Here is a 57,671-nt window from a genome sequence, read left to right on the forward strand (position 1 = left end):
TTCAGCCCACCAACCTTCAATACTGTCTACATATAAAGAATAACTTTGTAACCAGTCAATTGAAGGGAAGTGACGTTTATCTGCAAGAGATGCATCTAACGCCCAGAACACTTTACAGATACGTAATGTGTTTTGAGTAACAGGTTCAGATAAGTCCCCACCAGGAGGTGATACAGCACCAACTACAGAAATAGATGCTACATTTGGTTCGGTACCAATAGTTTTTACCCTTCCTGCTCTTTCGTAGAATTGTGCTAATCTAGATGCTAAGTATGCAGGGTAACCTTCTTCCCCAGGCATTTCTTCTAATCTTCCAGAAATTTCCCTCATAGCTTCAGCCCATCTTGAGGTTGAATCTGCCATGAGCGCTACGTCGTAACCTTGGTCACGGTAATATTCAGCAATTGTAATACCAGTATATACACATGCTTCACGAGCTGCTACCGGCATGTTTGAAGTATTTGCAATAAGAACAGTTCTGTCCATCAATGGATTACCGGTTTTAGGGTCGTCAAGGAATGGGAATTCAGTAAGTACTTCAGTCATTTCGTTACCACGTTCTCCACATCCAATATATACAACGATATCTGCGTCAGCCCATTTAGCTAATTGTTGTTGTGTAACAGTTTTACCTGATCCGAAAGGACCTGGAATAGCTGCTGCTCCTCCTTTAGCTACTGAAAAGAAAGTATCTTGTGCTCTTTGACCAGTTACTAAAGGTATATCCGGATCTAATTTTTCAATATATGGACGACTTCTTTTAACAGGCCATTTTTGGAGCATTTGAACTTTTTCACCACCAACAGTAGCAATATCTTCCAATACTGTGTAATCGCCTTCTGCAGCAATTTCGGTTACTTCACCTTCAAGGGTTGGAGGTACCATAATTTTGTGTAAAACTGCAGTAGTTTCTTGAACTTCACCAAGAACGTCTCCACCTTTTAAAACATCCCCTACTTTAGCTACAGGTTTGAAAGTCCATTTTTTCTCTTTGTTTACAGAATCTACGTCAATACCTCTTGCAATGAAATCACCAGATTCTTCTCTGATGATTCTTAAAGGTCTTTGAATACCGTCGAAAATAGAACTCATTACACCAGGACCGAGTTCTACGGACAATGCTCCACCAGTACATTCAACTACTTCACCCGGTTGGATACCGGCTGTTTCTTCATATACTTGGATAGTGGCGGTGTCACCTTCAAGCTCAATGATTTCTCCGATAAGCTTTTCATCACCTACTCTAACCATCTCAAGCATCTGAGCCCCTCTCATACCATCTGCGATAATAACAGGCCCAGCAATCTTAATAATATTTCCTTCAATAATCATTTAACCATCTCTACCCCGATAACTCTTTTAATAAGGTCATTTATTTGATCAGATGATCCTTCTGAGGACCCATCTTTATCAGGTATTTCAATTATCATTGGTAATACATCAGAACCAATTTTCCTATTAATGTGTTCTCTAATTTCATTAGCCATTAATTGAGTAATGATAATAATTGAAACTTCATCATCTAAAAATTTATCAAAAGCTGCGATAGCTTCTTCTGAAGTGTTAACAACTTCAGCTTTTTTGACACCACCAAGTCTAAATCCAGATACAGTGTCAATATCACCTATAATTGCTACAGAACTCATATTAACATCTCCATGATTTTAGAATTAGGGAAGCCTGCTTCTCTTTTTGCTCTTGCAATAATTTTTAAATTCTTAATTTCATTTTCTTTTTGACTTAAATAACCAATAATTGGACCAACACCTAATGGTTTTTTAACGGATAAGGATTTTGCATAATTTGCTGCATAAACATCCAATGCTTTTTCAAATACAGCAACTGAACCAGTTTCATTGTATACTGGAATTACCTCAGTTAATGCTTCAGCATATTTTGTTCCTTCTAAACCAGACACCACATTAGTAACATCTGGGGATTCCATTAAATCTTTAAGTTTCCATTCACGTAATTGGTATCCTTCTTCTAACATATAAGGAGCAATTTGATCATAATCAAGACCATCTTGTTTTGCCCTTATAATTAATTTAAGATTAGCTACATCAACTTGAGTTCCAACATATGAATATACAATTTGTCTATTTTCATCAGCAGGAACATCAGAAGAACGTAATAAATTGCCTAAATAATATTTATCTAAAGCAGATTCTAATGGAAGAATCATATTAGTTTCTTCATATTGTGGAAGAGCATCTTCTAAAGCAGCTGCATATTCAGTACCATCTAAACTTGTGACAATGTCAGTTACCTTTTCAGAATCAGCTAATGATTCCAAATCACCATATAATGATCCGCAAGGAATTAATAATTCTTTGGTTTCATCAGGTGAAAGACCAACTTCCTTAGCAGTTAAAAGACTTTTAATGTTGTCTATGTCAGTTTTTTTAGACATGACAGCAAAAGGATCTTTTACTTCCTTAGGAGCGATTCTTGCAATAAAGTCATAAGTATTAGCACGTTCAACATCCAATGCTTTATCAAGAGGATATTCATCAAGAACATCAGCATATTCAGGAATACCTTTAAGATAGTTTTCAACTTCTTCTACATTGTTGGTTTCAACAATTTCAGAAATTTGTTTTTCATTAAATAGTCTTCCTTTTCTAGCTCTTACTCTTGCACTTGGGTTAAGATAAGGATAAATGTCCAAAACTGGTCTAGATGCAATGATTACAATAACTGCACCAACAATAAGAACTGCCATTAAACAGAACACAAGAAATGTTTCATGTGTAAGTCCAACAGAACTTATTAAAGTAGCAATTTCATCTGCCATAATTTATCCTCCTAATTATTTAAATAATATTTCAGCAACTTCACTACGTAAGATACTTTTAAATCTATCTAATCTAGCTTCAATAGTGTTATTTACTTCAATATCTCCATTACTTGTTTTTAAAATAGCTCCACCCATAGCATCAATAGGTTCACCTAATGTAAAAGTGATATCTTCAACTTGGAAAGTAGAGCTTCCTGAAAGTTGACCTTTTATATTGTTAGTGTCAGCTTCATTTAATTGAATAATTAAATCTTTACTACCTATTTCATCAGCAGCCTCTTTAATCATTTTACTTAATGAATCTTCATATTCATCATCACCAGAAGCAGCTTTAGCTTTCAGTTCATCAGTAGCTTTTGCGAAAGCAGCTTCAATGACTTCTTCTTTAGCGCCTAATTCTGCTCTACGAGCATTCATCTTAGCTTCAGAGATAATTTGCTGATATCTCATTTCAGATTGTTTTTTACCATTTTCTGATATTTTGGTTTTTTCAGTTTCTGCGGTTTTTTCAGCTTTTGCAGTAATTGTCGCAACTTCTGCATTAGCTTCTTGAATGATTACATCAGCTTTCTCTTGGGCTTCAGACATAATGCTTGAAACAATTTTATCTGTGCCTGAGCTCATATAAATTGCCTCCTTAACTTATAAGATTCCACCGAATACCATAAGTAAAATAGCAATCAAGAAACCGTAAATAGCTTGTGTCTCTGGTAATGCAGAGAAAATAATACCACGAGCAAACATATCATTGTCTTCTACCGATACCTTGTCCCATACCGGAACCTAAACCTGCGAAACCAATGGATGCACCTACACCGATAGCAATAATACCTGCTTCTAAAGTTAATTTAGTTGCATTTCCACCTAATAAACCTGAGAATACTAATAATAAGATTGCAACCAAGAAACCGTAAATAGCCTGAGTTTCTGGTAATGCAGAGAAAATAATACCTCTTGCAAACATGTCGTTATCTTCTGCAACTGCTCCTACAGAACCAGCAGCTGCCATACCTTGACCTAAACCGGAACCTAATCCGGCAAAACCAATTGCTACTCCAGCACCAATAGCTGCTAAAGCAGCACCTAATCCTATTTCTGCCATATTTATTCACCTTTGAAATAATATCAATTTTTAAATATAATTTAAGATATAAATGAAAAATTTTTAATTTTTAATTTTTGTAAATGTCCTTTTTGCTTTGAAAGCTTCGAATTTACCTTTACCTTCCATGAAGAATTGAGAGAAAAATTCCACATAGTTAAGACGTAAAGCGTTAATAAATGCACCTAATACTTGGAACAAGAAGTTTGCGATATGACCAAATACAAATACAATTATAGCAAGGATTATACCTACCATAGGAATCATTTGATCAACCATTACAGCCAAGATGTTTACTGTCATAGCAATACCACCTGTAGCCAAACATAATGCTAAAAGACGAGCATATGATAAAACATCTCCCATGAAACCGAAAACATCCATCACACCATATGCACCATTAGCCCATATTAACATTCCAAGGGTTACAACTATTAATACTCCTCCTAATACCATACCAATAATACCTATTGAAGGTATGAGATATCCTAAAGCGAGTAAAATAATTCCAGCTTCAAATATAAACCAACAAATTTGAGAACCGATAGCTTCTTTAACATTTCCATATCTAAAGTTGTTAATAGCACCTAAGATAAAACCAATGTTAGTATAAACAACACCAATACCGATAGCTATTTTCAAAATAGTATCTGGGTGTTTAAATGCGTCAACAGGTCCATATACAGTTGGCAACTGAGTATGTAAAATCCTACTAGCGAAATCCCCAATACATCCATTGGTTATCAAACCCAGTACAACGGCCCACAGACCAGACCAGATTAAAATCCAACCAAATGCATTCATGGAATCACTGGTTTTACCTAAACCACGTAATAAAACAACACCAATAAGAGATACGAATAAACCATAAAATGCATCAGTTAAACAGAACCCGAAGAAGAACGGGAATGTAATTGCAACAAAAATTGTTGGATCCATAGAGTTATAACGTACCGGTGAGTACATATCCACGAGGAATTCGAAAGGTTTTGAATACCATCCATTTTGTTGTAAAATAGGAACATCTTCATCATCTGTACCTTCAACCTCTATTGTTTCAAAGGCACAATGTCCATCAGAACTTTTTTCAACTAGTTGTTCAACTTTTTCAGTGTCTTTTTTTGGTACCCAACCTTCAAAGACATAAGCATCTTTAGTTTGAACAAAAGATGAAAGAATTTCATTCTTTTCTTTTTCATTTTCTAATTGTTCTTTGAGAGCCAATATCTCATCATCCCACTGTTCAGCAACGGCTTTCAATTCAGCTTTAATTGAAGCACGTTCTGATTCAATGGTTAATAATCTTGCATCAGCATTTGAAATAACCTGTTGAGGAGTACCTTCAACATCACCTATTTCAATTTTCTCAAAGTCATATTTACGAAGTGTTGAATAAACTTCATCACTAAATTCATTTAATGTTACTACAACGATAATGTCTCCTTCTTTATCATCCGCAGGAACAGTAAATACATCTAATTCATCTGTCAAGTTACTTAATTTATTTTTGATTTCTGAAGTAGATTCAGCATTAATCCTTCCAACAGTAGTAGAAGTGTACTTTGAATCTTTTAAAAGAGCTAAATCCATGTCAAAATTAGATAAGCGATTAGCCAAACTTTTATTAGACTTGAGTTCACTTGTTTCAGTGTCGAGTGCGGATAGTTTTCCTTCAATGACACTGGTTTTAGACTCAACTTGAGCCAATGTATCTTCAGCTTTTTCAATAAAAGCTTCAGTATCTAATTTCTCAACTTCTTTTTGAACTGGCATGTCTGGACTAATAAAAGACATTAAAGTGTCCTTTAACCCATGGCCTTCTGATAAAGAATTTCCTAATAGTTCAGATATACCATTTGTTTTCATGAGAAGTGAAGATAATTTACCAGTGTATGGAGTAGCTTTAGCAGGAGTAACTAATTCCGCCAATTCAGGATCTTGCTGAACGCTATCAGAAATATCACTGACTTGTATGAGCCCAGATTCGTGGAGAGCGTCCACTGTAGGAGCTACATACTTATCAAGTGTAACAATTCTAATTTTACGCATTCTAGCTGTCTTGAACATATAATCTCACACTACAAAATATTTTTGACAATAATTGAAGCAGCTTCATCTACATTTGCCATTGCTGCATTTTTAATAGCTGCAACGTCCTCATCGGACTTTTTAGCAATAGATTCTGCTTCTACCTTAGCTTTATCTTCTGCATCAAAAACAGTATTTTTAGCTTCTTCTTCTGCTGCACTTTTAGCCTGTGAAATGATTTCTTCAGCTTTTACTTGTGATTCAGCAATTAAGTCTTTAGATTGAGACTCTGAATCAACAATAAGTTGTTCAGCATCAGCTTCAGCTTTTTTTATCATTGCGATTGCGTCTGATATCTCTGCCATAATTAATCACCATGGTACACTTATTTTTATTGTGCGATATATATATCTTTTACTATTTAATATTAGTAAAAATAGCTGAAATTTAATTTAAATTAAAAAAAAGTATTCAAAAAACAAAAATTATATCAAAAAAACAGATAAAAAAAATAATAAAAGGATTATAATTTACCTATAGAACCATTTCAAAATACTAGGAGGTAGTTTTTGTAAATAAGCAAGAATAGCTATAATAATAATGATTACGCCAACTACAAGAAATTCTATATTATACGGATGGGCCAATAAAAGATACCCACTTACGGCAATTATTATCCCCTCAAAAAAGAAAACCGCTTTAGTCCAAGATGGGTTGAACATTATTACAAGATATGCAATGGCTATCATCAATAATATTATTGCAGTTGCAATGACCTCATTGGTCAACGGTTGATGCCTTAAAATTGGAGTTAAAGCCCAAACTATTAACATCAAAGCCAACAGTACACCCAATAATTTAAACATTTTAACATTTGCCATAATAACACTAATCTTAATATCAACTTCATAATATTTATATCATTTTATCTAATGAATATACATGGAAAGAGCAGTTTGGATTATTTTAAATAAAAATTTTTCACTTACATTGGATAGTGAAATAGCTGACGGCAAATTGACTGATAAGAAATTCTCACCGGGAGAAGACATCTGGACAGAAGAACTTCCGCGCTTGGGATTCAACAGTGAGGAAGTTCAAAAGGACTATGACGAATTCATTAATGACATCATCATGCTTTTCAGCGAACCTGATGCAGACCATGTATTCACAGATGCAAAAATAGGTGAAGAATCAGAATATGTCAATGCAAAAAGTCCGTTATTAATAAGAAAAATAGAAGAATATAGTGTAGATGAGATTATAGGATAGCATTAGCTTTATCCAATACATCATCCATGCTATCAAATTCAAGTTTCTGGCCATCTTCGTCCACTTTTTCTGTTGTAATCAATACATGAGGAGATGCCCAAAGATAGGAATATGCAAAATAAACCACATTAACAAATATAAATGGCATTGCAACAGTTAAAGCAAGTATCAGACATACTGCCTGAATCAATAAATTCCCATATCTTCTTTTTTTCATTAAAATAAACTTGTCGCCGCTTTCAACTGTTTTAAATTTATTTTCAGATAACTCCTCCGAAATTTTAGTCAAATCATTAGAGTTATCTGCACGCAATATGAAAAGTTTCATTTTAATCTACATAAACAACAAATTCATCCAGTTCTTTTCTTGGAGTTTCCCTTGGCTCAGCATTTCCATAACCCAATGGAGTAAAGAGAACTGGCTCTTCATTTTCATCCAAGTTCAAAAATTGATGTGCTCTATTCTTCTTGAATGCACCAATATAACATGTTCCAAGTCCCACATCAGTAGCTGCAAGAATAATGTGATCCATCACTATTGTTGCATCAATGTCTGCAATGTTTTTGCCATCCCAAGGTCTGGTCCATGCCTTATCCCTTAAAGCCACAACACACAACACATAAGGAGCTTCAACAAACCATTTTGCAGCGTAGATTTCAGACAATTCCTGTTTATATTTTTTAGCATCTATTACAAAAACCTTAAATGGCTGAGCATTGACGCCAGTAGGTGCTATTGTAGCTGCTTTTAAAACATATTCAAGCTTTTCTTTTTCAACTTCCTTATCCAAATATCCTCTAACACTGTATCTTTCTTTAATTACATCAATAAATTCCATTTTATCACCTTCCATGATATTCTATATCATCAAGATCACAAAAACGTCTAAATTCCTTTTCATCCATCTTTTCTTCATTAATATGGGCTATAATTCCCGGAATCCTTCCAATAATAAATATTCCCAATCCCATTTCAGGGTCAAATCCCAAATCAGACAGAATTGCTGCATTTGCACCGTCGACATTCAATCTGATTCCTTTCTTTTCATATGCCAAATCTTCAACTGCCAATGCAAGTTTAATATGCGGCCCAATAAAGCCTTCCTTAACAACAATGTTCATCAGTTCATCAGCTCTTGGGTCAATATCATGATATCTGTGACCAAAACCGGGTATTTTTTCATCCGCCAAAATGTATTCGCTGTAAATATCAATAGCCAAGCTTGCAATTTGCTTATTGTCAAGTCCTGAATCCTCAGTCAAATAAAGGGAATCTATCTTTGATTGATATAATTCCATTGTTTTTTGAATTGCGCCTGCATGCTTATGGCCAAATGACAGCAATGCTCCTGCAACTGCAGAATTGATTGGGGAACCTGATGATGCAACCAGCCTTGCAGTTTGAGTGCTTGGAGGGGTGGCACCATGATCACAAAATGAGACTAAAACATGATTAAATATTTTTCCTTCCTTAATTGATGGCAATCTCCCCTTCAGAAGCAAATAGACCATGTCACTGAATCTGATTTTATCTATCAAATCTCTCTGATTATATCCTCGAGTAATAATCTTGTCCTTTTCGACTTTGGAAATGGCTGTCTTCAATGAATGGGGATTGACTCTAAAATTATTTTCATGCATGATTTTCTTATTCCTTTTTGATTAATTAAAAATAATATCAATAAACTATATAAATTTTACAATTTCAAACACGCAACTCTCGGTTCGACAAAACAGGAGGGTCTGACAGAAACTATTCTTACGCCACTCGCTCTTTGATTGCCAATATTTACATAAGAGCCTAAAACTGTTGTTTTTCCTCCAAAACCTAATGGACCTATTTGAGTCTCATTTAACCTAGATGTAACAAAGTCTTCAACTTCATTCTGGTCATCTAAATTTCCATAAGCTATCGATTTCAGCAAAAGAGATGTCGCTTCAAAATGAGTTCTTCCAATCCCGATTGATGGAATTGACGGAGTGCAACCCAACATTTTTAAAGAATCCTCCAGCCAATCAACAGCAGTATTGATAACATTTGAAAAAGAGCGTTTATGATATGCCCTAAATGTCTTAGCCCTTATTTCAGGACCCCCTCCTTCAAGCAAAAAGTGAATATTTAATGTATCCGAAGAGATATCCCTTTTATAGGTTGATTCATCACCAGCAGAATCTATCAAAATTGGAGCCGGCTTAAGCATTCCCGGTTTTTCAAATAAACCTTGGCTCTGTTCAATCCGTTCTATTTCATTGCCCCTGACTGCCATGGGCCTTGCAGGGAGACTGTTCAATCCCAATTCAATTCCCTGATGAATCTGACCAATAAGTTCACCGGTAATCTGTCTTTCCGAACCCAATTCAATTATAACATGAGCGATTCCCGTATCATCACATAAAGGAAATTGACTCTCCTGCGCGATTTCATAGTTTTTTAAAATCTGATATAAGCACCAGGAGGCATTTTCGTTGGTTTCTATTTTAATGGCTCTTTTCAGTGCTTTCAGTTTATCATCAGACAGCTTTGTTGAAGCTTCTATAATGGAATTGGAAATCTCTTCAATAATATCCATAAAATCACTCAGGAATTGATAAATCACTGGAATCTTTTGGAGAGGAGATGGCTTCCGGATAATAAGTATCAATGACTCTTTTAACTAGTTTAACTTGTTTTATGCGTGCTAGTGCTTCTTTTTCAGTTGTATCCCAATTATGATTTGATGCAACTGAACCTCCAGTCTTGAGATAAACAGGAGAAGCCACCCTAATAAAATCAGGCACTTCATAATGCCTTATGAATCCTCCGGTTGATTTTGGATTTTCAGTATGCAGATCAATGGAAATGTCAATGGCATTCCTGATAGCTGCAATCATAGGAATTTGTAAATCTCGAACCGGATTTAAAGAATTAAGACCAATAGCTTCAAGCAATTTTGCTGAAGCAGGGTTGGAATGGCCCGCATGAGCAGATAATTTGAAATGAACATTTAAAGGAAGTTCACCTGCCTTTCTCATTCTGTTTAAAACCCAAAGCAAACCTTCATCATAAAGCAAAATTCCACGAACTCCCAATCCGCAGGCTCTCTTAACATCTTCAATTGCATAGACTAAATTATCATAACCTCTTAATCTATAGCCAATCCTGCTTCCTTCTTTTGTGTGGACAGTGGCCGAAGTATCATAAGTTGCCCTTGGACCTACAGCCAAAAACAGTTCGCAGCCATAATCAATAGCCAGACCGACCATTTCAGAAATCTCCTCGTCGGTCAACATCATTATTCCTTTAGTTTGAGTAACCCTATGGATGAAAAGATCATTTTCGACTGATTCCCTTAAAAGGGCATCCATTGTCTTTGGTGATTGAATTCCAGGAACTTCAAAACGGTATTGTCCCCCATCCTTAAATCTTTTTTCCGATTTAAAATCACTGCATGTTTCTTCAATGCCAATTTGTTTAAGAAAATCTTTTGTATCATCCATGTTATCTACTCATTTAATTTATCAACAACAAACGCCATTGAATAATCTTCCAAATTATCAATAACAGTCAAATTTTTGACATCATAATATGGATTTAATTTTTTAAGCTTATCAATCAATTCCCTTAATTGGAACGGGTTTTCAAAATCCCCTTTTGGAAGTAAAGTTAAATTTTGGAACAGACCATTTCTAAATTGCTCATCCAATTTAATAATAACATTTGAAGGCCTTTTATCAGGATATAATGAATTCAGTTTCTCATCAGAAATCAGAATTGTTTTATTTGCTATATTTTTAATACTTTTTACAATATCAACACTGGAATAGTTATCCAAAAGACCGTATTCAATTAATTGGTTAATTTTATCAACACTGACTTCACCAACTACCAATGATATCGCTACGGCATAAGGCAAACTCTGTTTTAACTCTTCCAGATTCTTCGGATGGAAATTATTGTGTTCAGCTGCAATCTTATAGGTTTTAACGGCGACATTTTCGATGTGATTATATTCATCACCAATACTGGCTTTAATCTTTAATGCAGTATCGATTGAAGAATGAAGATGTCTGCAGAACGGATATTTCTTAAAGTAAATGTCCCTTACCCTTACTTTTCCAACTTCCTTCAGTGCACTTTCCAGGGAAAAGTTCTCAGAATTAAAATCAGTATTATCATAAACCATTGTTTTTAAAAATCCTTCATCACCCTCAAATATTGTTTCACTACCAGTAAAACCATTTCGAGCCAACAATGCAGACAACAACCCATTATATGAAGCTTTTCCGGCATGCAATACTTTACCCATGGATCCTCCATGGTCTGATTCCAAAAGACCCGCAGCCTGAGTTCCACATAATCCTAATGCATGGACAATTTGTTTTTCATCAAGATCCAATAATTTAGATGCAACCGCACCTGCAATAAAAGTACCTATAGTTCCGGTTGTATGAAATCCTTTATTCCTATGCTCCGGATTAACCAATTTTCCAAGCAAGATTCCAACCTCATATCCTACGATAACTCCTTCCAAGAATTCCTTTCCGCTCAAGTCATGACTTTGTGAAACTGCCAATGCTGTCGGAAATATGACAGCACCCAAATGAATTTGAGCACCCCTGTGACCATCATCCAGTTCAAGTACATGAGCTGCAACCCCATTTAAAAAAGCGGCACTCAGCATATCTGTTTTAGTTTTTCTACCTATGACTGATGCCTTTAAATTTAAATTTAAGTTTCCAGAAAATATCTCTTCAACTGTGTTGAAAGCTATATTTGAAGCATCTTCGGATGATCCTCTGTAGGTTACTCCAAAAAAGTCCAAAAAAGCGGCTTTTACAGTAGTGATGGATTCTACAGTTGCTTGTTCATACCTATAGTTTGAAATAAATTTAGAAATATTTTGTAAAAACATAAAACACCTATAATTAGTATATGTAAAAGGTACTATTAAATAGTTAACTTACACTGTAAAACAATTTTTCAAAAGTGAATAAAAAAAATAATTTAAACTGCTGGAACTCCAGATAAGACCAGTACAATATGAGCCACTATAGCTGCACCATAATATGTTGCTGCAATAACCAGAACAGTTACAACAATTGCTTTCCAACCTAAAGCTTTGAATTCATCCCAGCTTTTACCCATTCCAATACCGACATATGCCAGGAATACGGTTACAATAGATAAAAGTTCTATTTTTGAAACATAATAAAGAACTATCTTTGAAGTTGGCATTCCAGGAAATGCTACTATAATACCAATTATACTTATGTAAAGAATTGATGAAACATTGAATGGAAGTTCCCTTTCCAACCACACACCTATAAGAGTGATTAACGATAGAATCCCCATACCGACTAAAGAATCTGAAATCGGATGCTTATATCCCAAATAATTACCAATTACAGTAATGACTGAAAATATTGCAAGCAGTAAAATCCAATTGAATATTCCATGAACTGAAACATTTTCCGAACCGTCTATCAAATCAGGCATTATTCATCCTCCTTTTTAACAACAGAATCTTTTCCAATTTTAGGTTCCAGCCATTTATACATTCTTTCAGTTAATGGAAGTGCAACAAATATCACAATATATATTCCAACACAGAATGAAAGTAAATTACTGAATCCTGCAAATGCTTCTATTTGGGATTCCAAACCTGGAAATGCCGCAAGAGTCGGACCGATAGCAGCCGCATTCATACTGGCACTTCCTACACCACTGGCCATAGCAAATGCATAAGGGTGCAACGGCAGGAAAGACAATGAAAATGTTACAAGGAAACTGATGAATATTGTACCAATTACAGTACCGATGATAAATATGGCGAATACTCCTCTTGATTCAGGAGAATTGAATCCATATTTATCGACAACAACAGCAACATTCGGCTCACGACCAATTGAATTTGTCATACCAATAGCTTCTTCCTTAAATCCTAAAAGTAAAGCAACAGGGAGAATAAGAATTGTTGCCAAATGCCCCAATTCCTGTAAAATTAATGCAGGACCCATATCAAAAATCAAAGAAATGGATTGGCCACTGGAAACAGCCAACTTTGCAATCAATACCCCAATAAAGAGCATCATTGCCCCCTCAGCAATACGGGCCTGTTTTCTTTGAATCCAAGTAATAGGCTTTGCCAAATAGAATACCAATCCTAAAACAATAGTATATATTAAAGGCATGATAGTGATAGCAACATCACCAGTTAAAGGAATTTTCTGAGTGCCTATCAATTCCGCAATGATTACCAAAATAAGTACAGTACCATGTAATCTGTAATCTCTCCATGGATTTTTCCTTAAAATCCGTTTATCCGTTTTTTCACGATAAATATGTTCAACTTGCCCATCATTATCTTTATTCGGAATAAGTACACACTCCCCACAAAGCATTAAAAATCAATTAAAATGCTTAATAATATTACATTTCTTAAAACATATTATATAAATCATTAGTATCCAATCCACATAATTTCACAAAATATGAATTGGAATAAGAAAAAACAGATTAAAAATAACACAAAATGAGAATAAAAAGAGGAGCAATCACATAGGAACTCCAGTCAATACCAATATTATATGAGCCACAATAGCCGAACCGAAATATGTTGAAGCTATAACCAACATTGTAATGATAATGGCTTTCCATCCGAGAGCTTTAAACTCATCCCAACTTTTTCCAATGCCAATACCAACATATGCCAGAAATACTGTGACAATAGATAACAATTCAATTTTTGAAACATAATAAAGCACAGTTTCAGAAGTTGGAACTCCCGGAAAAGCTATAAAAATACCAATCAAACTTATGTAAATGATTGAAGAAATGTTTAACGGAAGTCTACGCTCCATCCAAACACCAATTAATGTAATCAATGACAATATTCCCATTCCAATTAAAGAATCATAAATCGGATGCTTATAACCCACATAATTACCAATAACAGTAATTACTGAAAATATGGCCAGCAGCAATATCCAATTAAAAATACCATGAGTGGATACATCAATAGGTTCATCAATTAATTCAGACATTTATTCTCCCCCAACACCGTTTTCATCGTTTGACTCACTGCCTTTAGAAGACCTTCCAATTCTAGGTTCCAAAAAGTAATACATCTTTTCAGTGAACGGAATGGCAAGGAATATTACAATATAAATTCCGATAGAAAATGAAAGCAAATTACTGAATCCCGCAAATGCTTCAATGTTTGTTTCCAATGCCGGGAATGCTGCTAAAGTAGGGCCTAAAGCAGCGGCGTTCATACTGGCGCTACCAACACCACTGGCCATAGCAAATGCATATGGATGTAATGGCAGCAATGTTGTGCTTAAACTTGCTAGGAAACTAATGAATACAGTACCGATCATAGTACCAATAATGAACAAGGCAAAAATTCCTCTTGATTCCGGAGAATTGAATCCATATTTATCGACAACAACAGCAACTTCAGGTTCACGACCAATGGAATTGGTCATACCAATAGCTTCCCTTTTAAATCCTAAAAGTATAGCAACAGGAAGTGCTATAATAATTGTGGCCAAATGCCCCAGTTCCTGCAATAACAATGCAGGACCCATTTCAAAAATCAAATGCATTGATTGTCCGCTTGAAACTGCCAGTTTGGCGATTAATATGCCAATAAAAAGCATCATTGCCCCCTCAGCAATACGAGCCTGTTTTCTTTGAATCCAAGTAATAGGCTTTGCCAAATAGAATACCAATCCCAAAACCATCGAATAAAGCAACGGCATTATTGAAACTTCTACACCATTGGTTATCGGTATTTTAATAGGACCGATTAATTCAGCAATAATAACTAAAACAAGTACAGTACCATGTAATCTGTAATCTTTCCATGGGTTTTTCTTTAAAATTCTTCTATCCGTTTTTTCACGGTATATATGATTAGTTTGATTATCATTATTAGATTTATCTGAAATAATACCCTCTCCCACCCAGCACAAATAATCATGCTTTATTCTTTAATTCATGTAAACTATTATATAAATTAGTAGGATTTATTTCTCAAAAGTTCCAATATTATGAAAAAAAATAAGGAAAAATCAAATAAAAGTTCACAAAAAGTGAATAGAAAAATATTGATAAAAATTAATTATATTTAATATAAAGAATAAAAAAAATGTTATTTTATTATAAATCCATTCTACAAAGTGGCTTTGATAGATGCCTCCTTGCAGAAACAGGTGTTTCATAAAATTCGGAATTTTTCAAACTACGTGTGATTTTAATAGGAACTTTTTTATCAGATTTAACTCTATTCCCACAACGTTTACATTTAAAACCCTTATTTTTACCTGCAGATGTCATACTTTTTCCACATTCGCAAATCGGATTTTTATATTCAACATCATTTAACTTAATAACCTGAAACTTCTCGATATTGAATGTATTCTGTTCACCAATTCCCCCAAAGACTCGAATAATATCTCCAGGCCGTAAGTGGGAAACCGTTTTTCTGAAATTTTTTGTTGGCTCATATGCACCACATTCAATCTCTCCTGACTTATCAGATATGAAAAAGAACATGTGCCCCCCATCTATAATCCTAGGCTTGTTTTTCACTTCACCAACAACCTCATAACAGCCGAACTGTTCCATCTCAGAAATGGACTCTGCCTTTTGGATATGCATGTCAGTGTGCTGATTGGTTTTGAAAATGCACCAATCGACAATAGGCTCACCCACCTCAACAATTTCTTTTGCCTCTTTCAGCGCTTCGACATTATTGGATCTGATGCCGTATAAAACCGGACATGGAGTTTTCGGCTCTATTGCAATGTAATTTTCAGAATAGTCAATATTTTCAAAAGTATCGGGAAATGTCTTTTTATCCATCAGATAAACTGATTCATAATCAATCCGGCGTTTTGTTCCATAATTTTCAGCGCTTCTGTATGCAAGCAGTTCATAGGTATAATCAGACAAAGGAAGGCTGATGGCAGCTATTGATCCTATGATGCCTCTTCCCTTTTTGAATTTATGAATTTCACATCCCACAGATTTCCCAAACTCTTCAGCCTCTTCGATTGTAATGAACTCATAAATTGCCCTGAATGCGTAGTTTTCCATTTTTTCAGTTATTTCACCATCATAGAATATTACTCCAGGATTGGTATTGTCACAGTCAAACATGGATAATTTTTCGACTTCCTCCAATACAATTTGGCGGGCCAGACCTGCCTTGTCATTGTTTAAAATCTTTAAACTGACACCACCATTCCCGCGAGTTTTAAATCTTGCAAATGGATTCAACCTGATTAGTCTCGGATAGTCAACCAGTTCAATTCCATTATCATTAAACTTATTGATAATCTGACTTGCCAAATAGGTAGTGCACATCCCGTCAGGGGAGTCCGTATCATCTATTCCGATATATAAATACTTAATTACAATCACCTTCAAATAATAACATATATTATAGTTATAACAATATATAGTTTACAAAGGGGCAAGTTGAATGTTAACTAGAGGCCAATTGTTGCAGAATATCGAAAAATTATTAAAATCTCAGGGATATAAAACTTCAGATATCTATGAGCAGGGTTCATTTGATATTGTAGCACGTAAAAACTTACTTATCTTACTTTTAAAAACTTTTCAAAATATAGACAGCATTAATGAGAGCAATGCTCATGAGATGAAACAGTTAGCCAATATTTTTCTCGCTTCCCCAATAATCATTGGTGAAAAATCAAGAAACGGTTATTTAGAGGAAGGAGTAATCTATGAAAGGTATGACATTCCAACCATCGGCTTTGAAACCTTAAAAAATATGATTATGTACAACGAATATCCTGAAATTCTCGCCGACAGAGGAGGATACTTTGTTAAAATTGACGGCAACGTCATAAAACAGTATCGGGCAACTATGTACAAATACGAAAACGAAATAGTTCGCGCCAATGCCGAAACTGCAATGATTCTGGAGGAAATCCTGAATACCAAGGTTACACTTGATATAGATTTATTGAAACAACCTAAAAAAGAAGATATTGAATTCAGCGATGCTGGAGATACTCTAGATTTATCAAAATTAGGATATGGTGTTGTTTCAACAAGCAAAAGTCCGTTTGATGCTGTGGCCAAAATGAGAAGTTCTGATGAACACTCCCCTTTGATGGCGAATGTTGAAAAAAACAGGACTGAGAAAACTTTAAAAAGAATGGCAGTCCCCCTAAAGGATTTATCAATGGTTACAACATCAGAACCAGTATTTATAATCAACAATGAAAAGATAAAAGAATCAATCGGCACTATTCCCGTCATCAAATCCTGGGAATTGAAAGAATTTGAAAATTCAAGAGAATTATTGAAAATGATTAAAGAGAGAAAAGAAAATTAGGTGGCAAAAATGGAAAATTTGAGTATTGACGGATTGGAAAACTATCCAATCAAATGGGTTTGTAATTATGCGGGGCAAAAAGCCATAGGGATATGTGGAAAAACACAAAAAATTGCAATGTTTGCATCAGATGAAAGAGTATCCAAAATATTGGATGACATTGTAATCGGAACCGATGAGAATCAGGAAGGATACGGCTGTGAAGAAAAGGACAGATGCTGCAACTTCAAATGCGAATATTGTAACATAAGCCCAAGACAATATCTGCAAATTACCGGCAAAAAACCATCAAACAAAAATATAAAAGACCTGATTAACGGATTAAAAGACCTGAATGAATCTCTTGAAAAAGATAACATTGTTCCATTTGATAAATATGAAGTTGTTGAGTTTTAATATTGCTTTAAAAGTGTGAAATCCTCACAAGCCTCTTCAACTTTAGCAACACCAATCGAGATGGCGTCTATATAATCCACATTTTTGAGAAATGTAAATGATTCACTAGGTTTTAAAACACCAGCCGCCAAAATTCTTGTGGCTATTATTTTTTTATTCAAACTTAAAACCCTATCAACAAATTCCTGCCTTTGAGAAGCATTGAAAGCATTTATATCCATCATGTAAGAAATTGAATTGAACGGAATCATATAAAAATCAAACAAATCCATATCCAAATTATCCGGAAGTAAATCCGTTGTTTTTGACGGGAATGCAGTAACAAGTCCTGATAGAGCCCCTGCATTGTTAATTTCAGACAATATCTTTGAAGTCAAATTCCAATCGTATCCGTCAACAATAAACTCATCAACCAACATCAGAGGACAATCATAGCTTGAAAATAACTCAATATCCTCATCCCAATCCACTTCCTTTGCAACTTCATAATTCGGATTTAAATAGTCCACATCAGATTTTCCGATTGTTGCAACTATTTTCATCTCACATCCTGCATCAGCTGCAAGATCATATGCTTTAAGCAAGTTAGGATTGTTAACTAAGTTAATAGCTCTTACACCATGATTATAAGCTTCCTGAATTACTTCAGAAGCATTTTCAGGATTATTGTATAAATCATCCAAGTACAGTCTTGATCTATGACCATAATATAATTCTGCCATGAACGGACCATATCCCAAAATTGTTTGCGGAATTGACCTGCCTTTAACTTCAAAATCACCTACAAAAATAATATCACCCATCCATTTTCAACAGTGCCCGCACTTCATTAACGGATACCATATTAAACACTTATTAAATTAATATATTGATATATTTTAACATACACCATTAAAAAACATTTGTTCCTAAAAAAGATTTAAATTATAAATATAATAAAAAACATAATTTTAACTAATATTTATTATTAAATATTCAATCTTAAAAAACAAGTATTATGGTGAAAAAATGAAAGTACTTATTGCTGATGCTATTAACGAAAAAGGTATTGAAAATCTTAAGGAAGTAGCTGAAGTTGTTGTAGATACCAGCATCACTCCTGAAGAATTGGCAAATACCATCCATGAATATGATGGAATTGTAGTGCGAAGTCGAACAAAGCTTACTGCAGACATTATTAAAAAAGCAGACAATATGAAAATCATAGCTAGAGCAGGTGTAGGAGTAGACAACATTGACCTCAACGCAGCAACCGAAAAAGGAATTATGGTTGTAAACTCACCTGAATCCACATCCATTACTGTAGCTGAACACACAATGGGATTATTGCTCACTATGGCACGTAAGTTAGCAATTGCTGATAAATCTGTGAAAGAAGGAAAATGGGAAAAGAAAAAATTCATGGGTGTTGAACTTAGAAACAAAACCCTTGGAGTTATCGGAATGGGTAGAATCGGTTCCCAAGTAGTAAACAGATGTAAAGCATTTGAAATGGACGCAATGGCATATGATCCATACTTACCTGAAGAAGTTGCAAAACAAATGGGCGTTGAACTAACTGATTTGGACACTGTGCTTAGAAATGCAGACTTTATTACAATTCACGTGCCTCTTACTCCTGAAACCAAACATTTAATTTCCACAGAACAGTTTGAAATTATGAAAGACACTGCATTCATTACAAACTGTGCCCGTGGCGGAATTATTGATGAAGATGCACTATACGAAGCATTAACCAACAATAAGATTGGTGGGGCTGCATTGGACGTATATGAAGAAGAACCACCAGCAAAAGATTCAAAATTATTTGAACTTGACAATATCGTATTAACCCCTCACATTGCTGCTTCAACTAAAGAAGCACAAAGGGATGCTGCAATTATTGTAGCTGATGAAATTATTGATTTATTCAAAGGCGGAACTCCTAAAAATGTATTGAACATGCCACGTATCGACAATAAAACATATCAGGAATTATCACCGTACTTAGAATTATGTGAAAAATTAGGAAGTTTCATTTCCCAAGCTGTAAACGGTAAGATAAAAGAGATTGAAATTGTTTACAGTGGAGAATTATCCGAAATTGAGAATTTGGAAATTTTAACTAGAACCGTGCTACAAGGAGTAGTTAATCCATTTTTAAGTTCTCCAGTGAATGCAGTTAATGCAGCTCTTGTTGCTAAAGACAGAGGAATAAGCATTACTGAAGGAAGAAAAGAAAATGCAAAAGGATATGACTCCCTGATTAAAGTTACTGCAAAAAGTTCCAATGATAAATTCTCTGCCGAAGGTACAAACCTACATGAGCCAAGAATTTTAAAAGTAAACGATTACTGGGTAGACGTTATTCCTGAAGGACACATGTTTATTGCAAAATATGAAGATGTTCCTGGAAGCATTGGTAAAATTGGAACCAAATTAGGTGAACATGGTGTAAACATCGGAATCATGCAAGTTGGAAGAGATGAACAAGGTGGAAGAGCCATTATGATTTTAACTTTAGACAAAGAGATTCCACAAGAAATCATCAAAGAACTTCAAGAACTAGACAACGTTTACGAAGCTGTCGGACTTGAATTATAATAAAAAACGATTTTCACCATATTGTTTTTTATTTTTTTCCTTCTTTTTTTCAAATCATTGAACCATTAAAAAAAATATTATTTCTTATAATCTCGATATATTCTTTTAACGCTACCATCCGGGTTAATTTCTATTTTTATTACTTGAGGATTATTGTTCAAGTGAGTTTCTTCATAATCCTTGTAATGGTCGACAAAAGTGTCATCAGTTGTGAAAAACTCGTCATCGGCCTCATCAAGAAGTCCTGGCTTAAATTCATCACTGTCTTTTAACACATCATCTTCATCAAAGAATTCGTCAGACTTATCTTCAACCAAATGACTGTAATCTCCGATAATATATTTTTGAGGATTTCCATATCGGTCATAAGCTTTAAATGTCGCCAATGAATATGGAAGGCAAACGATCATGTGAAAATAGCCATTTTTTGAAAAAGTCATTAAATCAGCATCAGACGGACTTGCACTAGGCCCTGGATGTGAGTGAACAGAACCCAAATATTTTGTATTCATTGGAATTCTCTCCGTGTGTATTATGGCTCCTGTTTCACAGGTTTCACCCGGAACAAAAATTAAGCCTGTGATAAAAAGAGTTTTATCAGTTATTTGGCCGTCAAAAAAAGCTAAAAATTCATTAGGATAAGCTTTCTTAGCATAATAAATAACAGAATCAAGAACTTCCCTATCTACCCTTACTTCATTAAATTCCTCATCATCGTTTCCAAAGATTTTAGAAAGAAAGCCCATTTTATCACCTAAATTATTTTTTCGAAAAATTCCATATTGAATTTTGGCGCTTCCCAGTCAATATATGTGTAGCTTCTGTATGATACCTGTTGCCTATTTTCCTTTTTATTTAATCCGACCACTTTTTTATTTTTCCTATATACTGCTATGCCTCTTTTCTTATATGTTTCAACATTATTTAAATTTATGCCATTTTGATATAATAATTCATGAATGTCACTTGACTTGAGTCCATTTATCTTGTCATTGGCTTCACTATTTGAATACTTGGATTTTAAAAAAGAAATGCCATATGATGCAACACAATTTTTCCAGGACTCATCCTGTCTCCACTTGAAATATTTATAAACATCATCATCTGAAATCGGAATGATTCTTGAATCGAATGCAGGCGGCTTTTTAAAGTCGACATCATAATGCATTACAAAAGAACTGGCGGCAAAACTTGCAATAACAGAATCGATTTTTTCAACACGCCCATCAAAAGGAAGTTTATCCAAAAGCAAGCTTATTTCATCTGAAAAAGTATAAACAAAAGATGGTGAGAATTCCTTAAATAAATCCTCACAAACATTAGCCATAACCTTATAGAAATTTTCATCATAAGGCTTGTCCAAATTCAAGTCCTTGGACAATTTATGAAAACTTCTCCCATCCAATCTGACAATGATTTTTGAGTTTTTTGGAACTTTCAAAGATGAATAAACTTCATATTCCTTCATTACATTCCCACACTGATTGTTTCATTGAAACTCTTAAGCAATCTAATTGCTGAAAGTGCGGCCAACATACTGGTTTTCGGATTGGCAGCACAAGGAAAATTCATAGTTGTTGTTTTGAATTCACCGAAGTCTCCCTTTGCAGTTATTTCATGTACATTCCTATCCACATTAGGATCCACAATAATCTTTACATCAATATCTCTCTGACATGCCATACTGATTGTTGCAGCAACATTAATGTTTAAAGGAAATTCCTTAACCGCTTCGGAAGCCTTACCTTCAAATAAAATTTCTTCCTTATCAATCTTTTTACCTAAAGATTTTGGTGATTTGCGGGTTACCAAATTCACTTCCTTTAAACCGAATTTAGCTACAGCCTTAATTCCATCCAAACCTACAATAGCTCCGGAAGGAAGATGGATATTTGCATTGTTCTCTTTAGCAATTTTTTCAATTTCACTATAGAAGTTCATGTCCATAAATGCTCCTACACTCATTATAATCATGTCAAGACCTTTGGTCAATACTTTTGGTGCAAAATATTTGACGGAATCAGGAGATGCACATTCAAGAACCATATCAACATTATCCAACATTTCATCAAAATCAAGAGCAGCTACACCTCCAGCTAAGGAAGCTAAGTTTTCTGCTCTTTCAATATCTTTATCAAAAAAGTATGCGAGTTCTATACCATTATCTTCCGGAACAATGCTTGATGTGATAATGTTGGCAATTGCTCCGCAGCCTATAATACCTACCTTCATAAAAATCACACTAAATATTAAATTCAAATAAAAAAATTATTAAAAAAAAAAAGAGCCAATGAAAGATTAATTATAATCTTTCAGCATCGAATTGAACTTGAGTTTCGTTTTGTGGTTCAGTTTCAGTTTGTTTTGGAGATACTGGTTCAGGGATTTGTGGTTCAGCACTCATTTTTTTAATGTCCCTAGGATTAATCAACATTATGTCCCCAATTGCTTGAACTTTATCGAAATCCACAGTCAATACATCATTTTGGAAAGATCTCATATCGTTTTCTTCAGGCACTTCCCCACGAATACTGCCTAAAAATGAATTCATAAATCCAGCAGGTTTTCTTTCCTGTTCAATAGCTCTGACTTGTAATTTTGAAATGGTTCCTAACCTAATATTAAGAACAACATCCTCTACACGTCCAACATAATGTCCAGTAATTGTATAAATATCTAAACTACGTAATTTTGAAACTTCTACCATGTTTACACCACAAGTAATAAATAATTAATTAAATATGTATAAGTTTATTTTATTGTTAATATAAATAGTTTATGTTTTAACTCATTTAAATCAGCTTTTTACAAAAAATTTATTAAATTATAAAATTAAAATATAGTTTAGAATAGAATGAGGACTTCAAATGTGGGATACAACAAAAGATTATAGAATTTTAGTAGCAAGCAAAGCAAGAGAAAACTATCTGAATCTAATTCCGACAGCATCTTTTAGAGGAAGCTGGAATAAAAAGCAAGCCATTGATTTGGCAAAGCAAATGAACAGCGATTTCCAATCATTGACATACTCCTATTTAGAAGGCGATGAATTAGTTAATTCACCGGATGTTGCAGCCCTAAAAGAAAAAGCTTTAAAGATTATTGAATATCTGGGCGGAGATGACTGGAATAAAAAATTTTTAAGCAATGCTCCAAAGGAAGAAAGAGAAAAAACCCAAGAAAACATTGCAAAAGTTAGATTTTTCCTTGACACAATCATCGGCCTAAAAGAACGTTTGGCATTAGGTCCAATCAACGATCCCATTATGGGAGTCGACATTAAAGTTGGGGAAGTCATGAGCGTAACCAGTCACCCAAAAAATGATAAGCTTATGCTTTGTAACGTAAACTTGGGCAAACGTGCAATTACTGTTGTAACAAACGATTTGAATGTTAAAGATGACAATAAGGTTGGAGTGTCCTTACTACCCCCACAGGCATTCAGCGATATTGTAAGTGAAGGAATGTTTCTTGGAATGAATGGAAGTATCCTCAAAGAAGTCGAAGGAGATCTTGGAGCTATGCCAAAAGGCATTCCTATGGAATCCCTCAATGAAACACGTAACCTTGTTGAAAACTATTTAAAATAAGTTCTAACCACTTATTTTTCTTTTTTTGTAAAATGAAAAAATTAAGCAGATTGAAAGACTATCTTAGATTCAACCCTATTAATTTTGTTTTAGTCATTTCGTCTACGGCATATTTTATTCCTTCTTTGCCAACGCCACTATTTTTAAATCCACCGAAAGGCATGTTGTCTGTTCTGAATGTTGATTGCTTATTAACAAATACAGTTCCCGCTTCAATTTCATTTGCACATCTCATTGCATTTGCATAATCATTTGTAAATACTCCTGCCTGAAGTCCATATTCAGTATCATTAGCCACTTCAATAGCTTCATCAACACTATCTACACGGATTATTGGTGCAACAGGACCGAATGTTTCATTAACAACCAAATCCATATCGGCTTTTACGTTATCAATAACGGTAGCTTCATAAAATGCCCCATCACGAATGCCCCCAGCCAATATTTTAGCGCCTGCATTTACTGCATTGTTTACTGTTTGTTCAACCTGCATCGCCGCTTTTTCATTAATTAATGTTCCAAGAGTAGTTTCGCTATTCAAAGGATTTCCCATGACCAGCTTTTTAGTTTTATCAACAAGCCTTTGTGAAAATTCATCAGCAATATCCTCTTCAACAATGATTCTTTTAACACCCATGCATACCTGTCCTGCATTTAAAAATGCTCCATTGATAACGCCAGTCACTGCTTTATCAATATCTGCATCCTTTAAGACAACCATAGGGTCATTTCCACCAAGCTCTAAAGTTACTTTTTTCATTCCTGCTTTTTGAGATATCATCAATCCTGTTGTTACGCTTCCGGTAAATGATATTTTATTAACATCCTGAGAAGTCACCAGGTAATCCCCAACTTCAGAACCATATCCGGTTATCGTATTTACAACACCATCTGGAAACTCATCGTCCAACAGTTCACAGAATTTCATTACAGTCAATGGGGCTTCGGTCGGCGGTTTTACGATTACAGTGTTTTTGCATGCTATGGCTGGCGCGATTTTGTGGATTGTCAAATTTAATGGGTAATTGAATGGAGTAATTGCTGCAACAACGCCTAACGGCACCTTTTGAGTGAATGCAAAAAATCCCTTGCCGTTAAGACCTGCATCCAAAGGCACACTTTCACCATAAATTCTTTTTGCTTCTTCTGCTGCGAGTTTTAATGTTTCGATTGATCTGTCCAATTCAACAAGAGATTCCCTTATTGGTTTTCCAACCTCCATAGTTAACAAATGAGCGAAATCCTTACGATTTTCTTTTAATTTATCGCAAACCTCAAATAATTTATTTGAAACTTTAAAAGCTGACATCTCCTGAAGAGAGTGCTTGGCATTATTTGCTTCAAAAATTGCCAAATCGGCAGTTTGCCTATGAGCAATCGGAACAGTATCTATTGTTTCACCATCATACGGATTTATAACCCCTGCCAAATCTTCACTTGAAATATGTTTTCCACCTATTAACATGTCCATATTATCACCCAAAAAATTTCTTAAAAAAAAAGTTAAAAAAAAAGTAAAAAAAGGATTATTTATACGTTGGAGTATAATAAACCAGTTGCTCTAGAGACAAAGAAAGCCAAATAAATTCCGATGATACCTTCCACTATTCCGCCGACAGTTGAATTTAGCTGAGTAATGAAACCAGCGATTATCAATAAAATAAATGTAACAACTACAACGACAAGAGCAAATAAGATCAGGTTGACAATTCCCACTCCAGTAATATCACCAAGGGCATCGCCGATAGACAATGCATCCATAATGTCTTCAGTTTTGGCCAATCTGCATTGAGCCATGAATGCTGCCATTGCAAAAATAATAAACAGCACAATCATCAATATTGTAGCAAGCCAATCTTTGAAAATAAGTCCTAAAATCGCACTTATAATAATTGGAATAATGAAATAAGCAAGATATACAACGAGTAATTTAACTCCATTAAATGTCTGTCTTATTATATCAATTCCCGGAGCATTATCATTTCTTTCAATACCGTACTTGACTATATCCAATTGATAACCAGAGACTATGAAACAAAGAATGATAGAAATAAGGCCTCCTATAATTCCAAATCCGAATACCTCAATCACATTACCATCTGAAATACCTGCAAAAATAGCTGCAAAAGTTAATGCAACAACAATTCCAAGGATTACGCCCAAAATAAGATATAAAACTAATGCTTTAACGTTATTTATTGGGTAAACTAAAGCATCCTTCATAATTTCTATGATTTCCATTTTGTTCACCTATTGTTTATTGAATAAAAACTCAAATTAATGAGAATCGTTTTTATTTATAATCATAATAATATTTAATGATATTGAAAAATGACAAGTTTTAAATAATAATTTAACAACAAAAGAAAATAACAAAACTTAAAACATTGAAAACATGATTAAATTAGCTTATACAAATGTTGAAAACCTTGATTTGAAAAAAGGTTACGTGTTAGTTTCCCAAAATAGGAAAGAAAAAATTGATTTTTACAAGTTTGACAGGGACAAAAAACTGAGCTGTGGAGTTTATCTTCTACTGATGAAACTATTGGATGAAGAGGGAATTACAAAACCCATAATAAAAACTGAAAAATATGGTAAGGCATACATATCCAACTTTGAAGATATCCATTTTAATGTCAGCCATTCAAATAATATGATTTCCTGTGCAATTTCCGACAGACCTGTCGGTACAGACATTGAATATAATGACCCTCAAATTGATTTAAACATAGCAAAACAATATTTCTTCAACAGCGAGTATGAAAACATCATGAAATCACCAAACCCGCCAGATGAATTTTTCAGCTATTGGGTTTTAAAGGAAAGTTACATGAAATATACAGGTTTAGGGTTTAATTTAAGTTTAAATAGTTTTGAAATACTCAAAGGCAAAGAAATAAAACTTAAAAATGATAGAAATAATCTTAAGTTTGGTTTATTTGATATTGAAGAATATAAATTAGGTATTGCAGGACACTACACTATAAAAAATGCCGTAAATTACAATATCAATGATTTATATTAGCTAAAAAAAACAACCCCCAATATCAGTATGCCATAACCCATTATGTGAATCTTTTCAAAACAGCGATGTTGAAAAATCAATACTATATGAAAACATAACACTTTTTTAATAAAAGGTTCATATATTACCATATAAATTGATAAAAGTTTAAAGATAGAATGAAATCAATTAATCTAAACAAAGACCTTAATGAAATATACACATTAACTGAATTCATCGAAAAGATAATTCAAAAAAAAGACTTTCAAATAGATTTGATGCTTGAAGAAGTTTTAGTAAACATTGTCAATTATTCAAAATGCGAATATATCACAGTTAATGCTGAATTTGAAAATTCAATCTTGACAGTGGAATTTATTGACAATGGAACAGTATTTAACCCACTTTTAAAAGAAGATCCCAAATTCCCAGATTGTATTGAAGATGCTGAAATCGGAGGATTGGGAATTTACTTAACAAAAAAACTGGCTGACGAACTGGAGTACAATCATATAAATGATGAAAATCACTTAAAAATTATTAAAAAAGTGGAATAATGAAACAAAAGCTAAAAAAAATATTAATACCATTCTTTTTGATGTTAGCTTTTATAGCTATCACAGAATCATTGGATATCCTTATGGATTTTGGAATATTCACTCCCCATGTAGGGATGTTATTTGTTTTTGGAATACTTTTTGGACCATATGGTGCAATAGGCAGCGTCATGGCAAACATAGTATCCGATGTATATAACGGATACAATCCCATCATGATAATCTGTTCCGAAATTATTAGCTTTGCGATTTCCTGCCTGGCATATAAGCTTTGGTATTCAAGTTACAGAGGACATGAAATTACAAAGCCTAAATTAGACACTACTTTCCACTTAGGATTATTTTTATCAATTATGCTAATTTGCGGAACCATATATGCTGTTTTTCATGGAGAAATATTCCATTTAATTTATAAATCCCCTTTAGAATATATAATGCAGGTATACCTAATCAGTTTTGTTAACATTGCATTTGTTTTCGGAATACTACACATTTGGGTTTCCAAAAAAATAGACTTCATCCACACTCCAAAAACACTCAAAAAACAGTTTAACAAGAAATTATACACAGCATTATTAATTTCACTAATCACAGTTACGGTTATCACAACTGCATCATATTTTTTGAAACTAAATAACAGCATAATAATTGGCGAATTAATATTGCTTGCGATTCTGCTTTTTGCTTATTTGACAAAACCGGTACAATATAGCGAAACTGAAAGTGAAGGAGATTCTGTGGTAGAGAAAATAATGACCATGTTCCTTCTGACAACATTATTTATTGTAGTCTTAGGCATATTGCAGTCATTTATACCTGAAGCCCGCCATATTGTAAATATTGATTATATTGATAATTTTTTACCTGCAATGCCAGTAATTGCATTTGCAGATATAATAACCATATTATTCTTCATTCCAGGATTTAACATCATATTGTATGTTGAAAAGAAAGTAATCAACCCAATCAAATCATTTTCCGAAATTGAAGACTTTATTGCAGAAAACAAGAAAATAGAAGCTGAAGGATTGGTAAACCTCTATTCAGAATACATTAATGAAACAGATGAAATCGGAAAACTTGCCCGAAGTTACACAGATTTAATCAAACACAATAACAGTTATATTGAAAACATCCATGAAATTGAAGGTGAAAAGGAACGCATTAAAGCTGAACTGGATATTGCAACTAAAATTCAGGCATCAAACTTGCCAACCAAAGCCATTGAAAATGAAAATTATATAGTTGCCGGTTATTCAAAGCCTGCAAAAGAAGTAGGAGGAGACTTCTTTGATTATTATCATCTGGATGATGGCAGACTAGTCATTGTAATAGGTGATGCATCAGGCAAGGGAGTTCCCGCAGCATTGCTTGCAACAATTACACAGGTTATGATTAAGCAGATTCTGCAGCACAACCGAGACCCTTCAAAAGTTTTATATTCACTTAACAATCAAATATGTGAAACCAATTCCGAAACAATGTTTATCACATTATGGGTTGGAATCTACGACAGAAACACTGGAAAAATAACATTTTCAAATGCAGGACACAACCCGCCTATAATAAAGGATAATGACGGATACAAATATCTGAAGATAAATACGGGAATTGTTTTGGGCATTATGGAAGACTTTGAATTCACAAATGAAGAAGTGACCTTTTCAGAGGAAATAATTTTATATACTGATGGAATAACCGATGCAAACAATACCCAACAGGAAATGTACGGAGAAGACAGGCTTCTAAACTTTTTCAACAGACATGGTGCAGATAAAAATCCTATTGCACCATTATTAAAAGATATAGATGAATTTACCGATGGTGAAGAGCAATTTGATGATATGACACTTGTTTACCTGAAAGACAAATCATAGAAACTATTTGAAATATTTTCCCAAATCATTCAATTCACCGTTGAATTCTTTTACTTCTTTTGAATTAATTTGACCACCTAAATCAGCCATATAACTTTTATACATATAAATTGCCAGCAAAACCACCACCATAATTCCGCCAAATAGCAATATAAATTCCGCTGAAGCCTGTGCATCATTATCCATTAGAATCCCCCCATTAAAAAAGACCCACCAAAAGTGGATACCAAATAAAAAATACCGAATGATGCTGATGCCAAAGGCAACGAGAATTTAATTCCTTTTTTAAATTCACCATACATTATCAAACTGATAATAAATGCAACCAGAATCGAATGGATAATCAAATATATTTCACCTGCAATCGGTGCTGTTAAAATAATCTCCGATTCCATCCCATAATTTTGCATAAATCCCGAATAAACACCAACCATCCCAATTGCAAAGGGAGTAGCGACAATAGCCGAAATTAAAAGAAACATGACAGACATTATCACAGTTGATTTTCTCTCGCGTTTTAGTGCAAGCAAATCACGCAAATCATCTGAAACTTCAAAAAGCACATTAGATATGCTGGAACCGCTTTTACGACCATCCAAAATAATGTCAAAAATTCTCTCCAATTCCCAAGATTTTAATCTTTTACTCATTGCCCTCCACGAATCATCGAAATTACGACCCATTCGAATTTCAACAATTGATCTTCTCATTTCATCGTATAGGGGCCCTTCACCGTACTGGGACATATCCTCCATTGCATTTTCAAAGCTGAGTCCAACCTGCAACATGCTTGACAATTGCCTTAAAAAATCAGGTGCAGTCTTTTCAATTTCCTGCGCTCTTTTTTCTTGCCGAACAATAACATATGTGAAAAGGCCAGGAATTACGAAAAACGGCAAAATCACTACTGATACCGGCAAGCCAACAGCAGCCAATGTTAATGCCAAAACAATTTCAGAAATTATAATGAAAATTATAACAATTGCCAAAACTTTACTCGCTTCTGTAAAAATGGCTCCACTTAGTAAAAATTCCTGTAATTTAGATAAATACTTTTCAGGAATAATATTATCTAAAAATACTGCTAAATCATTAATTATTTTAAATTTCATAAAATAATATTAGATATCAAAACATATAAAGTGTTGGTTGTATTCAAAATAAGTTTTACAAAGTAAAAACAATCCTTTAATAAAAAATAAATACAATCAATATAGAATTAAAATGCATTTTACAGAAAAAACAATGAAAAATATAAAAAAAGAGGAGTTTATAAATAAACTCCTTAAACGTGTTTAAATTTTATTTTCTTCTTTTAATGTTTACGCCTAAGAGTGCTAAAACAGCAATCAATACCAATATTGGATTACCGGTTTCATGTTTAGCCAAACCAGATTTAGAATAATCAGCCGGTTTTTGAGCAGTAACATTATCAACTGGATGATCTACAATAACAGTAACCGTACCTGTTCCATTTGCAGGATAGTAGATATTTGTTTCATTGGAATACACTTTTACAGGATATGTTCCAGGCTTATAGTCTTTTGGAACTGTCCAAGGTATCTTACCCCTACCGTTGACGATATCAATAACCTTTCTAGTTCCGTCAGGCAATTCTACAGTAACTTTTCCATTAAATGTGGATCCATCACGAGGAATAACCGTTATAGGAATTGTAACATCATCACCCAGTCTTGCAGTAACCTTACCTACTACAATATCAACTGGGATTTTTATTACAGTTATTGTTCCGTCACCTTCAGAAGGCAAGTATTTTTCATTTCCAGCAAATCTGACATGGTCAGGATATTTGCCCGGAGTGTAATCGTATGGAACAAACCAAGTTGTTTTTCCATTTCCGTTGATGACATTTACAACTTTAGTACTGCCATCAGGGAATCTTATTGTAACTTTTCCAGTGAAAGGCTTACCGTCATCTGCAGTTACCTTAATTGGAATAGTAACTTCTTTGCCTGCGAAAGTTGTCACATTACCAACGCTCACATGAGTAGGAATTGGTAAAACTGTAATTGAAGATGTATTAGTTGCAGGAATATGATTTCCATCAACAATTGTAGTCCAATTAACAAGATACTCACCGACAGGCAATTGATCAACAGGAATAATTCCATCAGGACCAACAGTACCTTCTGCAACCACTTTACCGTCTTTATCGTAAATCACATAAACGACATCAGTAGCATTAGTACTGTCATAATCCACCCTAATAGGGTCACCATAATATACAGTCACATCTTCACCTTCAACAAGTGAAGGAGCAGGTAAAACTGTAATTGAAGATGTATTAGTTGCAGGAATATGATTTTTATCAACAATTGTAGTCCAATTAACAAGATACTCACCGACAGGCAATTGATCAACAGGAATAATTCCATCAGGACCAACTGTACCGTTTACAATAGGATTGCCATCCTTATCAAAGATTTGATAAGTAACTTCAGCGGCATTAGTACTATTGTATGGAACTTCAATAGGATTGCCATAATCTACTGTCACATCAGTTCCGTTGACAAGTGAAGGAGCAGGTAAAACCTTAATGCTGGAAATGTTATTTGCAGGAATGTGATTTTCATCAACAGCATTATTCCAGTAAACAATGTAATTTCCAACATCCAATTGCTTAACAGAGATAGTTCCATCAGGACCTACAGTACCGTTAGCAACCATATTGCCCAATTCATCATAGATTTCATAGGAAACTTCAGTGGCATTAGTACTATTATAATCCACATTGATAGGATCTCCATATACCACAGTAACATTTACTCCATTTACCAATGAAGGGTAGTTTACAGTGACATTTTCACATGAATACTTATTGTTTGAAGTGTTCCTATCTTCCTGTGTGGAGTTTGCGACAACCACGTTTTCAACTTTGCCGAATGCCAAAGTTTTTACGGTAATTGTTAATTTAGCTATATCTCCTTTATTTAGAGTGCCGACATACCAAATTCCTTCATCCTGATTATATACTCCATCGCCTTTAATGTCGGTAATTTTCACGTTACCTGTCATATTTTCAGTAACATTTACATTAGTAGCGACAGAAGGACCTAAATTAGTAATGATAATAATGTATGTTATTTCATCACCAACAGTGACTTTTGTTTTATCCACAGTTTTATTGATTTTCAAATCAACAACAGGAATTGCAGTAATATTGGTACTGTTAGAAGCTCCAGTTGTGTTTTCAGTTGAATTGACAGTAGCAACATTAGGTAATGTTCCATTAGTCAAAACAATTACATTGAAACTAACACTGAAACTGGAACCGTTTTCTAAATTGCCAATATGCCAAACGATTGTCTTGCCATCGAAATCACAAGCCACAGTAGTGCTTTTACCATCAAATTTAAATGCATCATCCAATACATCAGTAATATTTACATCAGTAGCGTTGGAAGGACCCAAATTAGTAACGGTAATAGTGAAAGTAACATTATTACCAACCCTTACAACATCAGGATTTGCGGTTTTTATGATTTCAAATGCAACGGCAGGCAATACTATAACAGGAATTTCGCTTGAAACGTTAGTATTATTTTCATTACAGTTTGCAACAGCGACGTTTTTGTAGATACCATTCTTAGTAGCATTAACAATAACATAAACGCTTTTAGTTTCACCTTTAACCAATTCTGGAATTGTCCAAGTGACTTTGTTACCATCCCTTTGACCGTTGTTGCCCACTTCCATAATGTCAAATACAGTCATTATATCATCACTTATAACAACATTGGTTGCATTTGCAGGACCATTGTTTGTTATGTTAATAATAAATCTGATTAAATCACTGACATTTGCATTTTCAGTTAAATTAGTGGATTTCACAATAGTCAAATTAAGTGGCTCAACATTAATCTTTGTAGTATTTTTCACTTCAGTCCTATTCTCATTACAAGTGACATTTACCGCATTAGTTATTGCACCAATACCTCCGGTACGGACAACAACATAATACCTGTGAATATCATTGGCATCTAACTTAGTTAACTTCCATGAAATAACACGAGTAGACGGATTATAAGAATAACCTTCCGAAGCAATATCCTCAAAGATCAACTCTTCAGGCAATTGGTCGCAGATTGTTAAATTGGTAGCTGCCACATTATTGAAATTTGAAACAACAATTGTGTAGTTTACTAAAGAATTGTTACCTATAACTGTAACATTGGCTGTCTTATTGATATTCAAAATGATATCATAAACTTCAACATCATCCTGAGCCTTAACTTCAGTATCGTTTTCTTTAGAAGTTACGGTTGCATAGTTGGTTAAAGTTTTGGCAGAAGTTACGTTTGTGCGTGCAGCAATCCATAATTCAACAACTTCCTTGCTGTTCAATTTTGAGATATTCCATTTAGCACCGTTATTATATTGGCCAAGATAAGTAACCTGAACCTTTTGATTTTTCCTGACACCTGCATCGACAAATGTGAGGCCTTCAGGCAGCTGGTCAATGACAATCACATCAGTTGCATTTCCCAAATCGTCGTTACCTACAACAATGGTGAAGTTTACAACAGTATTGTTAGCAACAGGAGAAACGTCAACTTTTTTAGTAATGTTTAAAACTACAGGAACAACTTCAATGGAAGCATCATCATTCCTTTCTTCAGGAATTTCATCTGAAATAGCGCTTGCAACGTTAACTAGTGTACCTTCTGCGGTAGTGTTAACAAGAGCAACAACCCATAATTTAACATATGAATTTTTAGCAATTTCGGAAATATCCCATTCAATTTCAGTATCCTCCTGAGGATAAGTCAGATTAAGGGTTACATCTGCACGGTAGGCTGAAGTTTGGCCAAGCTCAACAGTTATTGTTTTACCATCTGAAAGAGATATGCTGTTACCATTGCAGTCAATAATTCCACATTCAAAGCTCAAACCTGAAGGCATTCTATCCTTAACAACTACATTAGTCAGCTTAATTTCTGAAGTATTATTTACTATTATTGTGTAATTAACCAAAGTATTGTTGGTAACCACTGTAACATTAGCCTCTTTAGTAATGGATAAATCTGCCGGAATGTAAGTAATATCAGTTTTATTTTTAACTTCAGTGCTGTTTTCCTCACAGGTCACATTAACGTTGTTGGTCAATATAGTTTTTACATCAGAACCGAAATTAACGCGAACAGAAACCCATAATTCGACAACAGAATTTCTGGCCATTTTGGAAATATTCCATTGGACAAATTCCCTATATCCCGGAAGGTCACCTTTATTCCATTTAGCAACAATTCCCGGAGTAACAACTCCAGCGTCTTCAACTGTCAAGCCTTCAGGTAATACATCAACAACAGTTACATTATTAGCATCAATGCCATGACCGTTTGCATTTGTATTGTTAACAGTTATAGTAAAGTTCACAAGATTATTATAAGTAACTTCAGAGACATTTGCAGTCTTGTTGATTTCTAAAATAACCGGACCAACATTTACAACACCAGATGCATTGGCCTTTGTAGCGTTTTCATCACAGTAAACAGTAACATTATTAACCAATGGACCCAATCCGTTTGTGCGAACTTGAATCCATAAGATTACCTCTTTGCCGGCAGTAATATTGGAAATACTCCATTCAACACCACTGCTGCGAGTAGTGTTTGTTATGTGAGCACCATTAGCATTAACCACACCACATTTTTCAAAAATCAATGTGGCCGGCAATATATCAGTCAAATTAACGTTGGTTGCATTTCCTGCATCAGCAGTATTTTTTACAACGATTGTGAAGTTGACTAAAGAGTCATTTAATGTGACATGGACATCTGGAGTTTTAGTGACGTTTAAAACCACATCATAAATTACAAATGAATTTTGATTTCCAACCTCTTTGTAATACCTGTCCTCATTATGGACGGCATCAACAGTATATTTGCCTGCGTTAAGACTATTGAATTCAATAGTAATTGATCCATCTGTCTTAGTTACAATTAGACCAGAGTCATCAGGAAGTGCAGATAGAAGACCGTTATTATTAGTAGGCTCAATACCTCCAGTAAGGTTATAGATAACACCAGTTTCATTTCTGATTATGATATCTATAAGCTGAGCATCCTCATAAGGGCTTTGCCAAATACTATCTGCATTTTTAAAACCATCTGTAGGATAAGCATAATCTCCAGTATTGAAGGATTTTAGAGCACGGCCCTTACTATCAGCAGAAAATTCACATTGAATATTATACAACTTAATTGAATCGCTACTACCGTCATTCCAAATTGCATTAGCAATGTTATCATTAGCCTCCATGGTAATATTGACAGTGACTTTAGCTAAAGCATAAGTCTCATTACCTTTAATATCGATTGTGATTGCTTTGCTGTGTGCTTGGTTTCTTTCAAATAATGCATTCGCAATATTAAAACCAGTAGCATCCTTTGTTTTATAAATAGCAGACCCATTAGTTGCATTGTTATCGTTGAAATAAGTTACATTGATATCAATATTACTAGCCTCAGTGAAAATCGCACCACCATAAAAAGCAGTATTTCCAGTGAAGTTTGCATAATCAATATCCTGATCAGGTGCAAAATAGTAAATTGCGCCACCATTTTCAGTAGCAGCATTATTGGCAAAGTTAGAATTATTTAAAATTCCATTAGATCCAAATATAGAACCATAATCAGATCCCCAGTATATAGCACCACCATTATTAGCAGAATTACCGGTGAAATTAGAATCAATTACATTATTCCAATCATCTTCAATAAGTATAGCACCACCATTATTAGTAGCAACATTCTTAGTGAAATCAGAACTACTTACAGGTGTAGCATAGTTCAAATCGAGAGCACCACCATTATTAGCAGAATTACCGGTGAAATTAGAATAGGAAACATTACCAAATTCACCTTCCCAATAAATAGCACCACCATTTCCCTCAGCAGAGTTAGAAGTGAAATCAGAACCAGAAACAGTACCAGAAGCACCATACCATTTAATAGCACCACCATTATTGGTAGCATTATTCAATGTAAAATTTGAACCGGTTACAGTACCATAATCACCATCCCAATAAATAGCACCACCATCTTCCTCAGCAGAGTTAGAAGTGAAATTAGAATCAACTACCTCAGAATCATCTTCTACATTATAGATAGCACCACCCTTAGTAGCATTATTATTAATGAAAACAGAACCTGTCACAGAAGCAGTCCACTCTAAATAGATAGCACCACCATCTCCCTCAGCAGAGTTAGAAGTGAAATTGGAATAGGAAACAGTACAATCATCACTATACAAATTAATAGCACCACCATTATTTTTAGCGAAGTTATTAGTGAAATCAGAATATGAAATAGCACTATAATCACCTTCCCAATAAATAGCACCACCACTTCCAGCAGTAGCATTATTCAATGTAAAATTTGAAACGGTTACATTACCATAATCACCACTCCAATGAATAGCACCACCATCTCCCTTAGCAGAGTTAGAAGTGAAATTAGAACAGGACACATTACCATAACCACCATCCCACTGAATAGCACCACCATTTATTTCAGCGAAGTTATTAGTGAAATCAGAACAGGACACATTACCATAACCACCACTCCAATGAATAGCACCACCATCTCCCTCAGCAGAGTTAGAAGTGAAATTAGAACAGGACACATTACCATAACCACCATCCCACTGAATAGCACCACCATTTATTTCAGCGAAGTTATTAGTGAAATATTAGAACCGAAAACAGTACCAGAAGCACCTTCCCAATAAATAGCACCACCATCTCCATCAGCAGAGTTATTAGTGAAATCAGAATATAATACAGTTCCATTGGAACCAGAATCACGCCAATATACAGCTCCAGCATAACCTTCAGTTGCGGAGTTATTCGTAAAGTTAGAATGTTTTAAAGTTCCATAGGTCCCTTGCCATTCAATAGCTCCCGCATAATGTGTAGCGGAATTGTTAATGAAATTACAGTAGGACACATTAGTGTAATGTGAGCCACCATCCACTTTTAAAGCACCAACATAATACCCATTAGGAGCAGATACAGTTTCAATTGCAGTATTGTTAATGAAGTTACAATACTCGACAGTTGCATTTGGAGCTTGAACTTCCAAAGCACCTGTGGCAGAAAATTCCCCAGTATCAGCAGGATATGTATCATCATAAATAACCTTATTACCTATAAAATTACAGTGTGAAACAAGAGAATTCACAGCATCATCTTCAATAACTATAGGAGAATGCACTGCAGTATTATTTGTGAAGTTACATTCTATCAACTTAAACTTTTTAGAGTTTGAGTTTAATGCAGCCCCATTATATAATGTAGCACCTCTTTCAAAATTACATCTATACACATATCCATTTTCAGGAATTATCTGCTCCATAGGAGACCCCCAGGAGATTGAAGCCGAATGTTTTTTTGAATAATCATCAGTAAAGTTACAGTATGACACATTACCATCATCTCCAGTCCAGAAAATAGATCCTCCCCGAGCATGCTTATCATCACCATCTATAACGGAGTTATTATTGAAAACAGAATTAATTACTTTTCCGCCAGTACCCCTCCAGTAGATAGCACCTCCACCATGATAATCAACACTACCATTAATGGAGTTATTTGCAAAAGTACAATTATCAATAATACAATTAGAACCGGTCAACCATACAGCAGTGTGATTTGCATTTAAAAATTTGATATTTTTTAAAACAACATTATCCCCGGAGATGGTAAAAATTCTTGAAAGATGATTTCCATCAACATAATTGTTTTGCCCATCAATGGTGCATGATGCCGAAATATCGATTCCTGAATTAGGCTCGATAGGAATAGGGCCTTGCAAATCACTATCAGAAAATGTATAATTTTTATCTAATTTAACATTTTGAGGATCATTCACCAATTGATTATTAATATCATCTCTTAAATTTTTAAAAGTACCATCACCTGGCGCTTTTAGAACATCATTATTCTCATTAGCGGACAGTGGACTTGGATTATCTTCAATTTCAGCAGCGCTTACAGCACTTAGACTTAAAAGAATTATAATTGTCAATATAAAGATTAACTTTTTGCTTTTCGTATTTTCACCCCCCTTTAAATTGTTAAGTTAATCAAGTAAATAATCATTAAACCATTTACTCATATATAATATTTTTTTTAAATATTATATAAATTTTATTAGTGAAAATAAGAAAATTTTGAAGATAATCTAAAAAAATAACTTGGTGACCTATTAAAATGCCCAAAAAAATAAAAAAAATTGAACCAAATCCATTCAATAGGCACATCACAATCAACTTTTTCACTGAAAACATATACAGTGTATAACATTCCATACCTAATCCCAGTTGTCTCCGGTGGTTTTTTAATTAAATATGATTATATTGAATATGACAGTTGTCCGGTGTTCTGGTCAAATATTTCTTCATTAATTGTCTTACACCCAACTATAGAATGTTTTGCATGACCGAGGTGCTTGAACCACCACCCCCAAAAGAGGATGAGGATTCCTGAATTTTTTTTCACTTAATAATGTTAAATAAATTGATGAAATTGATACCAATTTCAATGATATCCAAAAAATCGCAAGACAACATACAAAACCAGAATTATTGCCAATGCAATCAGGGAGGTTCTAATGGAAAAGAATTTGGTTTTTCCGAATTCCTCATCCTTGACATTGCCTGCCTTTATGATTCTTTCCTTTTCGAATGAACACTTTTGATAAATTGCTTCAATGTCGTTTGGAAGTCTTCCATGTTCATTTAGCATATTGATTGTTTTATTCAGATATTTGACGGCTTCTGCATCATTTCCCATGTTCACACAACAGAATGCTGCCTTGTAATTGAAATTGGTCTGCAATTCCAAATCGTCTTCAATTTTACCCTCAAAAGGAATACATCTTTTATAATATTTCAAAGCTTCATCGTACTGTCCAAGTTCATAAAATGCATCGGCTTTTGCATTAACTCCCACTATAGTACCTTCCTTTTGAAGAGATTTATCCAAGTATTCCAGTGCCTCATTGTTTTTTCCTGTTTTTTGAAGAGTTATTCCCATGTACAAGTCGGATTCATCATCTTCACCATATTCCTTTTCATATTGATTGAGCTGTGTTAATGCATCATCATACATTTTAGCATTTATCAGCAATTTAATCTTGCTCATCAAAACTTCACTTTTGGTTATTCTTGGCTCTTCAATGGAAACATAGGAATCGTATTTGTTTAGGGCTTCATCCATATATCCTAAAGATTCTTCAACATATCCCTTGTTAAATCTGGACAATGCCTTATCACATAACACATTTACGGAGTTGGGCTGTATTTTCAGGTATTGGTCAAAGTATTTTTCACCGTAATCCCCATCATCATGAGATTCATCATAATACTGATAGTACAATCCTTTTTCTTCGAGTGCAAGCAGATAATCTGCATTTATTAATAGATCCAAAATTGCCAAATACTCTTCAACCGCATCCTTTCCATGCCTTTTTCTAGCCAATTTAAGGGCATCTTGATAATTATTGTCAGAAATATATTGCTTTGCAGTTTCAATGGCATTACTCATCTTATCATCCTTTTAAAGTTAAAAAAATTTCATTTACTTTATATCTATCTCCCTTTAATAATAAATAGTTTTAGGTTAACCTAAACTTTAAATACTATAAAATCTAATGAATAAATATTTAGGTTTGCCTAAAATTTGGGGATGGCAACCTAAAAAAAATATTTTTTTAAAAAACAGGATAATACTTCAAAAGGATATTATCCATTGTTAATAAAAATGGGAGAAAAAGGTTAATGACAGAACTAATTGTAGGATTAGCGGGAAACCCCAATGTGGGGAAAACTACTGTCTTCAATCGATTAACCGGTATGCGCCAACATGTAGGAAACTGGCCTGGAAAAACTGTAGAAAGAGCAGAAGGGCATTTTTCGCATGGAAGCTACGACTATGATGTTATTGATTTACCGGGTAATTACGCATTAAGTGCTCATTCCATGGAAGAAATCGTATCAAGGGATTTCATCGTGGATGATGACTCTGATGTTATTGTTAACGTAGTGGATGCTGCTAATCTAGAACGTAATCTATATTTAACAGTACAAATGATGGAATTAGGTGCCAATCTAGTAATGGCACTTAACATGAACGATTTTGCAAAGAAAAAAGAACATATCATAGACATTGATTTAATGAGTGAACTACTGGGGATTCCAATAATTGAAATCAATGCAAAAAACGGAGACGGCTTTGAAGAACTATTGAACACCGTTGAAAAACAGTCAAAAAATCCGATTGATTCCAGCAAAAAACTATCATACAGCAATGATATCAAAGGACATCTATCCGAAATTCAGGAAGTCATCGAAAAGGATGAAAGCCTATTGGATGTTCCTTCAGTCTGGACTGCAGTCAAATTACTAGAAAAAGACACAATAGTTATAGATAAAGTGCAGAATTCAAAGTACGGATCTGAAATATTAGTCAAAGTAGATAAAGTAAGTAAACATCTGTATGACGTCTATAAGGAAGGTCCTGAAGAAGTTATCGCAAATGCAAGATACGCATTCATTGACGGTTTAATGGCAGAAGCGGTTAAAAAACCTGCTGTAGAAAAAGAAACCACAACCGACAAAATAGATAAGATTGTCACCAACAGGATTCTTGCACCGTTTATTTTTCTAATTGTGATATTTTTACTATTCCATTTGACATTCACAATATCCGCTCCTTTCTGTGATGCAATTGATGAATTTTTCGGTTGGTTGGGACCATACTTAGCAGAACGTGCTGGAAACGAAATTTTAGGTTCCTTCATTGCCGACGGTCTTATAGGTGGTGTAGGAGGAGTGCTTGTATTTTTACCTCAAATCATCATATTATTCCTATTGCTGAGCATATTGGAAGATAGCGGATATTTGGCAAGAGCTGCTTTTACATTAGACATCATCATGCACAAGATTGTCGGACTTCACGGTAAGGCATTTATACCTATGATTTTAGGATTTGGATGTGGAGTGCCTGCAGTTATGGCAACCAGAACAATGGAAAACGAATCCGACCGTCTGCTGGCCATGATGCTTATACCATTCATGTCATGTAGTGCAAGAATGCCTATCTATTTGATGCTCACAGCAGTGTTCTTTACTGCAATTCCAGTATTTAAATTTGGACCATTCGTTTTAACTCAGGAATCACTTGTTGTAACTTCAATGTATGTTCTGGGTATTGTCGTAGCACTTATCGTTGCGGCCATTCTTAAAAGGACAATGTTTAAGGGCATGTCCGCACCATTCGTTATGGAACTTCCAACTTATAAAATCCCATCACTAAAAGGTGTTTTACTACACACCTGGGAAAAGACAAAAGGATTCCTCAAAAAAGCAGGTACCATCATCCTTATAGCGACAATTATTATTTGGGTATTAAGCAGCGTACCGTTTGGTGTTGAATATGCATCTGCCGACAGTGCATTAGGAATGATCGGTACAGCGGTTTCACCAATTTTTGCCCCTCTCGGTTTCGGAGAATGGCAAGCAGGTATTGCAATAGTTACCGGTTTGGTTGCAAAAGAAGTTGTTGTATCCACACTAGGAACGCTATCGGGTGTTGAAGACGTCGAAGCGGATACGGATGCGATGGATGCAATGGTTGCAAGTTTATTTACCCCACTGTCTGCAATTTCATTCATGGCATTTACATTATTGTACATTCCATGTTTTGCTGCAATCGGAGCAATAAAACAAGAAACAAACGGATTCAAATGGCCTTTAATAATGTCAGGTATTACACTAGTAACAGCATATATCGTATCATTTATAATCTACAATGTCGGCCTGCTTGCAGGATTCGGATAGGTGATTATTGATGCGCAACAGAAGTGGAATCAGAGGTGTTGAAATTCCAAGGGATGATGACTGAAATTTACAGCCATCATTCCAAAACTTTAAGGGAGAATAGAAAAATGACAAAAACTTTAAAGGATACAAAACCTGGTGAAACAGTAACACTGGTCAAATACCATGATACTGGTGATGTGGGTTTGAGAAGACACTTATTAGGCATGGGTTTTATTAAAGGAGCAAAAATTACCATTAAAAAAGTTGCTACTTTAGGAGATCCTATTGAAATGAGTGTAAAAGGATATGACATTTGTCTTCGAAAAGAAGAGGCGAAAAATATTGAAGTGGAATAATCTTCAGTATTTTCCATATTTTTTTATTGGAGGTGTTATCCTGAAATGCCGTATGTGTGGTTTTGAATTTGATGAAAACAAATTAGAAAATCGTGGCTGCACTAGCTGCGGAAAACATGACTGTTGTAATCAGATTCATTGTCCCAACTGTGGATTTGGTAACCATCCAGAATTTGAAGAGGAATTTGAAATTATTAACAAACTAAAAAATAGAATAAAAACAAGTAAAAAGATTAAAATTAATTTTTAGAAAGGGAGTTGTAAAAAATGAGACGCAATGAAATTTTTGATAAATGTTACGAACATAAACATGCATTAATTTTTGCTGCAGGAATCGCTACTGCAGTTATTGGTAAAAAAGTATTAGAATCCGATGCAGTAAAAGATGCTGCAACCAAAGGAATGGCAACAATAATGTCTGCTAGAAAAGATGCTGAAGAATGTTTTCAAGACATGAGAGAAAACGCAGAAGAAATTGTAATTGATGCTCACGAAGAAGAAAAAAAAGAGATTTACATAAAAGATGAAGAGTAATCTTATTTTTTTTCAAGGTATAGAAAAATGAAATATCAAGTAATGTATGACAACAAATCTCGCTTAAGGGTTCGTTCAGGCCAATGGGCTTTCACAAAAGAGGAAGGCTATGGCCTTGCTTCATTACTTTCAAATCAAAGCTTTATCCATGAAGTATATACTTCCCACAGAAATGGAAGCATTTTAATATATTATGATGGAAATGCTGAAAACAGACAAAAAATTTTCAATATTCTGGATGGCATTACATTAGATGACCTATTCGAAGCGGAGCCGACACAGGCACAAACTTCAAGAGAAATTACAGACGATTTCTATCTTAAATTGACCAAAATGATTTTTAATAGAGTCGTTTATAGAATATTTTTACCAATACCAATCAGAAATGCATTAACAATTTATAATGCTGCAGAATATATTTGGCATGGTTTAGATAGCTTAACTAGTTTTAGAATTGATGTTGCACTTCTTGACAGTGCGGCAGTAACCGGCGCATTGCTTCAAAAGCAATATAACCCTGCAAGTTCAATGATGTTCTTATTGTCTATCTCCGATGCGCTTGAAGACTACACATTACAGAAAGCCAAAAGTACACTAAAAGACAGCTTGGCTTTGAACATTGACACTGTATGGGTAGTAGGAGAAGACGGTGAGGAAAAACAATGCCCTGCTGTTGATATTGAAAAGGGAGATAGAATCAAAGTCCATATGGGCGATGTCATACCTGTCGACGGGAAAGTAATTGAAGGTGAAGGAATGGTTAATGAAGCTTCAATGACCGGAGAACCATTGGCCGTTCATAAAAGACCTGGAAAAACAGTCCATGCAGGAACTGTTATAGAGGAAGGCAATCTGATAGTTGAAGTCTATTCGATGAATAAAGAGACAAGACTAAACAAGATTATTGATTTGATTGAGAATTCAGAAGATTTGAAAGCCGATACCCAGAGTAAGGCTGAAAAACTAGCCGATTCTATTGTTCCATATAGTTTCCTTGCAACCGCATTAACATATCTAATTACTGGAAATTCAACAAAAGCATTATCAGTACTGATGGTTGATTTTTCATGTGCCATCAAACTTACAACACCATTATCCATTATATCCGCAATGAGAGAAGCATCAGACAATAGAATGATGATAAAAGGCGGAAAATTCTTAGAAAACTATGCTAATGCAGACACAATCATATTTGATAAAACCGGAACACTTACAAAGGCAACTCCAAAAGTTGTTGAAGTGGTTCCAATGTCAAGACGATATAAACGTGACGACATTCTGAGAATGGCTGCCTGTATTGAAGAGCACTTCGCACATAGTATCGCAACAGCTATCGTAAAGCAAGCCGAACAGGAAGGTCTAAAACATGAAGAAGACCACAGTGAAGTTAAATACATTGTAGCACATGGAATAGTAACGGAATACAATGGAAAACGCGCAGTTATTGGATCCAAACACTTTTTATTTGATGATGAAAAAGTGAAAGTGACCAAAAGCCAGGAGAAAAAAGCAGTCAAAAAAGCTTCGGAACATTCTGTAGTTTATTTGGCAATTGATGGAAAGCTTGAAGGTTTAATCTGCATTGATGACCCTGTGCGCGAAGAAGCAAAATATGTCATTGAAGAACTTAAAGATTTGGGCATCGAAAATGTCATAATGCTTACTGGAGACAGTGAAAGTGGTGCAAAATCCAGTGCCAAATCACTAGGCATCACAGACTATAAATCACAGGTACTTCCAGAAGACAAGTCACGAATCGTTGAAGAATTAAAACAGGAGGGAAAAACAGTAATTATGGTTGGAGACGGCATTAATGATTCACCTGCCCTTGCAGCTGCAGATGTATCCGTTTCAATGAAACATTCATCAGATATTGCTCGTGAAGTTGCAGACATATCATTACTCTCCGATGATTTATATGACCTTGTGACACTCAGAAAATTAAGTGTTGGAATGTTAGATAAAATCAACAAGAATTATCGCAATATCATTGCAGTAAATGGAAGCCTTCTTGTTTTAGGTGTTTTAGGTGTAATTCCTCCATCAACATCATCAATGATACACAATCTCTCCACAATGCTGTTTGGAGTAATGAGCACCAAATCTGTTTTAAAAGATGATGATTTTTCAAAAGGTATAGAAGTAGAAGCTACTGAAATAGCGGATATTTCTTAATCCTTTCTTTTTTTTGAACACGAGCTTCATCCACTAGAAAATGAGACTATCATTTTTAGTAAAAACAGCTCGAAAAACATGATTAATTATTTAGGAAGGTACCGTTAATGAGTACAATTATTGAATTTAAAAATGTGGACAAGATCTATAACTCTGGAAACCATATTTTAAAAGCTATGGACAATGTTAATTTTAAAATCAATAAAGGAGAATTCGTTATAATTTTAGGCCCATCAGGTGCAGGAAAATCAACATTATTAAACCTGTTGGGAGGTCTTGATACACTCACATCAGGAGAAATTATCGTAAACGGCAATCATGTGGAAAAATTTTCAGACAATCAGCTTACAGGATATCGGGCCAAAAATGTAGGATTTATATTCCAGTTTTATAATTTGATTCCAAATTTAACAGCATTGGAAAATATTGAACTGATGAAAGACATTGCTGATGTGAATATCAATGGATTGGATGTTCTTGACTCTGTTGGACTAAAAGACCATGCAAATCAATTTCCAGCACAATTATCTGGAGGAGAACAGCAAAGAGTATCCATTGCAAGAGCTGTAGCAAAACAGCCAACAATGCTTTTATGTGATGAACCAACAGGAGCGCTTGATTCAAAAACTGGCGTTTTAATTCTTAAATTACTTCAAGACATGAGTAACAACAAAGAAACTACCGTCATTATTGTAACACACAATGCAATTTTAGCAGAAGCTGCAGATAAAGTAATTAGAATTAAAAATGGGCAAATAGAAAGCATTTCAGTGAACGACAATCCAAAGAAAGTCACTGAATTAGAATGGTGATTTGATGCTTTTTAAAAAGATGATAAGAGACATTCGAAAGCATAAGACCCAATTTCTGTCCATTTTTCTAATGGCATTTTTAGGAGTATTTGTCTTTGCTGGTGTTGGCGGAGAATCAGAAGGCCTTGAGGCAAACAGCAATGATTATTACAGCAGCACCAACCTTGCCGACGGTTGGATTTACTCTGCAAACTTGGACAGAGGATTCCTGGATGAAGTATATACATTAGGTCCAACAACCGAAATGGAAAGGCAATTGGTTGTTGATTCTGTTGCGAATTTTTCAAATGATCCCGAAATTACCCTGCATTTTGTTGAAAACAATACAATATCCAAATTTTATTTAATCAAAGGCGAACCATTGAACATCAGCGACAGTGATGGAGTATGGCTTGACAAAAGTTTTGCTGATGCAAAAAACATTAAAGTTGGAGACAATATCACTTTTGAGTTTAACGGCTTTAAAATTGAAAAGGAAATTAAAGGCATAGGATATTCTCCGGAATATGTTTATCACGCTTCAAAATCTTCAGTAATTCCTGATTTTTCCAAATTAGGATTCGCATATATGAGCTATAAAGCATTTCCGTCAGAAATTGTACCATACAATGTTTTAAACGTTAAATTTGACGGAACAGCAGAAACTTTCAGCAGTCTGTTGTCTGAAAAGATGGACGGAAAGTACAACTCATTCGTTGAACGGTCCGAACACACAAGTGTAAGTCAATTTTCAGAGGAAATGGACCAGCATCAAATGATGGCAGGAATTTTTCCAGTCGTATTTATCCTAATTGCAATGTTAATTCTTTTAACAACAATGACAAGGATAATAACACATCAGCGAACACAGATCGGTATTTTAAAAGCATGTGGATTCAGAGACATATCCATAATGTTTCATTATGTATCCTATGGTTTCTGGTTGGTTCTAGCCGGTTCCATTTTAGGATTAATCATAGGCCCCCTGACATTACCAAAGTTATTTTATCCATCAATGAGTGCCACATACATCTTGCCTTCATGGAAACCCGCTTGGAGCATGGATTTTTTCTATGTTGCACTGGCAATGATTATGATGTCAATACTGGTTTCATATTATGCAGTCAAAAGCATATTTAATGAGAAACCTGCAGATACCATAAAGCCAAAAGCCCCTAAAGTATCTTCATCCGGCATGATTGAAAAATTAGGACTTTGGAATCGTTTATCATTCAATACACGTTGGAATTATAGGGATACAAAAAGAAACAAATTCCGAGCATTGATGACAATAATTGGAGTCATTGGCTGCACTGCACTTTTAGTGTCAGCATTTGGAATGTATGATGGAATGAACGATTTGAAAGAATGGGAATTTAATCAAATTAATCATTATGATTCAAAACTGGTCATTGATGAAGAAGCAAGCATTTCAGAAATCGACAATGTTGCAAAAGAAGTTAACGGCGACAAAATAATGGAAAACTCTATAGAAATCGAATCGGATTCGGCGAAGAAATCAGGATCATTGCTGGTTTTAAACCACACTGATTTGGTAACTCCAACAGATTATGACTGGAATAAAATCAAAATAGAAGATGATGAAATCTCCATTTCACAAAAAATGGCAGATATGCTTGATGTTGGCGTAGGAGATACTGTAAAGTGGCACATTATGGGTTCGGACAAATGGGTTAAAACTAAAATTAATAAAATTCATGCCGATCCGACATCACAAGGACTTATAATGTCTTCAGACAAATTAGAAGAACTAGATTTGAATTACACTCCAACAGGCATAGTAACAACAGAACATATTGATAGGAATTACTCAACAATTAAAACAACCAATTCCATGAACGATATGACCTCAAGTTGGGATGAACTGACAGAAGCAATGTGGCTATTGATATACATTTTAATATTCTTTGCATCACTTCTGGCGGTTGTAGTATTGTATAATTTAGGATTATTATCCTTTACGGAAATCGAACGTGAAATAGCAACACTGAAAGTTTTGGGTTTTAAAACTGGAGCTTTGAGAAAATTGCTTTTAACACAGAACTTATGGTTTACAACTATTGGATTCCTATTGGGGATTCCGGTTGGTTATTATATATTAAAAGTCATGTGGGAATCATCAGGAGATTCGTTTTACATTCTACCTTCAATATCCCTTACAAATATAATACTAACCGCTGCAATAACATTTTCATTATCCATATTTGTAAATTTAATGTTTTCACGTAAAATTAAAAAACTAGATATGGTCGAATCGCTTAAAAGCAGCGAATAGCCAGCCCAACTTATTGATTGAACCATCACCATATTTAATTTATACTCAAAAATGATTAAAATTAGTTAAGACTTTGCTTATTGAAATTACCTTTTAAAGATTTCAAAAAATGCTCTGAACGTAAACAGGACAGGAATGATTTCCAATCTTCCAATCCACATAGCAAATATGCCAACAACCTTCAATGGCCATTCAATTACCTGTGACATTTGCCCAATTTCCAAACCTACATTGCCCTGCATAGAAATAGTGAAAAACAATGAATTAAAAGGGTCATGACCATATGAACACATCAATATCCATGTAATCAAAATGCAGAGTAAATAAAGAGTTATATAATTTCCGCTTTCTGCCACATTTTTATCTGAAACGTTTTTACCGGAAATTTTCAGGTTGATTACACTGCGGGGAGAAAATACCTCACGCAAATTTTTATATACTCCTTTAAAAAATGTGATTACCCTCATCAGTTTAATTGCACCTACAGTAGATCCATTAGAACCTCCCACAAGCATCAATGCCATTATAATAATGATAATATTCGCAGGCCAGGTTCCCATTACTGTCGAACTTTGAATACTTGCCCCCGTTGTTGTAATGGCAGAAACTACATGGAATAAAATTTCCATTGGAACAATATTTGAGATGAAAAATACCAATAAACTGACACATGCTATTACAGAAATCAATACTTTAAATTGCAAATCTTCAATCAAGGATTTTCCACGTGTTTTGATAATCTTATAATGAACAAGAAAGCTTGTTGCACCCAATATCATTAGAATGATTGTAATCATATAAATTAAATCACTTTGATAATATCCGATGTTGGCATTTTTAACGCTCATACCACCGGTTGAAATGGTACTGAACGTATTACAAATTGAATCAAAAACAGGCATTCCGGCAATAATATAAAGAATAATACCAAAAAGAGTATAAATTAAATAAATTTTTATTGTTTCTTTGATTGTGGCTTTTGTGGATGGTTTGATACGGTCTTCACGAGCTTCGGACTGATATAATCTTGATGATGTAGTTCCAGGCTTTGATAGAAAAGATATTATCAACATTATAATACCTAAACCACCAATCCATTGTTGAAATGCTCTGAAAAATAATATACTATGAGGCAAGACTTCTACATCAGCATATATTGTAATTCCACTTCCAGTTAAAGCAGACATACTTTCAAAAATAGAATCTACAATACTTATACCTGTTACAAAATAAAATACCGAACCACAGATTATTGATGCCCATAGCCATGACAGTGCAGATATAATCATTCCATGTTTTGGGCGTATCCTATCAATATCATATTTATTCAATACCTTTGAAAAAATCAAACCGACGAATATGGAGATTAATCCAGGGATGGCAAACCACATTGCATTGAATTCCAGATATATCAAATCAACAATAATCGGAACAAGACACATTATTCCTATCCCAATCATCAATATGCCGGAGTTTCTAGCAATGATAAATAAATCCCGTTTATTAACAAACCTCATATCCACACACTCAAAAAAATACATATAAATATTGATATGATTAAATATTTAAATCTTGATATTTACCTTGAAAATATTCAACATACACCCTAATCATTACCCCCAAAACCAATGCCCATTAAAAATTTTAAAAAAAAAAGTGTAAAAATGGAACAACTCCCTCATCAAAATCATCAATTTTATGACTAATTAAAAAGAACATCCCATATTTATATTTAACTTAATTGCACAAACATTGACAATAACACCGCTTACCCCACAAACCAAATTTTCTGTTGGTTGAAGAGATATATGCCACAAGACAATAGGGAAATATCAGCCAAATTGTATCGGCAGAAAGCACCAAAATCATGGATTAAAGTCAACAATGATGCCATAGATTCAATAGCCAATATATGCCCTTTAAGAACTGCCGGCTTAAAAAATAATCTAAACAAATCTTCTAAATACATATGAAAGAATTGATCCTGCAAAATTCTGCCAGACAGAGTATAAAGCTCCCGGAACTGTTGCTTGAGACAAACTTGGAAAATGGGTCTTTGCAAGACCTGTTGACAGGCCTGAATTTTGAAATGCAAGCTCAATAGCTACTGTAATCATTTGTTTTTTACCCATTCCAGCCAAATAACCTACACCAAATCCAAGCAACATTGCTAAGAAGTATTGCAATACAATAACAATAATTATTATTCCTGATGAAGTTAATATAGCCTGTTTATTAGCACCAATTACTCCTGCAACAATTAAACAGATTACAATTGAAGAAATGGTCGGTAAATAATCCTTTAATTTCAAACAAAAATCGGGAAACTTGTAATTTAATATCAAACCAATGATAATTGGAATGATAACAATTTCAAGAATTGAAATAAACATATCCGCTGGATTGAAATGAATCTGATTGCCTATTAAAACCAAAGTAATAATAGGAGTTAAAATCGGTGAAAATATAGTGGATACTGCAGTTAAAGAAACAGATAATGCAACATCCCCCTTTGCAAGAAAAGTAATGACATCAGATGCAGTTCCCCCAGGCACTGTTCCAACGAGAATTAATCCGACTGCCAATCCCCCGTCCAGAGAAAAAATATTTGCAAGAGCAAACGCAATAAGTGGCATTATGAGATACTGTGCTGAAATTCCAACAGCAACCTCTTTAGGATTTTTAAATACATTAACAAAGTCATCTACCTTTAAAGTAGTACCCATTGTAAAAAGTACGATACCTAAAAGCAAATTTAAAATATTTATGTCACCATATTTACTTAATACCCATTTAAACGAATTGGGATAGATTAACGAAACCGCAACAGCCAATAAAATAATTATGAAAAAATATTTTTCAATTAATTTAAAAATTAATTTCATAATTTAATATTTAATAGTAATCCGTTAATAAATTACTCGTTTTAAATCTACATTCAAACATGTTCATTTAAAAAACTATATATATACTTCCCATTAAAATATCAACTATCAAATGAGAATTCTCAAAATCTCTTCAAAACTAGCTGATTGCAAGAATTAAGAGACATAAAAATTGTCCAAGATAAAAATTTGGAAATTTAAATTGAATACAACTTTTCGGGAAGTGCTAAAATGTTAGGTTTAAGCAACAATAACCAGGAAAACGAAAAAATTAAAAATCCACCAAGTGACGATTCATATTCCATTATAAATGCAGTATATGCAAAAAATAATGAAATTAGTGTCGAATCATTATCCCTTACAATACTTGATTTAATCAATGCAGACCAAATCAAATGTGACATTGATTTGGATGATTCATATGAAGTGGGTAAAAAATTAACACCGGAAGATATGGAGAAAATGAAAAAAATAACTCTCAGAATTACAAATAAAGGAGAGTTAAAAACTTCCGAAACATTAGCCATTAAATTACTTAAGAACATGAATAAAAATAAAAAATTCAACTTGAAAGCAATGGCAAAACAAAGCAATAACACATCAATTGCCAATAAATTTGAAAGAGACTTCACCGAATATGTTAAAGCCATCGAAAATGAAAATGCATATGACAGTGAAAATTATAGGGAGTTCCTAAAAAACGGCAAATTAACAAAAAATGGAAAAGAAATCAAAAAAGAATGGAAAAGATTCGAAAATTATTTAAAATCAAAAGATTTAACCGAAAAATACCCTCCGGAATCTGAAGATGAAAATTCAATGCAAATGATATATGCATCCTGCTTTGATATTGAAAAAGATGCATTGAAAAATAGAGAAAATAATACTCCATTAACCAATTTCATTGATAAAGATGGTTATAAACTATTAAATATCATCTTCAATAATGCATTATTAAATGTTAGCAAAAAACGAAAAGGAGATGGAATATTTTACGGAATAAATGACAAATATACAATTCCTGGCGGAGGATGACAACTCCCGCCACAATTGTTAAAAATCACTGAAAAAGTCATTTTCCCAATTTATTATTGACCACAAAATGATAGAAATCATGAAAATTTAAACGAATCATAGTTATCAATTGGAAATTATTTATAATATTTCCAATAAATATTATATCATGGATTTATTGAGTATTGTTGTTCCTTGTTTTAATGAAGAGGAATCCGTAGAAATTTTTTTTAAAGAGATTCAAAAAGTATTGGCCGACCAGAATTATGAAATAATATACATTAATGATGGATCCAGCGACAATACTCTAAAAAAGATTAAAAAATTGGCCAATGAAAATTCAAACATCAAATACATCTCTTTTTCTAGGAATTTTGGTAAAGAATCTGCAATTTATGCAGGTTTAAAAAATGCTTCCGGAGATTTGGTATGCCTTATAGATGTGGATTTGCAACATCCTCCAAGTTTGATTCCTGAAATGATTGAAACAGTATACAACGAAGATTATGACGTTGTTGCCGCAAGAAGGGTTTCAAGAAAGGGCGAACCAAAAATCAAATCGTTCTTCTCCCATTTATTCTACAAGGTATTCAACAGAATCACCAATATGGATCTGGCGGAAGGCGCAACGGACTATAGGGTGATGAGAAAACCTGTCGTCGATGCGATATTGAAGATGCCGGAGTACAACCGATTTTCAAAGGGATTGTTTCACTGGGTGGGCTTCAACACCAAATGGATTCCCTATGAAAATATTGAAAGGGTGGCCGGTGAAACCACATGGTCATTTTGGGGATTGGTACAATACTCCATAGAAGGTATTGTCGCATTTACAACAATTCCACTATCAATTTCAACATTTATCGGTACAATAATTTCAATTATAGCCTTCATTTACATGATTTTTATTGTAATTAGATATCTGATTTATTCCGACCCCGTTCAAGGTTATCCCACAATAATGTGCGTGATACTATTTTTAGGAGGCATACAATTATTATCCATTGGAGTTTTGGGCAAATATCTTGAAAAGACCTATGTCGAGACTAAAAATAGACCAATTTTCATCGTTAAAGAATCAAACATTGACGATATATAATTATGTGATTTAAATGAGACTGGATAAAGAACTGTTTTTATATGTTGTTTTTGGAACTTTAACAACCCTTGTAAACCTTGTTGTTTACTTCGTCCTTGAACATCTGGGTGTCAATTACATTATTTCAAATATCATAGCCTGGTTTTTATCAGTACTGTTTGCATACGTAACCAATAGAATTTGGGTATTTGAAAGCAAAAGTCCAAATATTTTAAAAGAGATGGTACTGTTCTTTGGAGGAAGAATATTTTCAGGTGCACTCGATACTGCTTTACTGTATGTTTTCATCGATTTATTATTAATCAATAATACTATATCAAAAATCGCTGTTGAAATCATAATAACTATTTTAAATTACGTTTTATCAAAATTAATAGTTTTTAACGAATGAAAAAAATAAGATAAGTGCATGAAGCACTTAATTTCTAACTAAATTAAAGTTATAATGGTCAGCATCATAGACTTTAGTCAAATTATAGTTCTTTTCAAATTTCTTATTTGATTCCTTGAGTTTCCAATTGACCAGATAAACCTTTTTACCCGTATTGTTCTTTAAGATACCTTTAAAGTCCTTGGAAAACTCCACATCATCATCATAGAAATATTGGCCGGACAGTGTATACTGTTTAGTCTTGTTCAAATCATTATGCAGAATCCTATAACCGTAATCAGTATTGTAGACAATGACACTATCATTATTGTTAATGCTGTCAAGGAAATTAGCTTTCTTTTCGTTGAATTCCAACCTGGAATTGATATCATCATTTGTAATCGCCAAACTTGCACCAACCAGAACCATTATTAAGATAAGTGCAATCATCAAAATCTTTTTATTTTCAATTTTGCCTATTAAAATTGAAGCGGAAAGCCAAAATATGCCAAATACAGGAACAAGATATCTTATTCTCATTGTATTGGAAAAAGAAAACATCAAAGAGATTATTCCAATTGCAATTGTTGCATACATCAAAAATACACCTGCACCTGCAAATCTGTCTTTTTTCTGATATATTAAATACAAAATTAGAACCAAAAATGCAAATGCAACCAATTTAAAAATAATCATTTCAAATTCAAAATTTTGGCTTTTGATTGCAAATGCTGTGAGATAATGTATTGCATTGACCAATTCAAAACCCTCATTAGGCTCACCGGACTGAGTTTGGATTTGATGAACAAAAACAATCATCCACGGAGCATATAAAATAATCAACGCCAAAACGGATTTCCCAAACTGTTTTAATTTATCCTTATTGTTGTTTAGAATTTCCACCAAAATCAGCAAATATATCAATCCACAGGTAATTGCAAAGAAATATTGTGTATAAGCAGATAAAAGCGTAAATAAAGTCAGTAACACCCAAGATTTCCTATCCCAATGAGTTATAACTTCCTTATAATAAATAAATGACATTAAAACGAAGAATAAACCCCATGAATACATCCTAATTGTTAAAAACTCAATAAAAAAATCAGTCATTAATCCTAAACAAAAAACAAATAACCCTGCAGTCAGCCAGCCATAATCTTTCCTGATCTTAGTAGCTGAAACCACCATTATAAGAATATATGGAATTATTGAAACAACTTTTGAAAGATAAAGATTAGCTAAGCCAAAAGGGGCAAATAAATACAAAATCATGTAATACAATGGAGGATGAACATCGTGAACTGCTACGATCATACCCTGCATAAATGGAAGATTTACCAAACTGTAAGTCCAGTATTCATCAACATTTATGAACATATTAGTCAAGGGAGAGATGAACATGTAAAGCAATACCAAAATTGCCACTCCAAAAAATATTTTCCCTAAAAGATCCCTTTTTTCGTACATATTGATATATTTAACAAAAATATTATTTAAAATTGTACCATATGCACTTTAATAGTGAAAAAAAATAGCAGTTCACTCATTGTCATCCACTTTTTTTTGACTGTGAATATCTGCAAACTCAGTATAAGTTATAAACCTATGACCCTGTTGCTTCAACATCTTAACCAAACGGTCCAAACGCTCCACCATGTCATGCCCGCTGTGATTACGTATGATAAAAGGCATTTTAAACTCAGGATGTTCTTTTAGTTCATAAAACTCCCATGGATGGAAATAAGTCACAAAATAACCGTCTTTACGAAGTACCCTACGAACCATCCAGTGATATAATCCTTCAGGCAGGTTGTGCAAGGATAGCCAAAATAACGGAAAACGCAGCAATGGAGTTACTGAAGCGGGAATCTGCATCACCCCATCCTTCATAAACCAAGTTCTTGGAGTTTTCAGATTCATGTAACGGCCAGGAATGAATGCCGGATTAAGTGAAGAGTTATAACGATAACCGACTCGTTTAATTTCAGATTCCACCACAGGAAACATGCGGGGCTGTCTGTAACCATTGACAGTGATTCCTGTAACCTGCTCAACAATCTCCTTTGACAGTGCAAAATCAGTCTCCTTCGGTTGCCAATGATCCACACCATGGCATGCCACCTCATGGCCTTCATCCATAATGCGTTGCATCACTTCAGGAGCATTTTCAGCGAAGTTGCCTGTACAAAAGAATGTTGCACACACATCATTGGACTTTAACACATCCAAAATCTTGTTTGTACCTTCTACAGACACTTCCATACCTTCTTCCAAAGAATAATCAACGCCATGCTCTAGAGGTCCATCAAACTCTTCAATATCAAAACTCAGCAATATCATCTTATCCCTCTTCAGATTTTTTAAAATTTGTGATTAAATGATTTATTTATTTGCCATCAATAATATAACTTATGATTTAAAAAAAAAATCCTGATAACCTTAATTAAACAGATTAAATCCAATGAAAAATTTACATGATGTAGCTTATTGACATTTAGTCATTATTTTGAGTCCAATCCAAAAATATTTTACGAAATCATCGAAAAATTAAATAACATTATCAAGCATATTAAATTATGAGCAATGTTTAAACAGATGATAAGTGAAATGTTCAAAACATAGCTTAATAAAATTAAAATTTAAAATAACATGAAAGAAAAAACACTCAATACAAAAACACGGAATTTAATACTTATCCTATTTTTAATTGGAGTATTCATGGGTTCATTAGATACGGGAATAATAGGTCCCGTACTACCTTCGATTGAACAGAGCTTCCATTTAACCAGCAGAGAATCCAGTTGGATATTTACACTATTTGTAATTGCTTTTATGATTGGTTCACCTGTTATGGCCAAGTTTTCAGACTTTTATGGGAGAAAAAAGATTTTCATATTGGATGTTGTGCTATTTGGAATCGGATCCTGCTTAATCGCATTTTCACCAAATATCGAAACAATATTTTTAGGTAGAATCATACAGGGCTTTGGCTGCGGAGGAATTTTTCCGGTAGGAGGAGCATTTATAGGAGATGAATTCCCACTGGAAGAAAGAGGAAAAGCATTGGGAATACTTGGGAGTGTATTTGGAATTTCTGCAATTGGAGGTCCATTAGTCGGAGCGGCTTTAATTCCATTCGGTTGGAACTGGTGTTTTACAATCAACATCCCCATCAGCATTTTTATTATAGTATTTGCATGGCATATTCTTCCCGATTTGGAAAATAAAAGAAAACTAAAAATAGATTATATAGGAATCATCCTACTTAGCCTGCTTGCAGTGTTGTTATCATATGGCCTGAATCAAATTGATTCAAGCAATTTCATAAATAGTTCAATATCAGTGAATGTGGCTCCATTCTTAATAATGTTTATAGTTCTAATTCCTATTTTTTTAAAAATAGAAAAAAGAGCAGAAGAATCAATTGTAGCAATACACATGTTGAAAAATAAGGAAATTAGAATTGCATGCATCGAAACTTTATCATACGGGATAATATATTCATCAGTAATTTTCATTCCGTCACTGGTAATCCTTTCCATGGGTTTAAATGACCAGTATGCCAGTTTAATGTTAATCCCAATTTTAGGAGCCAATGCCGTTGCAGCACCAATACTTGGCAAAATCCTGGATTCAGTGGGTTCACGTAAAATCATGATGATTGGGACATTAATATTGACTATCGGTTTGCTTACTATTTCAATCTATCCAGATAATTTAATATTATTCATCATAGCA

The 57,671-nt window shown here is 34.2% G+C and carries 52 protein-coding genes and 1 pseudogene (1 of these 53 running past the window's edge); 18 read left to right on the top strand and 35 right to left on the bottom strand.

Annotated elements, in window-relative coordinates; genetic code table 11:
* The 8 genes and pseudogenes from QZV68_RS01060 to QZV68_RS01095 all read right to left on the bottom strand — a co-directional run.
* On the bottom strand, nucleotides 1-1,332 hold a 1,332-nt coding region (locus QZV68_RS01060), incomplete at its 3' end, for a V-type ATP synthase subunit A (protein WP_296877745.1).
* Complete coding sequence (locus QZV68_RS01065; protein WP_296877747.1) at nucleotides 1,329-1,646, bottom strand: V-type ATP synthase subunit F; 318 nt, start codon at nucleotides 1,644-1,646, stop codon at nucleotides 1,329-1,331. The genes QZV68_RS01060 and QZV68_RS01065, both read right to left, overlap by 4 nt.
* Nucleotides 1,643-2,797: a V-type ATP synthase subunit C gene (locus QZV68_RS01070; protein WP_296877749.1), complete on the bottom strand. Its 1,155-nt coding sequence runs from the start codon at nucleotides 2,795-2,797 to the stop codon at nucleotides 1,643-1,645. The genes QZV68_RS01065 and QZV68_RS01070 overlap by 4 nt, the downstream gene beginning before the upstream one ends.
* A 15-nt stretch (nucleotides 2,798-2,812) precedes the next feature.
* The gene (locus QZV68_RS01075) at nucleotides 2,813-3,424 is read right to left on the bottom strand and encodes a V-type ATP synthase subunit E (RefSeq protein WP_292606850.1); all 612 of its coding nucleotides are present in this window, start codon (nucleotides 3,422-3,424) and stop codon (nucleotides 2,813-2,815) included.
* Between the two features lie 18 nt (nucleotides 3,425-3,442).
* A pseudogene (locus tag QZV68_RS01080) lies at nucleotides 3,443-3,902 on the bottom strand (V-type ATP synthase subunit K).
* Between the two features lie 63 nt (nucleotides 3,903-3,965).
* Nucleotides 3,966-5,969, bottom strand: coding sequence for a V-type ATP synthase subunit I (locus QZV68_RS01085; RefSeq protein ID WP_296877751.1), 2,004 nt, complete (start codon nucleotides 5,967-5,969; stop codon nucleotides 3,966-3,968).
* Nucleotides 5,970-5,980: 11 nt separating this feature from the next.
* Nucleotides 5,981-6,295 carry a V-type ATP synthase subunit H gene (locus QZV68_RS01090; protein WP_296877753.1) on the bottom strand — a complete coding sequence of 105 codons (315 nt, stop codon included), beginning with the start codon at nucleotides 6,293-6,295 and terminating at the stop codon, nucleotides 5,981-5,983.
* Between the two features lie 165 nt (nucleotides 6,296-6,460).
* The gene (locus tag QZV68_RS01095) at nucleotides 6,461-6,811 is read right to left on the bottom strand and encodes a hypothetical protein (protein ID WP_296877755.1); all 351 of its coding nucleotides are present in this window, start codon (nucleotides 6,809-6,811) and stop codon (nucleotides 6,461-6,463) included.
* A 61-nt stretch (nucleotides 6,812-6,872) separates the two neighbouring features.
* Here QZV68_RS01095 and QZV68_RS01100 point away from each other — a divergent pair, with 61 nt between their 5' ends.
* Complete coding sequence (locus QZV68_RS01100; protein ID WP_296877757.1) at nucleotides 6,873-7,202, top strand: hypothetical protein; 330 nt, start codon at nucleotides 6,873-6,875, stop codon at nucleotides 7,200-7,202.
* Here the strand turns inward: QZV68_RS01100 and QZV68_RS01105 are convergent.
* From QZV68_RS01105 to QZV68_RS01155, 11 genes are all read right to left on the bottom strand, one after another.
* The gene (locus QZV68_RS01105) at nucleotides 7,192-7,530 is read right to left on the bottom strand and encodes a hypothetical protein (RefSeq protein ID WP_296877758.1); all 339 of its coding nucleotides are present in this window, start codon (nucleotides 7,528-7,530) and stop codon (nucleotides 7,192-7,194) included. The two genes, QZV68_RS01100 and QZV68_RS01105, sit on opposite strands and share 11 nt — an antisense overlap.
* A gap of 1 nt (nucleotide 7,531) precedes the next feature.
* Complete coding sequence (locus tag QZV68_RS01110; protein WP_296877760.1) at nucleotides 7,532-8,041, bottom strand: nitroreductase family protein; 510 nt, start codon at nucleotides 8,039-8,041, stop codon at nucleotides 7,532-7,534.
* A gap of 4 nt (nucleotides 8,042-8,045) precedes the next feature.
* Complete coding sequence (locus tag QZV68_RS01115; protein ID WP_296877762.1) at nucleotides 8,046-8,843, bottom strand: citryl-CoA lyase; 798 nt, start codon at nucleotides 8,841-8,843, stop codon at nucleotides 8,046-8,048.
* 56 nt (nucleotides 8,844-8,899) lie between these two features.
* Nucleotides 8,900-9,772 (bottom strand): fumarate hydratase, encoded by an 873-nt coding sequence (locus QZV68_RS01120; protein WP_296877764.1) that lies wholly within the window; start codon nucleotides 9,770-9,772, stop codon nucleotides 8,900-8,902.
* Nucleotides 9,773-9,776: 4 nt separating this feature from the next.
* Nucleotides 9,777-10,679, bottom strand: coding sequence for a peptidase (locus QZV68_RS01125; RefSeq protein WP_296877766.1), 903 nt, complete (start codon nucleotides 10,677-10,679; stop codon nucleotides 9,777-9,779).
* Between the two features lie 5 nt (nucleotides 10,680-10,684).
* Nucleotides 10,685-12,094, bottom strand: coding sequence for an MmgE/PrpD family protein (locus QZV68_RS01130; protein ID WP_296877768.1), 1,410 nt, complete (start codon nucleotides 12,092-12,094; stop codon nucleotides 10,685-10,687).
* A gap of 92 nt (nucleotides 12,095-12,186) precedes the next feature.
* Nucleotides 12,187-12,678 (bottom strand): hypothetical protein, encoded by a 492-nt coding sequence (locus QZV68_RS01135; RefSeq protein WP_296877770.1) that lies wholly within the window; start codon nucleotides 12,676-12,678, stop codon nucleotides 12,187-12,189.
* Nucleotides 12,678-13,583 carry a DUF3100 domain-containing protein gene (locus QZV68_RS01140; protein ID WP_296877772.1) on the bottom strand — a complete coding sequence of 302 codons (906 nt, stop codon included), beginning with the start codon at nucleotides 13,581-13,583 and terminating at the stop codon, nucleotides 12,678-12,680. The genes QZV68_RS01135 and QZV68_RS01140 overlap by 1 nt, the downstream gene beginning before the upstream one ends.
* Nucleotides 13,584-13,736: 153 nt before the next feature.
* On the bottom strand, nucleotides 13,737-14,225 hold the full coding sequence (locus QZV68_RS01145; protein ID WP_296877774.1) for a hypothetical protein: 489 nt from the start codon (nucleotides 14,223-14,225) through the stop codon (nucleotides 13,737-13,739).
* The gene (locus QZV68_RS01150; RefSeq protein WP_296877775.1) at nucleotides 14,226-15,149 is read right to left on the bottom strand and encodes a DUF3100 domain-containing protein; all 924 of its coding nucleotides are present in this window, start codon (nucleotides 15,147-15,149) and stop codon (nucleotides 14,226-14,228) included.
* 196 nt (nucleotides 15,150-15,345) lie between these two features.
* A complete protein-coding gene (locus tag QZV68_RS01155; RefSeq protein ID WP_296877776.1) occupies nucleotides 15,346-16,611 on the bottom strand; it encodes a tRNA(Ile)(2)-agmatinylcytidine synthase in 1,266 nt (421 codons plus the stop codon).
* A 61-nt stretch (nucleotides 16,612-16,672) separates the two neighbouring features.
* Here QZV68_RS01155 and QZV68_RS01160 point away from each other — a divergent pair, with 61 nt between their 5' ends.
* Both QZV68_RS01160 and QZV68_RS01165 read left to right on the top strand, forming a co-directional pair.
* Nucleotides 16,673-17,557: a transcriptional regulator gene (locus tag QZV68_RS01160; RefSeq protein ID WP_296877777.1), complete on the top strand. Its 885-nt coding sequence runs from the start codon at nucleotides 16,673-16,675 to the stop codon at nucleotides 17,555-17,557.
* 9 nt (nucleotides 17,558-17,566) lie between these two features.
* Nucleotides 17,567-17,953, top strand: coding sequence for a hypothetical protein (locus tag QZV68_RS01165; RefSeq protein WP_296877778.1), 387 nt, complete (start codon nucleotides 17,567-17,569; stop codon nucleotides 17,951-17,953).
* Here QZV68_RS01165 and QZV68_RS01170 read toward each other — a convergent pair.
* Nucleotides 17,950-18,756 carry a hypothetical protein gene (locus tag QZV68_RS01170; RefSeq protein ID WP_296877779.1) on the bottom strand — a complete coding sequence of 269 codons (807 nt, stop codon included), beginning with the start codon at nucleotides 18,754-18,756 and terminating at the stop codon, nucleotides 17,950-17,952. The genes QZV68_RS01165 and QZV68_RS01170 overlap by 4 nt on opposite strands.
* Nucleotides 18,757-18,961: 205 nt before the next feature.
* On the opposite strand from QZV68_RS01170, the gene serA reads away from it, so the two are divergent.
* Nucleotides 18,962-20,536: a phosphoglycerate dehydrogenase gene (serA, locus tag QZV68_RS01175; protein WP_296877781.1), complete on the top strand. Its 1,575-nt coding sequence runs from the start codon at nucleotides 18,962-18,964 to the stop codon at nucleotides 20,534-20,536.
* A gap of 77 nt (nucleotides 20,537-20,613) precedes the next feature.
* On the opposite strand, the gene QZV68_RS01180 is transcribed toward serA, so the two are convergent.
* The 4 genes from QZV68_RS01180 to QZV68_RS01195 form a co-directional block, all read right to left on the bottom strand.
* Nucleotides 20,614-21,282 (bottom strand): Mov34/MPN/PAD-1 family protein, encoded by a 669-nt coding sequence (locus QZV68_RS01180; RefSeq protein WP_296877783.1) that lies wholly within the window; start codon nucleotides 21,280-21,282, stop codon nucleotides 20,614-20,616.
* An 8-nt stretch (nucleotides 21,283-21,290) separates the two neighbouring features.
* Entirely contained in the window at nucleotides 21,291-22,004 is a 714-nt protein-coding gene (locus QZV68_RS01185; protein ID WP_296877785.1) for a tRNA(His) guanylyltransferase Thg1 family protein, read from the bottom strand.
* Entirely contained in the window at nucleotides 22,004-22,768 is a 765-nt protein-coding gene (locus tag QZV68_RS01190) for an aspartate dehydrogenase (protein ID WP_296877787.1), read from the bottom strand. The genes QZV68_RS01185 and QZV68_RS01190 overlap by 1 nt, the downstream gene beginning before the upstream one ends.
* 70 nt (nucleotides 22,769-22,838) lie before the next feature.
* A complete protein-coding gene (locus QZV68_RS01195; RefSeq protein WP_296877789.1) occupies nucleotides 22,839-23,243 on the bottom strand; it encodes a PRC-barrel domain-containing protein in 405 nt (134 codons plus the stop codon).
* 160 nt (nucleotides 23,244-23,403) lie between these two features.
* Here QZV68_RS01195 and QZV68_RS01200 point away from each other — a divergent pair, with 160 nt between their 5' ends.
* On the top strand, nucleotides 23,404-24,126 hold the full coding sequence (locus QZV68_RS01200) for a tRNA-binding protein (RefSeq protein ID WP_296877791.1): 723 nt from the start codon (nucleotides 23,404-23,406) through the stop codon (nucleotides 24,124-24,126).
* A 58-nt stretch (nucleotides 24,127-24,184) separates the two neighbouring features.
* On the opposite strand, the gene QZV68_RS01205 is transcribed toward QZV68_RS01200, so the two are convergent.
* Complete coding sequence (locus QZV68_RS01205) at nucleotides 24,185-25,597, bottom strand: lactaldehyde dehydrogenase (protein WP_296877793.1); 1,413 nt, start codon at nucleotides 25,595-25,597, stop codon at nucleotides 24,185-24,187.
* 59 nt (nucleotides 25,598-25,656) lie between these two features.
* A complete protein-coding gene (locus QZV68_RS01210) occupies nucleotides 25,657-26,367 on the bottom strand; it encodes a DUF4013 domain-containing protein (RefSeq protein ID WP_296877795.1) in 711 nt (236 codons plus the stop codon).
* A gap of 154 nt (nucleotides 26,368-26,521) precedes the next feature.
* Here QZV68_RS01210 and QZV68_RS01215 point away from each other — a divergent pair, with 154 nt between their 5' ends.
* From QZV68_RS01215 to QZV68_RS01225, 3 genes are all read left to right on the top strand, one after another.
* Nucleotides 26,522-27,154, top strand: a complete 633-nt coding sequence (locus QZV68_RS01215; RefSeq protein WP_296877797.1) for a 4'-phosphopantetheinyl transferase superfamily protein — start codon at nucleotides 26,522-26,524, stop codon at nucleotides 27,152-27,154.
* Nucleotides 27,155-27,312: 158 nt separating this feature from the next.
* Nucleotides 27,313-27,690: an ATP-binding protein gene (locus QZV68_RS01220; protein ID WP_296877800.1), complete on the top strand. Its 378-nt coding sequence runs from the start codon at nucleotides 27,313-27,315 to the stop codon at nucleotides 27,688-27,690.
* Nucleotides 27,690-29,567 carry a PP2C family protein-serine/threonine phosphatase gene (locus QZV68_RS01225; protein ID WP_296877802.1) on the top strand — a complete coding sequence of 626 codons (1,878 nt, stop codon included), beginning with the start codon at nucleotides 27,690-27,692 and terminating at the stop codon, nucleotides 29,565-29,567. The genes QZV68_RS01220 and QZV68_RS01225 overlap by 1 nt, the downstream gene beginning before the upstream one ends.
* Before the next feature lie 3 nt (nucleotides 29,568-29,570).
* Here the strand turns inward: QZV68_RS01225 and QZV68_RS01230 are convergent, their stop codons facing one another.
* The 5 genes from QZV68_RS01230 to QZV68_RS01250 all read right to left on the bottom strand — a co-directional run bounded on the left by QZV68_RS01230 (nucleotide 29,571) and on the right by QZV68_RS01250 (nucleotide 40,137).
* Nucleotides 29,571-29,753 carry a class III signal peptide-containing protein gene (locus tag QZV68_RS01230; protein WP_296877804.1) on the bottom strand — a complete coding sequence of 61 codons (183 nt, stop codon included), beginning with the start codon at nucleotides 29,751-29,753 and terminating at the stop codon, nucleotides 29,571-29,573.
* Entirely contained in the window at nucleotides 29,753-30,679 is a 927-nt protein-coding gene (locus tag QZV68_RS01235; RefSeq protein WP_296877805.1) for a type II secretion system F family protein, read from the bottom strand. The genes QZV68_RS01230 and QZV68_RS01235 overlap by 1 nt, the downstream gene beginning before the upstream one ends.
* A 190-nt stretch (nucleotides 30,680-30,869) precedes the next feature.
* Nucleotides 30,870-37,214 carry a hypothetical protein gene (locus QZV68_RS01240; protein ID WP_296877807.1) on the bottom strand — a complete coding sequence of 2,115 codons (6,345 nt, stop codon included), beginning with the start codon at nucleotides 37,212-37,214 and terminating at the stop codon, nucleotides 30,870-30,872.
* 38 nt (nucleotides 37,215-37,252) lie between these two features.
* Nucleotides 37,253-38,617 (bottom strand): hypothetical protein, encoded by a 1,365-nt coding sequence (locus tag QZV68_RS01245; protein ID WP_296877808.1) that lies wholly within the window; start codon nucleotides 38,615-38,617, stop codon nucleotides 37,253-37,255.
* Between the two features lie 512 nt (nucleotides 38,618-39,129).
* Nucleotides 39,130-40,137, bottom strand: a complete 1,008-nt coding sequence (locus QZV68_RS01250) for a tetratricopeptide repeat protein (protein ID WP_296877810.1) — start codon at nucleotides 40,135-40,137, stop codon at nucleotides 39,130-39,132.
* A 233-nt stretch (nucleotides 40,138-40,370) separates the two neighbouring features.
* On the opposite strand from QZV68_RS01250, the gene feoB reads away from it, so the two are divergent.
* The 6 genes from feoB to QZV68_RS01280 all read left to right on the top strand — a co-directional run bounded on the left by feoB (nucleotide 40,371) and on the right by QZV68_RS01280 (nucleotide 48,565).
* Entirely contained in the window at nucleotides 40,371-42,431 is a 2,061-nt protein-coding gene (feoB, locus tag QZV68_RS01255; protein ID WP_296877812.1) for a ferrous iron transport protein B, read from the top strand.
* Between the two features lie 107 nt (nucleotides 42,432-42,538).
* A complete protein-coding gene (locus tag QZV68_RS01260) occupies nucleotides 42,539-42,769 on the top strand; it encodes a FeoA family protein (protein WP_296877814.1) in 231 nt (76 codons plus the stop codon).
* Between the two features lie 267 nt (nucleotides 42,770-43,036).
* On the top strand, nucleotides 43,037-43,303 hold the full coding sequence (locus tag QZV68_RS01265) for a DUF6110 family protein (RefSeq protein ID WP_296877816.1): 267 nt from the start codon (nucleotides 43,037-43,039) through the stop codon (nucleotides 43,301-43,303).
* 27 nt (nucleotides 43,304-43,330) lie between these two features.
* On the top strand, nucleotides 43,331-45,478 hold the full coding sequence (locus tag QZV68_RS01270) for a heavy metal translocating P-type ATPase (protein WP_296877818.1): 2,148 nt from the start codon (nucleotides 43,331-43,333) through the stop codon (nucleotides 45,476-45,478).
* Between the two features lie 107 nt (nucleotides 45,479-45,585).
* Nucleotides 45,586-46,290: an ABC transporter ATP-binding protein gene (locus QZV68_RS01275; protein WP_296877819.1), complete on the top strand. Its 705-nt coding sequence runs from the start codon at nucleotides 45,586-45,588 to the stop codon at nucleotides 46,288-46,290.
* Nucleotides 46,291-46,294: 4 nt separating this feature from the next.
* Entirely contained in the window at nucleotides 46,295-48,565 is a 2,271-nt protein-coding gene (locus tag QZV68_RS01280) for an ABC transporter permease (RefSeq protein WP_296877821.1), read from the top strand.
* An 86-nt stretch (nucleotides 48,566-48,651) separates the two neighbouring features.
* Here QZV68_RS01280 and QZV68_RS01285 read toward each other — a convergent pair whose 3' ends face one another.
* Entirely contained in the window at nucleotides 48,652-50,082 is a 1,431-nt protein-coding gene (locus tag QZV68_RS01285) for a TrkH family potassium uptake protein (RefSeq protein ID WP_296877824.1), read from the bottom strand.
* A 429-nt stretch (nucleotides 50,083-50,511) separates the two neighbouring features.
* A complete protein-coding gene (locus tag QZV68_RS01290) occupies nucleotides 50,512-51,450 on the bottom strand; it encodes a bile acid:sodium symporter family protein (RefSeq protein ID WP_296877826.1) in 939 nt (312 codons plus the stop codon).
* A 231-nt stretch (nucleotides 51,451-51,681) separates the two neighbouring features.
* On the opposite strand from QZV68_RS01290, the gene QZV68_RS01295 reads away from it, so the two are divergent.
* The 3 genes from QZV68_RS01295 to QZV68_RS01305 all read left to right on the top strand — a co-directional run bounded on the left by QZV68_RS01295 (nucleotide 51,682) and on the right by QZV68_RS01305 (nucleotide 53,954).
* On the top strand, nucleotides 51,682-52,485 hold the full coding sequence (locus QZV68_RS01295) for a DUF2207 family protein (protein ID WP_296877828.1): 804 nt from the start codon (nucleotides 51,682-51,684) through the stop codon (nucleotides 52,483-52,485).
* Between the two features lie 148 nt (nucleotides 52,486-52,633).
* On the top strand, nucleotides 52,634-53,563 hold the full coding sequence (locus QZV68_RS01300) for a glycosyltransferase family 2 protein (protein ID WP_296877829.1): 930 nt from the start codon (nucleotides 52,634-52,636) through the stop codon (nucleotides 53,561-53,563).
* A 13-nt stretch (nucleotides 53,564-53,576) separates the two neighbouring features.
* Nucleotides 53,577-53,954 (top strand): GtrA family protein, encoded by a 378-nt coding sequence (locus tag QZV68_RS01305; RefSeq protein WP_296877831.1) that lies wholly within the window; start codon nucleotides 53,577-53,579, stop codon nucleotides 53,952-53,954.
* A 27-nt stretch (nucleotides 53,955-53,981) separates the two neighbouring features.
* Here the strand turns inward: QZV68_RS01305 and QZV68_RS01310 are convergent, their stop codons facing one another.
* Both QZV68_RS01310 and QZV68_RS01315 read right to left on the bottom strand, forming a co-directional pair.
* Nucleotides 53,982-55,349, bottom strand: a complete 1,368-nt coding sequence (locus QZV68_RS01310) for a hypothetical protein (protein ID WP_296877833.1) — start codon at nucleotides 55,347-55,349, stop codon at nucleotides 53,982-53,984.
* A 123-nt stretch (nucleotides 55,350-55,472) separates the two neighbouring features.
* Nucleotides 55,473-56,273 carry a polysaccharide deacetylase family protein gene (locus QZV68_RS01315; RefSeq protein ID WP_296877835.1) on the bottom strand — a complete coding sequence of 267 codons (801 nt, stop codon included), beginning with the start codon at nucleotides 56,271-56,273 and terminating at the stop codon, nucleotides 55,473-55,475.
* 309 nt (nucleotides 56,274-56,582) lie between these two features.
* Here QZV68_RS01315 and QZV68_RS01320 point away from each other — a divergent pair, with 309 nt between their 5' ends.
* Nucleotides 56,583-57,671: the 5' portion of an MFS transporter gene (locus QZV68_RS01320; RefSeq protein WP_296877837.1), read on the top strand. Its footprint extends 300 nt past the window's final position; only the first 1,089 of its 1,389 coding nucleotides appear in the window; the start codon lies at nucleotides 56,583-56,585; its stop codon lies beyond the right edge, outside the window.

This window comes from uncultured Methanobrevibacter sp., assembly GCF_902801725.1.
GTDB lineage: Archaea > Methanobacteriota > Methanobacteria > Methanobacteriales > Methanobacteriaceae > Methanocatella.

Coding starts and splice junctions, on each gene's coding strand:
- QZV68_RS01225 (WP_296877802.1), top strand. CDS start 27,690: ATGAAACAAAAGCTAAAAAAAATATTAATACCATTCTTTTTGATGTTA.
- QZV68_RS01135 (WP_296877770.1), bottom strand. CDS start 12,678: ATGCCTGATTTGATAGACGGTTCGGAAAATGTTTCAGTTCATGGAATA.
- QZV68_RS01180 (WP_296877783.1), bottom strand. CDS start 21,282: ATGGGCTTTCTTTCTAAAATCTTTGGAAACGATGATGAGGAATTTAAT.
- QZV68_RS01165 (WP_296877778.1), top strand. CDS start 17,567: ATGGAAAATTTGAGTATTGACGGATTGGAAAACTATCCAATCAAATGG.
- QZV68_RS01195 (WP_296877789.1), bottom strand. CDS start 23,243: ATGGTAGAAGTTTCAAAATTACGTAGTTTAGATATTTATACAATTACT.
- QZV68_RS01140 (WP_296877772.1), bottom strand. CDS start 13,583: ATGCTTTGTGGGGAGTGTGTACTTATTCCGAATAAAGATAATGATGGG.
- QZV68_RS01220 (WP_296877800.1), top strand. CDS start 27,313: ATGAAATCAATTAATCTAAACAAAGACCTTAATGAAATATACACATTA.
- QZV68_RS01070 (WP_296877749.1), bottom strand. CDS start 2,797: ATGGCAGATGAAATTGCTACTTTAATAAGTTCTGTTGGACTTACACAT.
- QZV68_RS01100 (WP_296877757.1), top strand. CDS start 6,873: ATGGAAAGAGCAGTTTGGATTATTTTAAATAAAAATTTTTCACTTACA.
- QZV68_RS01260 (WP_296877814.1), top strand. CDS start 42,539: ATGACAAAAACTTTAAAGGATACAAAACCTGGTGAAACAGTAACACTG.
- QZV68_RS01290 (WP_296877826.1), bottom strand. CDS start 51,450: ATGAAATTAATTTTTAAATTAATTGAAAAATATTTTTTCATAATTATT.
- QZV68_RS01275 (WP_296877819.1), top strand. CDS start 45,586: ATGAGTACAATTATTGAATTTAAAAATGTGGACAAGATCTATAACTCT.
- QZV68_RS01160 (WP_296877777.1), top strand. CDS start 16,673: ATGTTAACTAGAGGCCAATTGTTGCAGAATATCGAAAAATTATTAAAA.
- QZV68_RS01250 (WP_296877810.1), bottom strand. CDS start 40,137: ATGAGTAATGCCATTGAAACTGCAAAGCAATATATTTCTGACAATAAT.
- QZV68_RS01205 (WP_296877793.1), bottom strand. CDS start 25,597: ATGGACATGTTAATAGGTGGAAAACATATTTCAAGTGAAGATTTGGCA.
- QZV68_RS01295 (WP_296877828.1), top strand. CDS start 51,682: ATGTTAGGTTTAAGCAACAATAACCAGGAAAACGAAAAAATTAAAAAT.
- QZV68_RS01095 (WP_296877755.1), bottom strand. CDS start 6,811: ATGGCAAATGTTAAAATGTTTAAATTATTGGGTGTACTGTTGGCTTTG.
- QZV68_RS01305 (WP_296877831.1), top strand. CDS start 53,577: ATGAGACTGGATAAAGAACTGTTTTTATATGTTGTTTTTGGAACTTTA.
- QZV68_RS01075 (WP_292606850.1), bottom strand. CDS start 3,424: ATGAGCTCAGGCACAGATAAAATTGTTTCAAGCATTATGTCTGAAGCC.
- QZV68_RS01125 (WP_296877766.1), bottom strand. CDS start 10,679: ATGGATGATACAAAAGATTTTCTTAAACAAATTGGCATTGAAGAAACA.
- QZV68_RS01215 (WP_296877797.1), top strand. CDS start 26,522: ATGATTAAATTAGCTTATACAAATGTTGAAAACCTTGATTTGAAAAAA.
- QZV68_RS01115 (WP_296877762.1), bottom strand. CDS start 8,843: ATGCATGAAAATAATTTTAGAGTCAATCCCCATTCATTGAAGACAGCC.
- QZV68_RS01110 (WP_296877760.1), bottom strand. CDS start 8,041: ATGGAATTTATTGATGTAATTAAAGAAAGATACAGTGTTAGAGGATAT.
- QZV68_RS01105 (WP_296877758.1), bottom strand. CDS start 7,530: ATGAAACTTTTCATATTGCGTGCAGATAACTCTAATGATTTGACTAAA.
- QZV68_RS01185 (WP_296877785.1), bottom strand. CDS start 22,004: ATGAAGGAATATGAAGTTTATTCATCTTTGAAAGTTCCAAAAAACTCA.
- QZV68_RS01280 (WP_296877821.1), top strand. CDS start 46,295: ATGCTTTTTAAAAAGATGATAAGAGACATTCGAAAGCATAAGACCCAA.
- QZV68_RS01085 (WP_296877751.1), bottom strand. CDS start 5,969: ATGTTCAAGACAGCTAGAATGCGTAAAATTAGAATTGTTACACTTGAT.
- serA (WP_296877781.1), top strand. CDS start 18,962: ATGAAAGTACTTATTGCTGATGCTATTAACGAAAAAGGTATTGAAAAT.
- feoB (WP_296877812.1), top strand. CDS start 40,371: ATGACAGAACTAATTGTAGGATTAGCGGGAAACCCCAATGTGGGGAAA.
- QZV68_RS01090 (WP_296877753.1), bottom strand. CDS start 6,295: ATGGCAGAGATATCAGACGCAATCGCAATGATAAAAAAAGCTGAAGCT.
- QZV68_RS01210 (WP_296877795.1), bottom strand. CDS start 26,367: ATGGAAATCATAGAAATTATGAAGGATGCTTTAGTTTACCCAATAAAT.
- QZV68_RS01065 (WP_296877747.1), bottom strand. CDS start 1,646: ATGAGTTCTGTAGCAATTATAGGTGATATTGACACTGTATCTGGATTT.
- QZV68_RS01285 (WP_296877824.1), bottom strand. CDS start 50,082: ATGAGGTTTGTTAATAAACGGGATTTATTTATCATTGCTAGAAACTCC.
- QZV68_RS01170 (WP_296877779.1), bottom strand. CDS start 18,756: ATGGGTGATATTATTTTTGTAGGTGATTTTGAAGTTAAAGGCAGGTCA.
- QZV68_RS01315 (WP_296877835.1), bottom strand. CDS start 56,273: ATGATATTGCTGAGTTTTGATATTGAAGAGTTTGATGGACCTCTAGAG.
- QZV68_RS01300 (WP_296877829.1), top strand. CDS start 52,634: ATGGATTTATTGAGTATTGTTGTTCCTTGTTTTAATGAAGAGGAATCC.
- QZV68_RS01190 (WP_296877787.1), bottom strand. CDS start 22,768: ATGAAGGTAGGTATTATAGGCTGCGGAGCAATTGCCAACATTATCACA.
- QZV68_RS01145 (WP_296877774.1), bottom strand. CDS start 14,225: ATGTCTGAATTAATTGATGAACCTATTGATGTATCCACTCATGGTATT.
- QZV68_RS01270 (WP_296877818.1), top strand. CDS start 43,331: ATGAAATATCAAGTAATGTATGACAACAAATCTCGCTTAAGGGTTCGT.
- QZV68_RS01265 (WP_296877816.1), top strand. CDS start 43,037: ATGAGACGCAATGAAATTTTTGATAAATGTTACGAACATAAACATGCA.
- QZV68_RS01130 (WP_296877768.1), bottom strand. CDS start 12,094: ATGTTTTTACAAAATATTTCTAAATTTATTTCAAACTATAGGTATGAA.
- QZV68_RS01230 (WP_296877804.1), bottom strand. CDS start 29,753: ATGGATAATGATGCACAGGCTTCAGCGGAATTTATATTGCTATTTGGC.
- QZV68_RS01200 (WP_296877791.1), top strand. CDS start 23,404: ATGTGGGATACAACAAAAGATTATAGAATTTTAGTAGCAAGCAAAGCA.
- QZV68_RS01120 (WP_296877764.1), bottom strand. CDS start 9,772: ATGGATATTATTGAAGAGATTTCCAATTCCATTATAGAAGCTTCAACA.
- QZV68_RS01235 (WP_296877805.1), bottom strand. CDS start 30,679: ATGAAATTTAAAATAATTAATGATTTAGCAGTATTTTTAGATAATATT.